We start from the raw sequence: 53,518 nt of genomic DNA, 5'->3' as shown, positions 1-53,518 counted from the left end.
CCGGCATGGCACTCGTCGTCATCGCCTCTGTCGTCTCGGGCTTGATACTCTATCCGCCATTCGTCCGCCGATTTGGATTTGGCACGGTTCGCACGAACAAGAGCCGAAAACTATTGTGGCTCGACCTGCACAATCTGACGGGCATCATTACGATGGCGTGGCTGCTCCTCGTTGCCACGACCGGAGCAATCAACACCCTGCATGGCCCCGTTTCCACTTCGGTAAGGACAGCCATGTCCGACGAGATTCGGCGGCGGGTCGTCATGACACAGGCAGGGCGAATGGAAGAGGTCGATCGGCCTGGGTCAATCGAAGCTGCGATTGCTGCTGCCCGCGGCAAGGTGCCAGCAGCGCGAGTGATGTCGTTGTTGTTCCCGAACGCCGAGATCAGTTCATCCAACCACTACGTGGTTCTGATGAAGGACGGACAAATGATGACACAGGAGCTCTTCTACGCGGTGCTCATCGACGCCCATACCGGTGGCGTGTCTGACGTATTCGAGCCGACGGGTGTCACGAAGGCGCTGCTGATCGCCGAGCCGTTGCATTTTCCGACGACGTTTCCCGGCCTGGCGCCCAAGCTCGTCTGGGCGTTTTTCGACATCGTGACGATCATGGTGCTGGTGAGCGGTTTGTATTTATGGGCCAGCAAACCGGGCGGTCGCATCCAGCGCAGACGCTCTGCGAAATAGGAAGCGCCGGTGCCGGCACGGCGAGCGTATTCTTGCTCGCCGGGCGAGACAAGACCACCCGTGGCCAAGGGAGCCGTCCAAGCATGCAGATGGGGCTCAACTAACTGGAATTGCTCATTTTCCAGAATTGTATGGTGCCCAGGAAAGGACTGGATCGCCCCCTCCCGGAAGTGGCTATTTTGCAGGGGTTTTAAGCCAACCGGCGGGCGTTTGTGTACCGGACTTGTGTCCCGCTCGCAAGCGGAGCCATGAAGCACACCTGCAGGACGGTCTCGGGCCAATATTCCGACCAGTGGGACCTGCCATGTTCGGTGCGACGCTCGGGGCCGTGCTCGCCGTCGCGGACCTTTGGGACTCGGAGACCGCGGCATCGACTTGCTTCCTCCATGGCCGCGCGCTGCGGCTACGACCGCTTGGCCCGCTTCCTTGCCGGCTTCGGCTCGGTAGGTTCAAACAGACCGGTCTTCGCCCAGTCGTTGCCGATGCGGTTGACGGTACAGCCGGCCTTCACGAGCCTGTTGGCGAAGTCGTTACGACTGTCGAAGTCCTGGCCCAAGGCCGCAATGTGTCGGCCGCCGACGTCCGAGAACGCCTTAACCCGACCGATGCGAACCAGTACCGTCTTGTGGGGATGCCGTCCCATCGCGAGTCCCGCTTCGAAGAGGACGTTCGGCCTGGCCTGGCCCTGCGGCTTGCGCTCGTTGGGGCCGTCGTTCGCGTTGCAGAGATGCTCTTTGAGGTGCACGAGGTCATCCGGAGAGAACATGACCACCACGGCCTGCGCCTGGTCCATGACCTCGTCGATCACGTTGCCGACGTAAGGGTTGTTGCCCTTAGCCTGGTCGAGCGCATGCTGCCATTCGTAAGGGGCCAGGCCCATCGCACGCAGGAAGTCGAACATCGACTTGCGGAGCGGCTCGTCGCGACCGTGCACGACGAACACCTTGTTGCCCTTCAGTTTTCGTACGGCCTTCTTCGTGGCCCTCGTGCGCCTGGTCGGCTCGGTCGGTCGCTGCTCACGCGGTTCGTCGTCCCGGTCTGGTCCTCCGCCGCCCCGCAACGCCCCACGTATCTCCGCGCGTTCTGCCGCCGTAGAGTATCTGTTGAGGTTGATGTGACGCCTGCTCGCCAACACCAGGGCCGCCAGATGCCGATCGAGCATCATCTCATTGGCAACTCGGGTGATGTGCGGATACACGGCTTTGGACGTGATGCCCATTCGGTTCGCGATCCGCTCGATCAGGTCCTGGTTGATCTTGGCCAACTACCGAGCCCTATTCTTGGTTTTCCGGTGTCGTGCGACGTTGACATAGTTCGTTCCGACATCCAGCAGACCCGCGATTTCCCGCGAGGTGAAGCCGATCGCGTCGAGCTTCAGCGCCGCCGAGTCCTTGTCTAGATCCCTGGTCGCCATGAGCGCCAACAGCCCAGCGATCTTGTCGAGGGCGGGTGTATCCTTCTCAGAGTTCTCGTTAGCGCGTGCGGCCGCGCGCCTTGCTTTTTTTGCCACTCTTCTTCGCCTTCGCCTTCTTGCGGTTGAATTTCGCTACGCGGACAGATTCAGCGGTTGAACCGGCTGCCTCGGCCGCGTCCTTGGCCGGCAAACCGAGCCCCTCCAGAAAGTCGACCTTCTCGAGGACCTCCTTGTATTTGGTCGGCTCGTTCTTCCGGGCCTCCTGTAGGCACAGCAACGCCAGCGATCTGCCGATCACCGGCAGCCATGTTGCGTAGTCGGGCGGGTTCTCGGCCATCGAAGCTCCATGCTGCAGCAACCGGCGGTCGCGGTTCGAATCAGAGAACAATGTTGACGCGAGGACCGGGAACTTGCAAGGCCACTAGTGGCCTATATGCGTCCTTTTTTGATAGTTGCTCAAAAAAATCTTACAAAAACCGGGGCTGATGTGCTATTTGATTGAGTCAGGTCGCACTTCCCCGCTCAGGTTTGACCAAAAACTTGTGTGGATCGCCTTTTGGAAAGCAAAATGTTCAATCACACGCATTATGTTCCCGTTCTTAAATGGAAGATGGGGGAATACCAGGCGCTGAGCCGCCTCACGGACGCCGTGAAGGACCGCATCACGCCGTTACTGGAGGTCCCGCCTGTTGGCTTCGACTTCGAGACGCGCGCCAACAAGGAGACCTTGGATTCGCACATCGGCGACTTTGGCCGCCGCCTTAAGTCGAAGTGGCAAGCGCGTCCCTGCTTCGTCGACTTGAAATATCTGCAGGCCAATCCGCTTTGCACGGGCGGCCAGCACTGCGTCGACGAGTTGTTTGATGCGGCTCGCCAGGAAGGCTGTGCTGCGATCCCGGTCGCGAGCTTCAACAACAATCCGGCCTACCTTGCAGCCATCGGTCGGGTTGCGCAGCAAGATCGGCGCGGCGTCTGCCTACGCCTTTATCTGCCCGACTTCGATCGACCGAACCTGGCCGCTGACATCGAGAACATGCTGCGCTCGATGGCAGAGGGCTGGCACGCCTGCGACTTGGTCATCGACCTCGAAGCGCAGAGCTATGTCCCCGTGACGGTGTTCGTCGGCATCATCCATACCTTGCTCAGCAAGGTACCGGTGCTGAACCGCTGGCGTACGGTTAGTGTCGTAGGCACGTCATTTCCTAATACGGTAGCCGGTCTCAACATGAACCCCGCCTTCATTCCGCGAATGGAATGGCAGTCATATCGGGCGTTTCTCGGCACGCTGAGCCCCGAGGCTCGCATCCCGACATTCGGAGACTACGGAGTTGCACATCCCGATCCCGTCGAGCTCGACATGCGGCTCATCAAGCCGTTCGCGAAGATGCGGTATACGATCGACAACGACTGGTATTTCGAGAAGGGTTCGCCTGTGCGCACCCACGGCTTTGGCCAATTCCAAGGCATGTGCGCGAAGTTGATCGCGCAGCCATACTTCTGCGGCCGGAACTTCTCGGCCGGCGACACCTACATCGCCGACTGCGCCGCCGGCACCGCGGCGACGGGCAATCTCTCTACCTGGGTGTGGGTGGCAACGAACCATCATCTGACGAAGGTGGCCTCTGACCTCGCCAGCGTTCACGGGCTTTCAGTTGCTGCCGAATAGTCGTGCGCAACTCGTCGACCGGCATGGTGGCTGCGAGATGCTGGTAGAGGAAGCCTCGCGGCTGCCGCAGCAGCTTAGTTGGCGCTTCGCGCTCCCGTAGGATGGCAGCGACCTCATCGCGCCACAGCAGTTCGGCCAGGGCGAGCGGCTCTATACCGGGGTTCATCCGCACGGGCCTAACCGTATCGAAATCAACAGCGCCCCGCGGGCCGCTGCATACGACCTTGATTCCCCACCAATCCGGCACGTAGGCCTTAGCCTTCTCGACATGCTTCTCGCCGACAACGAGCGTCGCGCGATCGAGCACCTTGCCATACACGTCGACTTGGCTCGGAAGCCGATCGAGCGTGTCCGCGTCACTCTTGATCTCGTAGCCATGAAGGAAGCCGTTGACGACGGCGATATCCACGCGGACCGTACCGTGTCGGAGACCCAGCTCGTCCAGCACGAGCGTGTTGGCCTGACCGTGATGCTCGCGCAGGACCTTGGCGTGCAGCGCCTGACGGACCTCGCGATCCCGCATCAAGCCTCTGGCGGCCCCGCCGGCACCGGGTGTCCGCCGTGATGTTTTGGTGGTCTCGGGCTGCATGGTCCACACCATTACCCGCGATCGACAGACGTGGCGACGGCTCGCGGGGCCTCGAACGCAGAAAACTCCGTGGCGAGTCAATTCAGTCACACCGCGTATTACGTTCTTAAGTCCGTATTTACTTTCGTCTTGTAGGTTAGATGCCATGAGCAAACAGGTGATCTCGTTCCGACTGTCCGATGTTGATCTAGCGGCGCTGGATCTCGCCTGCGAGCGCTTCAGTGAGAACCGGTCCCAAGTCGTCGCCCGTGCGATCCGAGCCCTGCTCGAAGAGTATGTAGAGGACGGCAAGACGGTCACGCGCCGCCCGTACTGGCTCGCGAGCCTCGACGATGGGAAATGAATCATGAACCGGCTCGATCCCAACGGCTTGGTCGTTCCTGCCGCGATCATCATTCTTGCCGTACTGGCGGTGATCTCCGGATATCGCCTTGAGATCGGGCACGATGGCCTAAGGTTCGAGAATGCTCCGATGGTTCGTGCGTGCGCCGACGGACACTGCTGAGAATCCCTTGCCGCGATCATAGTTCCCCCAGCATTCGTGCAACGGCAGTAGGGGCGAAGGGCCGACCTGTTTCGCCGACATAACCCGCCTTCTCCAACTCGACAGCGATCGCCCTGAGCGACCGCCTCCCGCCTTTGGGGGTCTTCCGCCTCAGCTTGCGAGCCAGGGCAATCATCTCCCCACCATGCTCGACTGCATCAATTTCCGCGAGACTCCTTCGGCCCTCGACCTTCGTGCCGCCGGCTCGCTTTCTGTCACGGGCGGCCTTCAGCTTGGCGACGAGTCGAGCCTTCTCGTATTGGTGGAATGCTCCGGCGATCTGCCGCATCATCACCCGAGATGGATCACTGCTGTCGGTGAGGTCATCGCCATTCGCAGTCAGGACGCGGACGCCGCGGTTGATCAGCGCCAATATGCCAAGCTCCTGGGTGATCAGCTCACGAGCAAATCGGCTTGCATCCTCAACCAGCACGGTCCTTACGCCGTTGCCCTCAATTTGATCCAGCAGAGATGTGAAGCCAGCACGGGTCTCGATCGGGTCCGCACCGGACACCGCGGCATCATTGAACTCGCTCACGACCAAGAAGCCCGCCCTCTTGGCGAACCCCTCGATCGCATCCCGCTGTCGCCTTTCAGAGTCCTTGTCGGCGCCCACATTCGCCGCTGACGAGGTCCGGATGTAGGCAACTGCCTCGATATTTTTCGCTTTAGTAGCCATGGCTTACAGACATTTTATGTTACGTATTCTTGAGAAAACGTAACACGACCGATACGCGCTTGCAATGAAAATCAGATCTTTCTCTCCTTCAGATTGAGCTTGGTCGAGGCTTATCGGGGAAGACGCTCACGGAACAGAACGAGCACGATGTTCTTACCCTGTTCTGCCGGCGAGGTTCGGCCGACCCGGTCGTGTCGACGTGGGGAAAAGCAGGATCAACAGTCCGTTCAGCCGCCGCGGCGTGGACTCCCCCCTGGAGAGGCACCACCATCGAAGGTCTGATTTTTTTCTAGCACAGGCCCCCCACTCGGATGACCCGCTCCAACTTCGAACTAGCAAAAGGCCCTTTTTCGGCGAACGACAACTTTCAAGAACTTCGAGCCAAGTTCCAGACTGATGCCGGCTCCAAAACTCTGCAAATTCCTCGGGATTCCTTGCAGGTTAGGGACCATACAGGCCATCGGTCCGAACAGCCGGCCTCTTATATGGTTTCAGGCGCGGACGAGTTGGAGCAGCAGCATGGGATGGTATCCCTGGCCAGCTCAGACAGATTCGCAGGCTGGACCAGGAAGACGAAAATCGGCCGACGCAAGGTGACGAGGGAGTTGAGGCTGCCCGCCGTCCGAGATCTGAACTCCGCCTGGCACCACGCCAGAATGATCGGTCACCCGGTGAACAGGTTCATCACCTTCCGACCCGATGACATCAATGAGCAGAACCCTGAGCAACGGATCGCGACATGGTCGGCATGGCGGAACAAGCTGGCGCAGTTCGCTCGCGATCACCGCTTCGATTTCACCTGCCTATGGACCAGAGAGTCGGAGCGCCACTCGGGGCGTAACGAACACCTTCACGTCTTGATGCACATACCGCCAGCCCTCCATCGACGGTTCGATGACCTGGTTAGGAGCTGGTGTGGTCACACCGACGAGATCGATGTCCGGAGATGTAGCTATCAGACCAGACGAAACAAAAAGGGCGGCGACGAGAGCGTTTTGACCTACGTCTCGAAGAACAGTCCTCAGGCAGGGCGATATCTCGGCCGCAGGATCCAGTTGGGCGGTCCGATCTTCGGCAAGCGTTATGGTCTGTCGAGGAACCTGGATGCACGCGCTCGTGCCCGACATGAAGTCACCGGCGGTCTCAGGCGGGACCTCGGCTTGGCGTCGATCACCGGGGGCGATGCCACACCTCCTCAAGCTGCGAATGATCACCAGCTGGAGCGGACCCGCCGTACCGCCGCTTAGGAGGACCGCTGATGCGTTCGGGTGGCCGGAGCTAGGGTTCACGCTTCGTTCGCTCCAGACGCATCAGCGGCTATCCTAATGATTTCTAGAGGCATTTGGCCTCGGCCTGCTCCATTGCGCATTGGATTAAAAGGGCAATTTGTTTTCCCTGGCCCAGGCAGTGCATTGGCCTAGCCGAAAATACATTGTGAAATCAACAAGTTACATGACGTCTCTGCGCCGTCGACGGCGACCGAAATTCGCTGCATTTCGCTCTCAGTTCTCCGTAACAGCCTGCACCTATTGACATTTCTTAGAAAATCTTTACAGTGTAAAGATGTCGGACCACCGACGACCCGCCCATCCCGCCGGCCCTGTCCGGCTCGAAAACCCACCTGGAGACCCCAATGCAGGACATCGATCTAGACCTGCTCCGAAACGAACCCACCACCACCATCGGCGTCGTGTTCCCCCGTTCGATGGCCGATGCCGTCGAAGAATGCGCCAAGTCCGAGTTGATCTCACGATCGTCCTGGCTGCGCCGCGTCGTGCTCGCCGCCTTGCAGGGGAAGGGCGCATGACCGAGGTCATTGCAGGCCGCATGAACACGGCAACCGCCCTGCGCCAGCTCCTCGACCTCCATGGGCTCGCGCTCACGCAGGAGGGCGAGGACGCTCTCGTCGAACACCTCAAGGACCGGTTGGTGTTGAACCGCCGTCTCGGCGGCGGCCATGAGATGAAATATCTGGATCAGGACGGCTCGGAAGCCGACCTGACGACCTACTTGGCCGGCCTCTATCAGGACGAGGAAACCAAGAGGTTCTTCGCCAGCTCCGGCAAGCCCATCGCGTTGCCGCAGGGCGCGTCGCTGCTGACCCAGAACCCCTTCAGCAAGCGGAGCTGGAACGTAACGCAGCAGATGCTGCTCTATCGTGATGATCCGCGGTATGCGGAACAGCTGGAGCGTCACGCGGCTGCCGAACCGTACGTTAGGGACGACGGCGACAGGGAGAATCCCTATAGCCGTGCGGGCTTCAACCTCACCCGGCAGATGCTCTTGGAGCGGAACGACCCGGAACGTGCGGACTCGCTGCGCCGTGCAGCTGGAGCGGCATGAAATGAACCGAACCGCATCCGCCTGCTCAGTTAAGGGGTGGTCGTACCGCCAGGAGCGAGCGAGCATCATCCGCGATAGCAAAAAGGCATCTGACGAGATCAGGGCGGCCCGTGCCGCTCTGCTCGCACGCAAGGACCTCGAACGGCAGCACGAGCAGGCCATCGCTCGCGTGGCCGGTGCCCGAGTCCGCCTGGAGACGTTCGATCCCGAGAGCCATAAGCTCGTCCTTGCCGAGGCAGTCCGAGAGGCCGAACGTGTTGCCGCAGCACTCCAGGACGGAACGCCAAGCTCTACTCCTCCAAAGAAGGGCAAGTGACCTTCAGCCGTCGCAGGTCGCAGGAGGCCCATCTCCTGCGACCTATTCGGCCGCCTGCACCGTAGAGCTGGCTGTAACCCCTGGAACCTGCACTTTGTTCACGAACGGGGCTTTCCGTTCGGCGGTGTAATGGCGGTACTTGTCCGCCTCTGTTTTCTTCCCGTGCCCCATGATCGAGTCCGCCATGCTGTCAGGCACGCCCAAAGCGCCAAGCTCCGTTTTGAACCAGTGCCTAAACCCATGGTTCGGCGCCTTGCGCGGGTCCTGGAATCCCTCTTGCGATCGAATCCAGGCCCCGAGGCGATTGCACACGCTCTTCGAAGCGTGCTTTCTGTTCCGATCGCCGGAGGTCCGGCTGTAGAAGAGCGGCCCGTCCCCGCGGTCCGAAACAAACCTCAGGAACCCCTCGTCGATGATCGCCTGATGGATCGGAGTGTCTCGTTCACTCCAGTGGTTCTTCAGCCGGCCACCATCACTTGCGGGCTTGATCTGCATCACCCACACGTTTCCGACCTTCTTGACGTTCGAGCCCCAGAGCTGCGCGACCTCTCCGACCCGAGAGCCGCTGAGTGCAACAAGCCAGGGTAACCACCGCAAGATCGGCTTCTGTTGCTGCCTCGCGAGCTTGAGCAGCTGTCCGACCTCCTCCGTGGTATAGGGAAGCTGCGAGTCACCTGCCTGACCACGGGTGCTCATGGATACCTTCTCGGCCACGTTTTCAGCGAGCCGATGATTCTGCACTTCGTAATTCAGCAGCCTCTTGATGCAAGCCAGATAGCTGTCGTTGATGGTCTTCGCCGTTAGGCCCTTCTCGACGAGGTCGTCCTTCCAACTGACGATATCTGCCCTCGTCAGCCGCTCAACCTCGTCGTGCCCGACGAAGGCCATCAGCGAAGCGACATGCCCCTTCCAGTTCGAGACGCTGCTGGGCGACGGCTGCGTCTCACCTCGCCATTGCTCGAACACCTGTGGCAGGGTGCGGCTGGATCGGTACCGCGGGTAGCTCTCTCGATAGATGTCAGGGCGGTAGTCACCGACCGCGTTCTGTTTGAGCTGACGCGGTCCCGTGTCTCCGGCCTTCGCGATCGCGACCAGGAGCCGCTTCCTAGTCGCATAATCTACGCGCAGGCATTGCTGGGCCAGGACCCAATTGCAAAGCAGCCCATACCTGCGCTCCAGACCCTCTTCGCCGTCCGTCAATCTGGGAAGCGCGTTGATGCCGGCCGTGAGATCGTCCCCAAATTCGTCAATTGCCAGCTGCTGCTCGTTCGGCATCTGGCCGGGGATGATCGGCGGGACATCCACCAAGCGCCCCTCCCGCACGGCTCTGTTCACCGCCTTGTGCGCAATCCAATCCGCTCGTTCGCCTGGGTCTTGCTGAAACGACTCCACGTAGAGGTCATGAACGAGGCCAGCGAGCGCCATGATCTGCATGAGGTTGAGCCGTTTCGGCTCCGACCTCTTGGCGGCCCAGACCTTCGCTAATTGCGCCAAGGCTTGGGTTTTTCGAATCTCAGCCACCGCCGCGTTGCGGGTGCGCAGCGAGAGCTTCACGACGGCCCCAATACGAGCCTGCGTCTCAAAACCAGGATCGTCCATGCAGCGGTCGAAGACAAACATCAGGCGGTCGTCATCGAGAACGCGAAGGACATCAGCAGGTGTCCGCACCCTGAAATTCCAGTGCGAGGAATCAGTGTCGAGGTAGATGTGAGTCATTCGATAGCTCATACGCGCTGTGTCCCGGTTTTGTGTACCGGTCAGCGGCTCAAATACCCTGCAAATGAGCGATTTCAACCACTTGGGTTGGGGGTGGTGCCCAGGAAAGGACTCGAACCTTCACGGCCGTTAAGCCACTGGCACCTGAAGCCAGCGCGTCTACCAATTCCACCACCTGGGCATGCCGTTTGGGGCACGGAGGCGGTTACTACGGTTCGGTGACGCGGTTGTCAAATGCTGCTTGGCACCTGCGCGGCGATGCGGATTGCGCATCGCAAACCGGCCCGATACAAGCCTGATAACACGCACTCTTTCCGCAGGAATGGACCCAAGGAATGGATCCCATGGCATCGAATCTGGAAACTCTCGTCACGGTTTTCGGCGGATCGGGGTTTTTGGGCCGGAATGTCGTCCGCGCGCTGTGCCGACGGGATTACCGGGTCCGGGTCGCGGTGCGGCGGCCGGAACTGGCCGGGTACCTCCAGCCCTCCGGCAAGGTCGGGCAAGTCCACACCGTGCAGGCGAATCTGCGCTATCCGGCGTCGGTCGAGGCGGCGCTGCGTGATTCGCATGTCGTGATCAATCTGGTCGGCATCCTCACCGAGGGCGGCGCGCAGAGCTTTGACGCCGTCCAGGCCAGAGGCGCCGAGACCGTCGCCAAGGCGGCGGCCGCCGCCGGCGCGCGCCTCGTGCATGTCTCCGCGATCGGCGCCGATGCGGAATCGCCCTCGCGCTATGCCAAGGCCAAGGCGGCCGGCGAGGCGGCGGTGCTGGCCGCGGTGCCCTCGGCGACCATCTTCCGTCCCTCCGTGATGTTCGGCCCCGAGGACCAGTTCACCAACCGCTTTGCCGCGCTGGCGCGGATGTCGCCGGTGCTGCCGCTGATCGGCGCCGAGACCAGGATGCAGCCGGTCTATGTCGGCGACGTCGCCACCGCGATCGCGGATGCGGTCGACGGCAAGGCCAAGGCAGGCGCGACCTACGAGCTCGGCGGGCCGGAAGTGCTGACCATGCGCGAGATCATCGAGGCCATTTTGGCCATCACCGACCGCAAGCGGGCGCTGGTCCCGCTGTCGTTCGGCCTTGCTCGCTTCCAGGCCAACTTCCTGCAATTCGCGCCGGGTGCGCTGAAGCTTACGCCGGACCAGGTCACGCTGCTCGAGCACGACAATGTCGTGTCGGAGGCGGCCAAGGCGGCGGGGCTGACGCTGGAAGGCCTCGGCATTGCCGGGGATTCGCTGGAGGCCATCGCCCCGCAATATCTCTGGCGTTTTCGCGCGGCCGGGCAGTTCCAGCGAATGAGCGTTTGAGGTTTTTCTTCACCTCGCCCCGCCTGCGGGGAGAGGTCGGATCGCTCTTGCGATCCGGGTGAGGGGGTACAGGTCCCTCGGCAGTTGTATGCGCGGAGAGAGGCCCCTCACCCCAACCCTCTCCCCGTAAGAACGGGGCGAGGGAGTGCACCGCCGACGTGGCCGCAGTGCGAACCGTCAAGCCTCAAAACTTCAGCTTCTTGAACACCGCTTCGGGCAGCGTCTTGATGATCAGCATCACGAGACGCCATTTGCCGCTGACATAGACGACGTCGGTCTTCTTCTCGACGGCGTTGAGGATCGCATCGCCGACGACCGGCGCCTCGACGGTGAGCGGGCCGATCAGCTTCATGCCTTCCGTCATTTTGGTGCGGACGAAGCCGGGCTTCACCGTAACGACGTGAACGCCGCCGCGGCTGGCGCGGGCGCGCAGGCCCGACAGGAAGGCGGAGAAGCCTGCCTTCGCCGAGCCGTAGACATAGTTGGAGGCACGGCCGCGATCGCCGGCGACCGAGGACACGCCGACAATCGTGCCACTGCCGCGCGCCAAAAATTTCTCCGCGAACAGGCCGAGAATCAGCGAGGGGCCCTCGTAGTTCGAGCGCATGATCGTGGTGGCATGCGCAAGGTCGCTTTCGGCATTTTGCTGCACGCCCAGCAGGCCGACGATCGAGATGACGACATCAGGCAACGCTGCAAGGCCGCTCACAAATCCCTCGAACGAAGCGGTATCGAGCACATCGAATGTGTGGAGGCCAACCTCGACATTGTAGCGCGCGCGCAGATCGGCGGCGTCAGGCTCCAGTGCGGCGACGTCACGGCCCGCGAGGGCGACATCGTATCCGGCCTTGGCAAAGGCGCGCGCGGCGGCGCGGCCGATATCGGAGGAGCCACCGAGCACAATTGCGGACTTGCGTGACGTCACGGCTTAAACCTCATCGAACAGGCGTTGTGAAAGTTTTGAGCGGATGGTCCCGGCGGGATCGAGCGATTTGCGGATTGCGTTGAAGCGCCGCAAGGCCGGATAGCCGGCTTCGAATGTGGCGCGCGACTGGCGTGCATCCTTGGCCAGATAAAGCCGGCCGCCGGCGGCGACGACCAGGCGGTCGATCTCGTCGAGGAAATTCAGGATGTCGCCCTTCACCGGGAAATCCAGCGCCAGCGTGTAGCCGGGCAGCGGGAACGACAGGATGCCGTCGCCCTGGCCAAGTTTCTTGAGCACCGCGAGGAAGGAGGCATCGCCGCGCCGGGCGACGCGATCGAGGATCTCGCCGAGCACGGCGCGGGCGCCCAGCTCCGGGATCACGCATTGATGCTGGAGGAAGCCGCGCCGGCCGTAGATGCGGTTCCAGTCACTGATGCTGTCGAGCGGGAAGAAATACGGGTAGAGCGAGACCACATGGCTGCCGCCGGCGCGCCGCGCGCCCATGCGGTAATAGAGCTCGTTGAAGGCGCGGATGCTGTAGCGGTTCAGCGTCATCGACGGCAGGTCGACGGGCACCGCGAGGCCGGGATTTTTGCCGACGGGAAATGCACCGGCGCCGTCGGCAAGTTCGTCTGTCCCTGCGTGCTCGCCGAGATAGATCAGCGAGCGGCCGAGTTCACTGCCGCGCGCGGCACAATCGATCCAGGCCACCGAATAGGTCGCGGAATCGCCCGCATCGAGCGCGCGCATCGCGGAGTCGAGATCGGATGCGGAGATCACCCGCTCGCGGATCCACCCCGTTTCGACCGGTCGTAGCCGCATCGTCGCCTCGAGGATCACCCCGGTGAGGCCCATGCCGCCGACGGTCGCGAAGAAGGCATCGGAATTCTGCTCGCGCGAGGCCTCGATGGTCTCGCCCTGCCCGGTGCGCAGCAAAATGCTGTCGACATAGCGGCCGAAACCGCCCTCGCAATGATGGTTCTTGCCATGGACGTCGGCAGCGATGGCACCGCCAACCGAGACGAAGCGCGTTCCGGGTACGACGAAAGGCAGGAAACCGCGCGGACCAAAGGTGTCGATCAGGTCCGACAGCAGCACGCCGGCTTCGAGGCGGATGCGCCCGGTCACGGGATCGAACGACCGGACCCGGTCGAACCCCGTCATCGCGATGGTTCTTGCGGCGCCGATCGCGGCATCGCCATAGGCGCGGCCATTGCCCCTGGCCACGGAGCCCGTCACCACGGCTTCGCCCACGGCCTCGAACGACCGCGGCCGCAGCAGCTCGCTATCGACGACCGGGAAACGCCCCCAGCCGCTGACGAGGGTCATGGCTCAGCTCCTGTGCCGGGCGCGCGCCGCCCTGCTCTGGAAACTGCCTACCGATCAAAAGCTTATATTGCGTTGAGGCGCGTCAGTGAGTTTTCGAGAGGTTAACGGCCGAGCGCCAGCGCGATCAGGCCGAGCGTGCCGACGATGACGCGCCACCAGGCGAACACCGCGAAGCCGTGGCGGGTGACGTAGCTCAAGAACGTCTTCACCACGATGATCGCGGTGATGAACGACACCACGAAGCCGATCGCGACGATGCCCATGTGGTCCATCGTCATCTCGGAGCGGTTCTTGTAGAAATCGTAGGCGAACGCGCCGATCATGGTGGGGATGGCGAGGAAGAACGAGAACTCCGCCGCCGCGCGCTTGTCGGCGCCCAGAAACATCGCGGCGACGATGCTGGCGCCGGAGCGCGACACGCCCGGGATCATCGCGATGCACTGCGCGATGCCGATATAGAGATACATCAGCAGCGGAAAGCGGGTGGCGTCATGCTCGCGCGCCTTGAGATCGAGCCGATCGACCCACAGCAGGATGGCGCCGCCGACGATCAGCGAGAAGCACACGACCCACGGATTGAACAGCAGGCTCTTGATGTATTTGCCGGCGACAAGACCGACGATGACCGCGGGCAGGAACGCCACCAGCACGCCGATCACGAAGCGGCGCGCATAGGCATCGCCGGTGAACATGCCGATCGCGACGTCCCACAATTTCTTGAAGTACAGCACGACGATCGCGAGGATCGCACCAAGCTGGATCAGAACGGTAAACGAATCCCAGAAGGCGCCTTCGCCGAGATGGAAGAAGCGCTCCGCGAGCAGAAGGTGGCCGGTCGAGGACACGGGAAGGAACTCGGTCACACCCTCGATGATGCCGAGGATCACTGCCCGTATTGCGTCTGACATATTTACGGTCCATTTCCGCTGGAAAAGCGGGGCTCTTCTCGCCTATTCGTCCTGCTCTCGCAATCGCAAAATGCGACGTCACGCCCTTGCCTCGCGGTTTTGAAGGACTAGTGTGGCGCCGCACAAACATTGATGGATTCTTAATCACCATCAAATAGTCAAAGGCTTCATGTTTACGCTGTTTCATCATCCGTTCTGCCCGCATTCGCGTTTCATCCGCCTGATCGCGGGAGAATACGGGCTCGAATTGCGGCTGGTCGAAGAACGCAGCTGGGAGCGGCGCGAGGCATTTCTGCTGCTCAATGCGGCCGGCACCACGCCCGTCCTGGTGGACAAGGAACAATCGCCCATACCGGGCGCCGCGATCATCGCCGAATATGTCGATGAGGCCTACGGCGCCGACATGGGACCGAAGCGCCTGATGCCGGAAACGGTCGCCGAGCGCATCGAGGTGCGCCGGCTGATGGCCTGGTTCAACGAAAAATTCTTCGAGGAGGTCTCGCATCCTCTGGTCACCGAGCGCATCTACAAGCGCTTCATGAGCGAGGAGAACGGCGGCGGCGCACCCTCGGCCGACGTGATGCGAGCCGCCAAGGCCAACGTGCGCTATCATCTGGCCTATATCGGCTGGCTGGCGCAGACGCGGAACTTCCTCGCCGGCGACCGGCTCACCTACGCGGACCTCGCCGCCGCGGCGCATCTCTCGGCGATCGACTATCTGGGCGACGTGCCATGGAGCGAGGACGACGCAGCAAAGGCGTGGTACGCGCGGGTGAAATCCCGCCCGTCGTTCCGTCCGCTGCTGAGCGAATGGCTGGCGGGCGTGCCGGCATCGCGGACCTACGTGGACCTCGACTTCTGAACTCGGATCCGACCGAATTGAAGGCGGCGCTTGCAAACGAGGCACGCGCGCTCGGCTTCGACTGCATCGGCATCACCGCATCCGGCACGATCGAAAACGCCGGAAAGCATTTTCTCGAATTCATCGCCTCGGGCGGCCATGGCGACATGGACTGGCTTGCAGCACACCCCGAGCGCCGCGTCGATCCGCGCGGGCTGTGGCAGGACGTACGCAGCGTCATCATGCTCGGCGTCAATTACGGGCCCGACCAGGATCCGCTCGCGATCCTGCAGCAGCGCACGCGCGCGGCGATCTCGGTCTATGCGCAGGGCGACGACTACCACGATCTCATCAAGAAGCGCCTGAAGGCGCTGGCGCGCTGGCTGGTCGCGACCGCGCCATCGGACGTCAAGGTGTTTGTCGACACCGCGGCGGTGATGGAGAAGCCGTTGGCGCAGGCCGCACATCTTGGCTGGCAGGGCAAGCACACCAATCTCGTCTCGCGCGAGTTCGGCTCCTGGCTATTCCTCGGTGCGATCTACACGACGCTCGAGCTGCCGCGCGACGACGCCGAGATCGATCATTGCGGCTCATGCCAGGCGTGCCTCGACATCTGCCCGACGTCGGCGTTTCCGGCGCCCTACAAGCTCGATGCGCGGCGCTGCATCTCGTATCTCACCATCGAGAACAAGGGACCGATCCCGCGCGAATTTCGCAAGGCCATCGGCAACCGCATCTATGGCTGCGACGATTGCCTTGCGGCCTGTCCCTGGAACAAGTTCGCGCAGGAGGGACGCGAGGCAAAGCTCTCCGCGCGCGACGAATTGCGCGCGCCGTCGCTCGCCGAACTCGCACGGCTCGACGACGCCGCGTTTCGCGCGCTGTTCACGAAGTCGCCGGTCAAGCGCATCGGCCGCGACCGGTTTTTGCGGAATGTGCTGATCGCGATTGGTAACTCCGGTGAGGCGATGCTGGCGGAGGAGGCGCGGCGATTGCTCGGCGATGAGAGCGCTTTGGTGCGTGGCGCTGCGGTGTGGGCGCTGGAGCAGCTGGTGTCGCGGGAAGAGTTCGATGCAATGAAGTCCGCGGCGGCGAGCATAGAGCGTGACGAAAGCGTGCGTGAGGAGTGGCAGGCCGCTTCCCAACTCTCCACTGTCATGCCCCGCGAAAGCGGGGCATCCAGTACGCCGCGGCCTCTCGATTGAAGCACAATCGTCTCGGAGTACTGGATCGCCCGGTCAAGCCGGGCGATGACACCGTTGTTATGGTGAGAGCGCTTCGCGCCTCCTCACCCTGAGGATTGGGGGACCTTGATTTCCTCACGCGTTTCCTCAAAGTCGCGCGTCATGACAAACATGCCTTTCTTCACCCGCGACGGCGATACATTCCATCCGACGGAAGTGGCCAACGGACCCTGGGATCCGAAATCGCTGCACGGACGCGTCATCGTCGGGCTGCTCGGCTTCGCCATCGAGGAGCGCCATTCCGGCCCTGAATTCGTCCCGGCGCGGCTCACGGTCGACATGTTTCGGCTGCCGACCATCGACAAGCCGATCGAGGTAACGACGCGGCTGGTGCGCGACGGACTACGCATTCGCGTGGTCGAGGCCGAATTTGTCTCCGGCGGCGTCAGCATGGCGCGTGCCTCGTGCCAGCTGCTGCGCAAAACGCAGAATCCGGACGGCAGCGTCTGGTCGCCGCCGAACTGGGACGTGCCGAAGCCGGATGACATTCCCAAGCCGACCGATCCCAGGCTCGGCATGAACGGCAAATGGACGACGCGGCCGATCGTCGGCCATATGGGCTCGCTCGGTCCGCGCCGGCTCTGGATGAGCGAGGTGCGCGAGCTCGTGGCTGGCGTGCCGATGACGCCGTTCGTGCATGTCGCTGTCGGCGCCGATTTCGCAAGCCCCTTTGCCAACGCCGGCGACAAGGGGCTCGGCTACATCAACAGCGACGTCACGATCTATCTGCATCGGCTGCCAGTGACGAACTGGATCGGCTTCGACGTGGTCAATCACCAGGCGACCGATGGTGTCGCGATCGGCGAATGCTGGCTCTACGACGAGCAAGGCCCGATCGGCACCGCCACGGTCGCCGCGCTGGCACAGCGCAAGCCGATGGCGAATCCGTCGAAGCGGTAGTCGTTACTGTCATTCCGGGGCGCGCGTAGCGCGAGCCCGGAATCCATAACCACGATCGGGAGTATGGATTCTCAGGTGCGCAATTAGCTCGCGCCAAGTGGCGCGCCCCGGAATGACGAAAGGAGAGAGAGCCCCGCGCCTACGCCAGATGCCGCTTCATCTCCGGCCGCGCTTTCAGCTCGACGCCCTGCTTGCCGACGATCTTCGCAATCCGTTCCGGCGCAAACTTCAGATCGACGAACGCCGGCGCGGTGTTGGCGACCTCGTGATAGCTCACGATCTTGCCGTCGCGCAGCGTCATGATCGCGACGCCCTCGAACATCGCCCGCGCGCCGTTCGCTTCCGGCAGGGTCGAGCGATAACTGAAGGTGTATCGCGCATAGAGCGTGGTGCCGTCGGTTACGGGATCATGCATGTCCCAGCGGAAATCGGTCGCCGTGCGATAGAACCAGTCGTCGACCATCGCTGCGATCTTTTCGCGGCCTTCGAAGGCACCGTAGAAGACGTCGTGATAGACGCCGTCCTCGGTGAACAGGTCGGCAAACGCACGACCGTTGCGCTGCTCGAGGGCGTCGCAGAAGGCGCGCAGCATCGAGGTGGTGGTCATTGTATTTGCCTCCCAGTGTTTCTTGTTGTGCCCTCTCCCCTTGTGGGAGAGGGCAGCTCCGCTCGTTGACACGCATTCACTTGGGTGAGGGGTCTGTCTCCGCGAGTCCAACTCTCATTCGGACGTGCAGAGACAACCCCTCATCCGGCGCTTCGCGCCACCTTCCCCCACAAGGGGGGAAGGAAGAAAACTCTCACCCGATCTCGGCCACCGCGGCAAGAATGCGGGCGATGTCCTGCGGGCGGGAGAGGCGGTGATCGCCGTCCTGGATCATGGTGAGCACGACGTCGTCGGCCGGCAGGCGATGCGTCAGCGCGAAGGCGTGCTGCCAGGGCACATCCGGATCCTGCGCGCCCTGGAGGATGCGGACGGGGCAGCCGAGATCGATGGCGCTGCCGAGCAGCAAATGATTGCGGCCCTCCTCGATCAGATTCCGCGTGATCGGATAGGGCGAGCCATCGCCATAGTCCGACGGCCGCAGCCAGAAGCCCTTGGTCTCGATTTCTTTCTTCACCGCGGGCGAAAAATTCTTCCACATCAGCTCCTCGGTGAAGTCGGGCGCCGGCGCGATCAGCACCAGGCCCGCAAGCGACGCTTGACTGGCCCGCTTCCTGATCTCGCGCGCGAGCAGCAGCGCCATCCAGCCGCCCATGGAGGAACCGATCAGAACCTGCGGGCCATCGCAGAACCGCTCGAACACCGCCACGCTGTCCTCGAGCCAGCTTCCGATGGTTCCATCGGCGAAATCGCCGCCGGATTCGCCATGGCCGGAGTAATCGAACCGGACCGCGGCGCGGCCATGGTCCGCGGCCCAGGCATCCAGCGCCACGGCCTTGCTGCCCTGCATGTCCGACTTGAACCCGCCGAGCCAGACCAGTCCGGGTCCTCGACCGGCGCGGCTGCGCACCGCGATCCTGCGTGCGGACGGGCCCTCGCCCACATCGATGAAGCCGAGCACGGCTTCAGGAATTGCATTGCTCATGGAACGTTTACTCTGGTTGTTCGGTTTGAACTGTCTGGATGCGTTCCGAGGCCCAGCCCAGCATCGCTATTGCCCTTTGGGACGCTTGCGGAACAGAAGCAAGGTGTCTATGTCCTGCAGCGTGCCCATGGGCGTGACCAAAATGCCTCGCATTTGAGGCTTTTTCGCCTCCCGCACGCGACTTGCTTGCCCGCAAACGCATCTTCCTTCAGACTAGCCGCCTCTTTCACAATTTTGGAGAACCACCCATTCGCCGTCCCAATAAAGCCCCGCCCGTTGCCAGCAAAGACGGGCCGCGCATCAATGATGATATTCGCAATGCGCAAATCCAGCTGATCGATCAGACCGGTGACAACAAGGGCACGGTCGAAACCGTCATGGCCATCCGCATGGCCCAGGAAGCTGGCATGGATCTGGTCGAGATTTCGCCGAATGTCAGCCCTCCCGTCTGCAAGATCATGGACTACGGGAAGTACAAGTATTCCGCCCAGAAAAAGGCCGCCGAAGCCCGCAAGCGGCAGAAGATCGTCGAGATCAAGGAGATCAAGCTCCGCCCGATGATCGACGACCACGATTACGACGTGAAGATGCGCGCGATGCAGCGGTTCTTCGAAGAGGGTGACAAGGTCAAGATCACGCTGCGCTATCGCGGCCGCGAAATGGCGCACCAGGAGATCGGCACCAAGCTTCTGGACAAGATCAAGAACGACGTCGCCGAGCTCGCCAAGGTCGAGCAGGACGCCAGGTTCGAGGGCCGTCAGGTCGTCATGGTGCTGGCGCCGCGCTGACGTCCGTTTTTCAGGACTGAGAGTTCAACGGCCCGTCCGGATTTCCGGCGGGCCGTTTGTGTATCAGGACCGAGTCGCATGCCAGATGCCGCTGCAGCGGTCGCCGGAAATGATGCCGTTCCAGGAGCCTGCACCGGCCACCCCGCCGAGCCGGCCGCCTCCACTGGCGTGGGACGCGCCGACCGAGACCTGGACCGCGACGGCGCCGCCGCGACGAACCGTGCCGGAGACCCGGCCGCCGCCGGCGGATGACACCCGGCCGCCGGTGACGGTGAAGGGGACGCTGTAACCGGAACTGCAATTGCCCCGCGTGGTGGCGAAAGTGACATTCCAGATGCCGTCATAGCTGCCGATACGGGCGTCGGCGGTCGAGGGCAGCATGGCCGTGGCCAGCACGGCAAGCAGCGCCAGGCGGCGCGGGCGGGCGAGGTCCGTCAAGGACGAAAGCGATCGGGGAAAATGGGCCATTTTGGTCTTGCTCCAGGCAACATGGCTTGGACATATGGGTGGTAACTCCGAATAGTCGCCAGGCAGGTTTCGGCGGTTCAGCGTTGCCATTTGGCTTGTCCTCTGTCATAAGCCCAGCCTTCATCGCCCGGCTGATTAAGGGCTGCCGTGGCGGTGTCCGTGCGGGTTTCGCGCTTGTTCGTAAAACCTGAGCACAATCAACGCTCTAACGAGCATTTTTGACGGCCAGCCGCCTTCGCGGGCGGATTTATGTGGCCATTAGGAGAGCCAAATGCCCAAGCTGAAGACCAAATCGGGCGCTAAAAAGCGCTTCAAGGTGACTGCTACCGGCAAAGTGATGCACGCCCAGCGCGGCAAGCGTCACGGCATGATCAAACGGACGAAGAAGCAGATCCGTCAGCTGCGCGGCACTCGCGTGCTGTTCAAGACCGACGGCGACAACGTCAAGAAGTACTTCTTGCCGAACGCCTGATCGCGTCCAAGATCGTCGAAGATCATTGCCACCTCCGCCGCGCTCGCGCGGCGATCCGAAAACCAAGTCATCTCTGAAGGATTTTGTCATGTCTCGCGTCAAACGCGGTGTGACCGCCCACGCCAAGCACAAGAAAGTCTACAAGGCCGCCAAGGGCTTCTATGGCCGCCGCAAGAACACCATCCGCGCCGCCAAGCCGGCCGTGGAAAAGGCCCAGCAGTACGCGTTCCGTGATCGCAAGCGCAAGAAGCGGACTTTCCGCGCGCTCTGGATCCAGCGTCTCAACGCCGCTGTGCGTCCGTTCGGCCTGACCTACAGCCGATTTATCGACGGTCTCGCCAAGTCGGGCATCACCGTGGACCGCAAGGTGCTGTCGGATCTCGCGATCCACGAGCCTGCGTCGTTCCAGGCGATCGCCGAGAAGGCCAAGGCTGCGCTGGCCGCCTAAGCGGCTGCTTCAGAGCAAGCCCAGCACTAATGGCCGGCTCCGCCGGCCTTCAGCGCACGTCGCGAGTAACGCTGGGCGACCTCCGCCCGGCAGAAGGCCGTGGCCGAGATATACATGGTGCCGGACTTGTTCCGGTACTTCCGGTCGCAGACCCGCAACTCGCGCTGATAGCTGAGCTTCTGCGGCGTTCTCAGCCGGCCGACAAAATCGGCCTCGCACTTCTTCTCGACCGCTTCGCCGAATTGCACGTCGCCGCTGGCGCCGTATGCGCAAGCATCGAACAGCGTCATGGCACGGTCGCAGCTCGGCGCCGCGTTCAGGACCGCGATGATGTCATCCATCGACGTCGATTTGGCCGGGCATTCCTCCGCGGCGTGAGCCGCGCTCCCCAAAAGAACCAAGCTCAAGCCGACCACCCAGGATCGTAAACGCATCGTCTTCTCCCTCGACTTCAGGTTGGTGCCAGCCATGCCTATAGGGTTCAAATGCCCTGCATTTACGACGGCTATACGGCTTGACGTTCCGGCCCGGCTGCGGCCACAACCGGCAGCGTTTTGAAAGGATCCGACAGTGTCCGACCTCGCCAGTCTCGTCCAATCCATCCTCGCGCAGATCAGTGCTGCCGGGGACGAAGCCGCCCTCGAAGCCGTCCGCGTCGCGTCCCTCGGCAAGAAGGGCTCGATCTCCGCCTTGCTTGCGACACTCGGCAAGATGTCGCCGGACGAGCGCAAGACGCAAGGCGCCGCGATCAACCAGGCCAAGGACGAGGTCACCCAGGCCCTCGCCGCGCGGCGCGACGTGCTGAAGTCGGCGGCGCTCGATGCGCGGCTCGCATCCGAGACCATCGACGTCACCCTGCCGCTGCGCGATGCGCCGACTGAAGCCGGCCGCATCCATCCGCTGAGCCAGGTCTGGGACGAGTTGACGACGATCTTCGCCGACATGGGATTCTCGGTCGCGGAAGGCCCCGACATCGAGACCGACGACTACAACTTCACCAAGCTGAATTTCCCGGAAGGCCATCCCGCCCGCGAGATGCACGACACCTTCTTCTTCCATCCGAAGGAGGACGGCTCGCGCATGCTGCTGCGAACCCACACCTCGCCGGTGCAGGTGCGCACCATGCTGAGCCAGAAACCGCCGATCCGCGTGATCTGCCCGGGCCGCACCTACCGCATCGATTCGGACGCGACCCACACGCCGCAATTCCACCAGGTCGAGGGCCTCGTCATCGACAAGCACTCGCATCTCGGCCACCTCAAGTGGATCCTGCACGAGTTCTGCAAGGCGTTCTTCGAGGTCGACCACATCAACATGCGCTTCCGGCCGTCGTTCTTCCCGTTCACCGAGCCGTCGCTGGAAGTCGACATCCAGTGCCGCCGCGACAAGGGCGAGATCCGGTTCGGCGAGGGCGAGGACTGGCTCGAGATTCTCGGCTGCGGCATGGTGCATCCGAACGTGCTGCGCGCCTGCGGCATCGATCCCGACGAGTACCAGGGCTTTGCCTGGGGCATGGGCATCGACCGCATCGCCATGCTGAAATACGGCATCGCCGATTTGCGCCAGCTGTTCGACAGCGACGTCCGCTGGCTGTCCCATTACGGCTTCAAGCCGCTCGAAGTGCCGACGCTTGCGGGAGGACTGAGCTCGTGAAATTCACCCTCTCCTGGCTGAAGGATCATCTCGACACCGACGAGCCCCTGGAAAAGCTCGCCGACAAGCTGACCATGATCGGGCTCGAGGTCGAGAACATCGAGGACAAGGCGAAGGCGCTGAAGCCGTTCACCATCGCGAAGGTGATCTCGGCCGAGCAGCATCCGAATGCGGATCGCCTGCGCGTCTGCATGGTCGACACCGGCGATGGTGGCGCACCGGTGCAGGTCGTGTGCGGCGCGCCGAATGCGCGCACGGGCCTGGTTAGCGTGTTCTCGCCGCCGGGGACCTACATTCCCGGCAAGGACATCACGCTCGGTGTCGGCACCATCCGTGGCGTCGAGAGCCGCGGCATGCTGTGCTCGGCGGCCGAACTCCAGATCTCCAACGACCATGACGGCATCATGGAATTGCCGGCGGATGCGCCGATCGGCGCTGCTTACGCCGCATGGGCGGGCCTCGGCGATCCCGTGGTCGAGATCAATCTGACGCCGAACCGGCAGGACTGCACCGGCGTACACGGCATCGCGCGCGATCTCGCCGCCGCCGACATGGGCAAGTTCAAGGACCCCACGATCAAGCCGATCAAGGGTGAATTCCCGTGCCCCGTGAAGGTCACGGTCGAGGACGCCACGCTGTGTCCGGGTTTCGCGCTGCGCCTGGTGCGCGGGGTGAAGAACGGGCCGTCGCCGGAATGGCTGCAGAAGCGGCTGACCGCGATCGGGCTGCGTCCGATCAATGCGCTGGTCGACATCACCAACTTCATGACCTACGACCGCGCCCGCCCGCTGCACGTGTTCGACGCCAAGAAGGTGAAGGGCAATCTCGTCGTGCGCCGCGCCCGCGATGGCGAGACGCTGCTGGCGCTCGACGGCCGCACCTACAATCTCGATCCCGCCATCTGCGTAATCGCGGATGAGCACGGCGTCGAATCGCTCGCCGGCATCATGGGCGGCGAAGCCTCGGGCTGCGACGAGAACACCACCGACGTGCTGATCGAATCGGCGCTGTGGAACGAGATCAACATCGCCCAGACCGGCCGCAAGCTCGGCATCAATTCGGACGCGCGCTACCGCTTCGAGCGCGGCGTCGATCCAGCCTTCATGGTGCCGGGGCTGGAGCTCGCGACCAAGCTCGTGATGGAGATGTGCGGCGGCGCGCCGTCCGAGAACGTCGTGGTCGGCAAGGCTTTCGGCGACGACCGCGTGATCGATTTTCCGGTCACTGAGGTCAAGCGGCTGTCCGGCATCGAGGTGCCGCAGCCGGAGATGAAGCGCATCCTGACCCATCTCGGCTTCATGATGGCCGGCCCGGGTCCGGTGGTGAAGGTCGCGGTGCCCTCGTGGCGCACCGATGTGCATGGCAAGGCCGACATCGTCGAGGAGATCGTGCGCATCTACGGCGTCGACAAGGTGCCGATGACGCCGTTCGAGCGCGGCGAGGACGCGCGCAAGCCGGTGCTTACGCCGCTGCAGCTCCGCACCCGTCGCGCCAGGCGCGCACTGGCGAGCCGCGGCATCATCGAAGCGGTGACCTGGTCCTTCATCACGAAGTCTGCAGCAACCCTGTTCGGCGGCGGCCAGCGCGAGCTCGAAGTGGCCAACCCGATCGCCTCGGATCTCTCCGACATGCGGCCGACGCTGTTGGCGGGCCTGATCGCGGCGGCGCAGGCCAATGCCGATCGCGGCTTCGGCGATGTCGCGCTGTTCGAGGTCGGCCAGGTGTTCAAGGGCGACCGCCCGCAGGATCAGTTCATGGCGGCCAGCGGCGTGCGCCGCGGCTTTGCTTCGTCCGAAGGTCTGGGACGACATTGGTCGGGTTCGGCGCAGGCCGAACTGTTCGACGCCAAGGCCGACGCGCTCGCGGTGCTTGCCGTTGCCGGTGCACCGATGCAGGCGCTGCAGATCGTCGCGGGCGGACCAGCCTGGCTGCATCCGGGTCGCTCGGGCACGATCCAGATCGGCCCGCAGAACGTGCTCGGCTATTTCGGCGAGATGCATCCGCGCGCGCTCGAGGCGCTCGGTGCCGATGGCCCGCTGATGGTGTTTGAGGTGATCCTGGATCGCATCCCCGAGGCGAAGAAGAAGCCGACCCGCGCCAAGCCCGTGATCGAGCTGTCGGCCTTCCAGCCTGTGTCGCGCGACTTCGCCTTCATTGTCGACCGCACGGTCAAGGCCGGCGACATCGTTCGCGCCGCCCAAGGCGTCGACAAGAAGCTGATCACCGGCGTGAATGTCTTCGACGTCTACGAGGGCAAGGGCATCGATGACGGCAAGAAGTCGATCGCGATCGCCGTGACGATCCAGCCGCGCGAGAAGACGCTGACCGATCAGGAGATCGAGGCCGTCGCCGGGAAGATCGTGGCGGAAGTCACGAAGAAGACCGGCGGCGTCTTGCGCGGATGACCCTTGCGGATGTTCTTCCGAAGGACGTCAGCCTCACCATTGCGATGGCGCTCTGCGCCGTCGCTTTCGTTTCAGGTACCGCGCGCGGGTTCTCCGGCTTCGGCTCGGCGCTGATCTTCATGCCGCTGGCGAGCAGCATCGCGGCGCCGCGTCTCGTTGCCGCGCTGCTCCTCGTGATCGATTTCGTCGCGGCCCTGCCGCTACTGCCCGACGCGTGGCGGAAGGCGGACCGCAAGGCCACCGCGGTGATCGTGCTGGGCGCGCTGGTCGGCGTACCGGTCGGCACCTATTTCCTCAGCGTGCTGGAGCCCGTCACCACGCGCTGGATCATCTCCTGCTTCGTCGCTGCGCTGCTGCTGCTGCTGCTGTCGGGCTGGCGCTATCGCGGCAAGGACCACGCCTGGCTCTCGGTCGGCATCGGCGGCCTCTCGGGCTTCTGTAGCGGTCTGGCGCAGACCGGCGGCCCGCCGATCGTCGGCTACTGGCTCGGCCGCCCCATCGCGCCGATCGTCGCGCGCGCCAATATCGTGCTGTTCTTCGGCGCGTCGGATTTCTTCTCGATGGTCAGCTACGCGACGACCGGCCTGATCTCACGCGAATCGCTGGTGCTGTCGCTGATCGTCGGCCCGGTCTATGCGATAGGCGTCGCGTTCGGTGCGTCGCTGTTCGGCCGCGCCAGCGAAAAAGTGTTTCGCGCGATTTGCTACGGTCTGATCGCGATGGCGGTGATCGCGGGGCTGCCGGTGCTGGACGGGATTTTGCGGTAAGCTCCGCTGTCGTCCCTGCGAAAGCAGGGACCCATACCGCGTGATTTGTCGATAAGCGCAGGTGGCAGTACCTACCAAGGACCCCTAACTGCTAGCTTTCGCCAAACCACTCCCTGTGGTTATGGGTCCCTGCGTTCGCAGGGACGACAGCGGAGTGTTTGGCGACTTAATTGCCCTGCTGCCGCGGCGCGCGGCGCTTCTTCATCGACTGCGTCGGCACGTCGGCCGACTCGTCCTTGAGCGCGCCGATCTTGCGCAAGGCCGCATCGGCTGCGCGCTCGCCGCTTTCCCAGGCGCCGTCGACGGTGCCCCACAGCGTCTCGTGCGTGGCTTCGCCGGCGAGGAACATGTTGCCGATCGGCTCGGTCAGGATTTTTCGCGAGAGCTGCCCGCCGGGCGAGGCCGCCGACATCGCGCCCATCACGAAGGGCGAGGCGTTCCAGCGCGTCGCGGTGGTCTTCTGCACGGCGGCCGCAGCCTCGCTGCCAAACAGCTTCGTGATCCATTCCCTGGCGAAGGCGACCATCGCCTTCTCGCCCTGCTCGGAGAGATCGCGGCCGAACGAGCCGCCGACATCGATCGAACATAGTGAAGAGCCGCCGATATTGGCGAGCATCAGCGCTGTGCGCGTCGAATTGCTCTGCTCGATGAGGATGTCGTCGCGCGAGAGCCCCAGCGGATTACCCGGCAGTTGCAGCACAATGCGATCGTAGCTGCCGAGCGTGAGCTTTGACGCCGCATCGAGCGTGCGCTTGGGAATATCAGGCCCGAACTTGATCGCGCCCGACGTCAGCACATTGGTCGAGACCGTGACGATGGCGGCGCGTGCGGCGATCCTGCCGGATGGCGTCTCCACGCTGACATCGCGATTGCTCCAGACAATTCTGCTCACCGGCGTCGACAGCGCCACCGGCGCCTGTTCGCCCAGCCTGGTGATCAGGGTCCCCAGGCCCTGGCGGCAGGCAATCGCGGTGTTGCGGTCCTGCGCACGCGCCTTGTCGATCGCCGAGAGCTCCTTGAGGTCTTTGCCCGCAAAGCTCGCACCGAGCACGAATTCGGCCGCACCGGCCCAGTCGCCGAGATCCTTCGGCAGCACCGAGGCGCAGGCCGTATCCAGCTTGCCGCGCCCGGCCTCGTCGATGGCGCGGTTGGCGCGCACCAGCGCCGCCAGGAACTGTTCGGTCTCGCCCGCGCGCGCATTGCGGCGGCCGATACGCATCTTCTGGCCGGTCGGCGCCGGCAGCACGTCGAGCCCGGCACTGCGCGCCAGCCGGATCATCGGATTGGTCTCGGGATTGTGCATCCAGCGCGCGCCGCGATCGAACGGCACGTCGAAGGTCGTGCTGTCCGTGATACAGCGGCCGCCGATCCGGGATGCCGCTTCCACGACCACGACCTTGCGGTTGGCGGCCATGATGCGCCGCGCCGCGGCAATTCCGGCCGCCCCCGCGCCGATCACGACGATGTCGGCCTCGCGCGGCAGGGGTGCGGCAGTCGCGCGCAGGACCGGCATCGCGGCAAGAGCCGCCGACGCCGATAGGAAGCTGCGGCGCGTGATTGTCATGTCATGGTTTCCGGGAACTTGCGGCGAACGGGAACAGCCCGCGAACCTTGCTGCATCTGGTGTTGCACGGCAACCATCATGGTGAATCAATCGTGCTTGATCTCACAGAGTGATGAACCGAATTGCAACACGTTTCGACCATGATAGAGAAGGGAAAAAGACGGCCGGAAAAGGCCGTGGGGGGAGTTTGAAATGGGGACGGTTCTGGACTCAGTCGGCAAGCTGATTGCCGCGTACCTCTCGAAGGAGGTGCCGGGCTACGAGCCGTTCACGCCGAGCGACCCGGAGCACCTGCGCGGCGTCATCGAGCCCGGCGACGTGCTGCTGGTCGAGGGCAACAACCGCATCTCCGGCATCATCAAATATCTGACGCAGTCGACCTGGTCCCATGCCGCGCTCTATGTCGGTCCGGTCGAGGGCGCCGTGGAGCCCAACGGCGAGCCGCATGTGCTGATCGAGGCCAATATCGGCGAGGGCGTCACCTCGGCGCCGCTGTCGAAATATTTCCCGTATCACACCCGTGTCTGCCGCCCGGTCGGGCTGTCCTATGAGGACCGCACCACGGTCTGCCGCTATGCGATCAACCGCATCGGCTTCGGCTATGACACCAAGAACATCGTCGACCTGATGCGCTTCCTGTTCCCGTTGCCGATCCCGCAACGCTGGCGGCGGCGCATGATCTCGATCGGTTCGGGCGATCCGACAAAAATCATCTGCTCGGCGCTGATCGCGCAGGCCTTCGATGCCGTGCGCTATCCGATCCTGCCGAAGATCACCAAGGCCGGCAGCCGCGCAGCCCGCCGCGAGATCCTGCACATCCGCGATTCCTCGCTCTACATGCCCCGCGACTTCGACATCTCGCCCTATTTCGAAGTCGTCAAACCCACCATCGTGCACGGCTTCGACTACACCGCGCTGCACTGGGCCGACAAGCAGAAGCCGCTCGAGGAGGTAGCGGGCACATTCAGTGTGTTTCCAGAAACGCTCAGTGCGCCGCCGCTCGTTCCTGAGACGGTTGACGAAGAAGCGCCGACTGAAGTTCCGGCTGAAGAAGTGAGCGCGCAGCCCGCGGAGATGGGCGCCATCTGCTCCGAGCATTTTGTGCTGTTGAACGAACTGGCGATGTACCGCGCGCGGGGACGCGCGCAGGAGATGGCGGCGTAGCTAATGCGCCTGCTGTCGTCCCGGCGGACGCCGGGAGAGACGTTGCACCGCTCTTTCCAACGTCATTGCGAGCGTAGCGAAGCAATCCAGAGTCCCTCGGCGGAGGCAGTCTGGATTGCTTCGTCGCTGCGCTCCTCGCAATGACGATGGTGAGAGCCTACCGTTCCGCCCGCCCGATCACCGCCATCAGCTCCGCGATCTTCTCGCGCTGATCGGCCTTGTCGCCGCTCGCGATCGCGTGCTCGACGCAATGGGCGACGTGATCTTTCAGAACCTCTTCCTCGACCCGGCGCAGCGCGGCACGCACGGCCGAGATCTGCGTCACGATGTCGATGCAGTAGCGGTCCTCCTCGACCATTTTCGAGAGGCCGCGAACCTGACCCTCGATCCGGCCAAGACGTTTTCCGACGGATGCCTTGATGTCCTTGCGCATGCGTTCTATATACCCCCCTAGGGTATATGTTGCAAGGCCGGAGCATGGCAATGAACGACGCCGAAAACGGGCACCATCACACGTCGGAAACACCGTCCGGATGCGGCTGTTCCGCCAAGGCCACCCCCAAGGCTGCTCCCGAGGCCGCCCCGCCAGCCGACAAGCCCGCGGCGTCCTCCTGCTGCGGCGGGCGCGGCGATCATGCCCAGCACCACGCGCATGACCATGGCGCCGCCGCGACCACAGTCCTCGATCCCGTCTGCGGCATGACGGTCGATCCCGCGACCTCGAAGCATCACCACACACATCACGGCGAGACCTTCCATTTCTGCTCGGCCGGCTGCCGCACCAAATTCGCCGCCGATCCCGCAAAGTATCTCGCCAGAGAGAAGGCGCCCGAACCCGAGATGCCCGCGGGCACGATCTACACCTGCCCGATGCATCCGGAGATCCGCCAGGTCGGACCCGGCAGCTGCCCGATCTGCGGCATGGCGCTGGAGCCGGAGGTCGCGAGCCTGGACACCGGCCCCAATCCCGAGCTTGCCGACATGACGCGGCGGTTCTGGATCGGTGGCGCGCTGGCGCTACCGGCGGTGGTGCTGGAGATGGGCGGCCATCTCGCCGGCCCTCACGACTGGATCGATCCGGCGCTGTCGAACTGGATCCAGCTCGTCGTCACCACGCCCGCCGTGCTGTGGGCCGGCTGGCCGTTCTTCGTCCGAGGTTGGCAGTCGCTGGTCACCCGCAACCTCAACATGTTCACGCTGATCGCGATGGGCACAGGCGTCGCCTATGTCTACAGCGTCGTCGCGACTGTCGCGCCGCAGATTTTCCCGGCGACCTTCCGCAGTCATGATGGTGCCGTTGCCGTCTATTTCGAGCCCGCCGCTGTGATCACCGTGCTGGTGCTGCTCGGCCAGGTGCTGGAGCTGCGCGCCCGCGACGCGACGTCGGGTGCGATCAAGGCGCTATTGCAGCTTGCGCCGAAGACCGCGCGCCGCGTCGATGCCGATGGCGGCGAGCACGAGGTCGAGATCGATGCGCTCCACGCCGGCGACCATTTGCGCGTCCGCCCCGGCGAGAAGGTGCCAGTCGACGGAATTATCCTCGAGGGACGCTCCGCGCTCGACGAATCCCTCGTCACCGGCGAATCCATGCCGGTGACCAAGGAGACCGGCGCAAAGGTCATTGCCGGCACGCTCAACCAGTCGGGCGGCTTCATCATGCGCGCCGACAAGGTCGGGCGCGAGACGCTGCTGTCGCAGATCGTGCAGATGGTCGCGGACGCGCAGCGCTCGCGTGCGCCGATCCAAAGGCTGGCCGACCAGGTCGCGGGCTGGTTCGTGCCGACCGTGATCGCCGTTGCCATCGCCGCCTTTGCCGCCTGGGCCTGGTTCGGACCGGAGCCGCGGCTGGCGTTCGGCCTCGTTGCCGCCGTCAGCGTGCTGATCATCGCCTGCCCCTGCGCGCTCGGCCTGGCGACCCCGATGTCGATCATGGTCGGCGTCGGCCGCGGCGCGCAGGCAGGCGTCCTGATCAAGAACGCCGAGGCGCTGGAGCGGATGGAGAAGATCGACACGCTGGTGGTCGACAAGACCGGCACGCTGACCGAGGGCAAGCCGAAGGTGGTCGCGATCGTTCCGGCTGCCGGCTTTGCGGAGAACGACATCCTCCGTATTGCCGCCAGCGTCGAGCGCGCCAGCGAGCATCCTTTGGCCGACGCCATCGTGCGCGCCGCGAAGGAGAAGCAACTCACCCTCGCTCAGGTCGAACAGTTCGACTCGCCGACGGGCAAGGGCGCGACCGGAATAATCGACGGCAGAAGCATCGTGCTCGGCAACGCAAGATACCTGGGGTCGATCGGTATCGACACCGGGGCGCTCGATGCCGAGGCCGAACGCATGCGCCAGGACGGCGCCACCGTGATCAACATGGCCGTCGACGGCAAGCTGGCCGGCCTGTTCGCGATAGCCGATCCGGTCAAGGCCTCGACCCCGGAAGCGCTGAAGGCGCTGGCCGATGAAGGCATCAAGGTCATCATGCTGACCGGCGACAATCGCACGACGGCGGAAGCGGTGGCGCGCCGGCTCGGTATCGCCGAGGTCGAGGCCGAGGTTCTGCCGGACCAGAAGAGCGCGGTGGTGACGAAGCTGCAAAAGGCCGGGCGCAGCGTCGCGATGGCGGGCGACGGCGTCAACGACGCGCCGGCGCTGGCGGCCGCCGAAGTCGGCATCGCCATGGGCACCGGTACGGACGTGGCGATGGAGAGCGCCGGCGTGACCCTGCTGGGCGGTGACCTCACCGGCATCGTGCGTGCGCGAAGACTGTCGCAGGCGACCATGAGCAACATCCGGCAAAACCTGTTCTTCGCCTTCATCTACAACGCCGCCGGCATTCCGATCGCGGCCGGCATCCTCTACCCGGCGTTCGGCATCCTGCTGTCCCCGATCATCGCCGCGGCGGCGATGGCGCTGTCCTCGGTGAGCGTGGTCGGGAATGCGCTGCGGCTGCGCGCGACGAAATTATGAAGGAACTGCGTAGCCCGGATGGAGCGAAGCGAAATCCGGGATCCTGCCCACATATTGGCACCGTCCCGGATTGCGCTTCGCTCCATCCGGGCTACGGTTCACGGGACACAGGCGAGACGCGGGGAGCATCTGATGCAGCGGATTACGATCACCATCGAGGACGATTTGTTGGCGGAGATCGACGCGGCGGCGGAAGCGCGCGGCTACCAGAACCGCTCCGAGATCATCCGCGACCTCGCGCGCGCCGGCCTGCAACAGAGCACCGAGGACACCGCGCAGACCGGCCCCTGCGTCGCCGGCCTCGTCTACGTCTACGACCACGCCGCGCGTGATCTCTCGAAGCGCCTGGTGCAGGAATTCCACGGCCACCACGAGCTCGCGCTGGCCACCCTGCACGTCCATCTCGACGACAACAATTGCATGGAGATGACGGCGCTGCGCGGCGACGCCGGCGAGGTCAGGCATTTCGCCGACCACATCATCGCCGAACGCGGCGTCCGCTACGGCCGCGTGGTGATGATCCCGACCGGTGAAGGGAAGCAGGCGAAGGTGCGCAAGCACGGGCACCGGCACGAGTAGGAGCGAGTCGCACACGCGCTTGACCCTCTCCCCTTGTGGGAGAGGGTGGCTCACCGCGCAGCGGTGAGACGGGTGAGGGGTATTTCTCCGCGAATTCTGAACTCGCGGAAGCACACCCCTCATCCGGCGCTTCGCGCCACCTTCTCCCACAAGGGGCCTGTTGCGTTATCGGCTTTTGAGGCTGAAGACGTCAGGAGAGAATGCCCTGGTCCCGGCAATTGCCTGCCAAGATCTGTAGTTGTCGCCCTGAGCGGGCAGCTCACGCGGCGATCGTGGCCCACCGCCTCATGTTGAAGGCGATCGAGGCGAGCAGGACTTGCCCGGTCGCCTTGATCAGACCGACGTAGCGGATGCAGGTCAGCCGCATGCGGCGTTTGAGAGTAGCGAAGGTGGTCTCGACCTGGGCTCGTCGRCGCGCGATGAGGAGGTTGTAGCGTTTGAGCCTGGGCGGCAGYTCCGGRTGATGTCTGTTGGGCCGACGAGCGATGCGGGGCTTCTTGCCTTCCGCCTTCAGCCGGGCCCGTCGGGCATGGGTGTCGTAAGCCGCATCGGCCCAGACCACGGCTTCATCGCCGCGRATCAARGCGTCCGCCGGTGTCGTGTCGTTGATGTTGGCCGGTGTGGTCAGTACCGCGCGGATCAAGCCGGATCCTTCGTCSACACCSACATGRGCCTTGTARCCGAAGGTCGAGCCGCTTTTGCCCTGCCGTTTGGCAAACCGGGCATCAGGGTCGTTTGAGGGGCGATCCGCCTTGGGCGGAGCCGAGACTGCCTGGATCAAGGTCGCATCCAGCATCGTGCCGCGCTTGAGGATCACGCCAGCATTCTCAAGCTGACGATCCAATTCGCCAAACAGCTTCTCCAGCAGGCCTTGTTCAACGAGCTGGTTCCGGAAGCGGTTCAGGACCGTATGGTCGGGCGTCGCATCCTCAAGGCTCAAACCGACGAAGCGCTTGAACGACAACCGGTCGCCCAGCGCTTCCTCGAGTTCGCGCTCCGAAGACCATACAGCGACTGCAACAGCACAGCACGAAACAGCACCAGCACCGGATAGCCTGGACGACCGGGGCTCCCTTCATCCCGCAAATGGCCGATCAGCTTCTCGAACCGGTACCACTTGACCAGGCCGGCCAGCCGATCCAGCGCCGCATTGGCGCCGGCTCCCTTCGGCATCAGTGCTTCCACAAAGCTCGGCTGTCCCGTCCGCTTGACCGCCATCGCTACCCTCCAAGGCTTTGCCCTAGGGAATCACAATTGACGAATTACGCAACAGGCCCACAAGGGGAGAGGGTGCAGCGAGCTCGCTGCACTATCTCCGCAAACCTCAGAACGGATCCGTCCCCAGCCCCGGCACATCCGCCGGCCGCGGTCCCGGCGCCGGCCAGTGAAACCGGCGGTCCTTCTCGGCAATCGCGATATCGTTGATCGACGCCTCGCGGCGCCGCATCAGCCCGTGCTCGTCGAACTCCCACTGCTCGTTGCCGTAGGAGCGATACCACTGGCCGCTGGCGTCATGCCATTCGTACTGGAAGCGCACCGCGATGTGATTGCCGTCGAAGGCCCATAGGTCCTTGATCAGGCGATACTCCCGCTCCTTCTCCCATTTGCGGGTGAGGAACGCGACGATGGCCTCCCGGCCCTGGAACACCTCCGAGCGATTGCGCCAGCGGCTGTCCTCGGTATAGGCGAGCGAGACTTTCACCGGATCGCGCGAATTCCACGCGTCCTCGGCCATGCGCGCCTTTTGCGCGGCGGTCTCACGGGTGAAGGGTGGAAGCGGCGGGCGCGACATGGTGGCCTCATCGGTTGGTCCGGGCCGCAATTTATCGCCGCAATTGGCGGAGTCGATAGGCCATCACCTATCGGCCGATCACTTATCGGGCGATCAGGAAATCAGATCGGCCTTCATCAGGGCGCGGATCGATTTCGGGATCGGCTGAGCGCGGCCGCCGCTGATGAAGGCGACGCGCACCTCGGCTTTCACCAGCACGTCCTCAGCCCGCCGCACCTCCTGCGCCAGCATGATGGAGGCGCCCTTCACCGCAACCGGCCACGTCACGACGTCGAGCACGTCGTCCATCCGCGCGGGCTTCAGAAAGTCCAGATGCATCGAGCGCACCACGAAGGCAAAGCCCGCGCCCTCCGTTTCGACCTGGTCGAACAGCGCCTGCTGCTCGGCGCCCATCAGCCGCAGATGATTGGTGCGCCCGCGCTCCATGTAGCGGAGATAATTGGCGTGATAGACGATGCCGGAAAACCCTCGCTTGCCGACTTAGGTACAGCGGGATGGCCGTTCTCTGCGGCGATCTGGGCAACCGACCGCTTCGCGGGCAACCGGCCCAACCCTTCCAGCGCCGCCACGTTCACATATGGCGTGAACTCATAGGGCATGCGCTTTCCCGTGGGGTGCACCACGATGCTGTCGATCAGATTGCGCACCTCATGCATGGTCTCTGGCGCGTCCGGGGCGGTCACCATCCAATGATGAACCTGCATCACTCTCTGCCGAAAGATTTCCCTAAACTTCGGGCTATCAGCCGCCACGAACGGAACCACCTTGCCGCCCTTCTCCGATGATGACGGGCCGCCCAACTGATGCAGCCGCTCATCGAGCGAGGCGCGCTCCACTTCTTTCGCGCTGATTTTTTTGAAGAACGCCTCCGGCGGATTATCCATCTTCATCGTCGCATCAACGAGCCGGTCGATGTCAAGGTTCAGGGCATTGAGCTTGCGCTCGACCAACTTGCGCTCGCTGTCAGTTTTCGCACCTGATTTCCTTTTGCCGCGCCAAGCCGCCATTCCCCTCTTGATCGCTTCATCGCTCGCTAGATTTTCTTCCCAGCTATCAGTTATGCCCGCCATCAGCTTGGCGATGTCATACGTCTTGGTGTGTTCGCAGGTCCGATGCTGATGCGCAGCGGCGCAGGCAACGCGCCCGGTCCCGTCACGCGATTTCTGGGCAATGCGCATGTGACCATTGCACGACCCGCATCGCAGCATGCCAGACAAGAGCCAGTCGCCACGCTGCACGACCGGGCGACGAACGACCCGGCCACCTTTCCCAAACATTTTGACCGCGCGACCAGTTCGCACCGCCTGCGCTGCGTCCCAGAGGTCTTGATCGATGATGCGCATCTCCGGCTTCACGACCACGGTGTGCTCCCCCTTCGGTGCCGGACGTTTCACCTTCCTGCGGGTGTCGGGGTTCTCCTCCGTCGTGTGAGTATTCCATTCGATTTCGCCGATGTACTTCCGATTGCCGAGGATGCCCTTGGCGTACATCCCGCCGACGAATGCTTGGTGGTTCCAGATCGTGCAGCCCTCATAGCGGCTGTCGCGATGGCTGGCTGGCGTGGGAATTCCCTCACGCGTCAGGTCAGCAGCTATGTCACGCGGCGACCGCTCCAGAACGCCGTACTCATAGAAGATGCGCTGCACGATCTTTGAAGTCACCGGATCGGGCTCGTGCACACCCGGCTTGCCGGGCACGGAACGATAGCCATAGGCCACTGCACCGGGAACGAGCCCTTTGGTGAGCAGCAGCTCTTGCCCGCGCTTGACGTTGATCGCACGGCTCTCGTTGTCGAGCGTCGAGACCAGCCCATGGATGGCGATGTCCTTGTCGCTCTGCCATCCCTTCTGCGTCAAAATCCCGACGCGATAATAATTGCATGCCCTTTTGAGAATGCCGGGATCGACGCCATCGCGCGACAGGCGGTTCAAGTCCTCAGTGATGACGACATCGAATTCCTTACGCTTGATCGCGGCGACCATCGCAGCATAGCCATCTCGACCGGCAACCGATTTCCCCGAGCGTGCACTATCGGAAAACACCGCAACGATGCTCAACCCGTTTTGCTTGGCGAGCTTGTCGCCTGTCAGCTTCTGCCCTTCGATCGAAGTCTCTTTCTGCATTACGCTCGAATATCGAGCGTAGATTGCTGCCGTCTTATACTCCGCCGCCTTCGTCGCCATCTTTCACGTCTCCAATAATTGGCCCGATCCGGCCGTCACATTCATCGCGAGCAATTTGCCGCCCGATCGCTTCTGCGATGGCCATCCATTTTTCCTTGTGGATCGGATGGTCCCATGACCGGAGATCGGATGGATCAAGCGGTCTAATTTTCGCGCTGGGCTTCTTTCCTTTAGCTCGCAAATCGCTCTCCGCTCAATTTACGCGGGAATTTCGACCCGGACGACGACTAAAATCCCCAACCTTTTCATGCCTTTACAACCTCGTCCGTTGCGGTTGTCCCGCTCGGCGCTGCAAATCGGTCCTTGTGGGGGGATGAGAAGGGCCACGGCAGCGGGCTCGTCCAGATTTCGCCGCCGTGGCCCCCTTTGCCCGTGCCCCGGTTTGCCGCCGGTCACTGGGCTGCAGGCCGTTGTTTCTGTCCCGCCACCACCTGCCTGCTGGGCAGCGTCTGGCCCTTCTTCGGCACCCGGCCAGCTCGAGTCGAAGCCTTACGCCGAAGCCCTTGCGCGCTCGCCACCTTCGGTGACGTGCACGATCTCGCTCTGCTGCTGCCGCATCTTGGCGACGAGCCCATGCAGGCGCTCGGTCTCGTTGTGAACGTAACGGCAGACCGAGGCATGCCCGTCGATCTCGTGCTGCATCTTCGCGGCGCTGATCAGCATGAGCTGCTCCATCTCATCCAGCTCGGCGCGGAGCGCGGCGAGCGCCTTGCCGTTCTGCTCGCTCATGCCGACGACGATCGCCTTGACCGCATCGCGCGAGCTGTCGCCATAGCCGGGCGGCTCGATGTGCTCGGGGGGATCGTGCCGGACAGCATCGGGCTTCTCGGGCATCGACCACAGCTCGCGCGGTGCGCCGCGCATTGGCGCGGGCTCGCCATTGAGCCTCATCTCGGGAAGTGTCTCAGCAGTTCCTTGCATCGTTCGTCTCCTGTTTGTCGATCGCTGAAAAATGGCCGAGCCGGCCGAGGCGTCGCGTCGCCAGCATGCCCAGGTAGGTCCGCGCCCTCCTGAGCTTGATGTGCATCACGTCGGCGACGCGCTGCTCCGACATGCCAAGCGCATGCAGGCGTCGCGCGACGATGGCGCGGGCCTCGACCACCTCCTCCGAGCGGCTGTCGCTCTCGATCAGAGCGGGGTCGATCTCGTAGTCGGCCGCGACCTCCTCGGCGATCGCACGGCGCAGCGCGCGCGGCGTCAGCGGCGAAATCGGCACGATGCCGGACGTATCGATGATCTCAACCATGTGGCGATCCCCCTTCACTGGATGGTCTCGGCGAAAAAGCCCTTGTTGACCCCGGTCATGAGCACGTAGTTGCAGCCGCGCACCTGGATGTCGGTGACGGCGTTGCACTCCTCGCACCTCCCGGCCAGGAAGAACTTGTTGGGCACGCCCATAGTCTGACGCGAGCCGCAGCGGCGGCAGGTGAATTTCTGGTGCACGGTGTGCCCGGCCTCGATGTACTTCGATGCCTGCTGCACCACTTCGGTGAACGGGAAGTCTTTGGTCGTCATGGCTATCCTCCTCACTGTTGTGGTTTGCCTTCGCGCAGCCAGCGCTCGGCAAGCTGCAGTATCTTGATCCACTGGCGCAGGGTCTCTGGCTGCCGGACGATGTCGTTGGCGACGGCGCGCACACTGCGCTGGCCGCCGCTTGTGGTGCGCTCCAGCTCCACCCTCATCACTCCCCCTCGATCGGTTCTTCGGCGGCGTAGCTCGGGTCGCTCAGAACGTCGGGACGGTAGCGGCGCATCTTCTCGCGGTGGCATTTCGGGCATGTGCGGCAAAGCTCGATGCCGCGCGCGTCGTACTGCCACGCGCTGTCGAGCCCGCTGCCGCAGGGGCAAGGCATTGTCCGCATCATCAGCGGTCTCCCGCTTCCGCAGATGCCAGGGCGACCGCGCCGCCGTCGGGGGCTGGGGGGCAGTTCGACGGCAGCGCGGTCTCGGCGGGGGATGCAGCCTCCGCCGGTCCAGTGGCATCACCCTTGCTGGACCTCTTGGGATCGGCAGGCGTCGCGGCTGCAATCGCCTCCTCGATCGAACTCTTGTCGAAGCCTTCGCCAGTCGGGCCGCGCAACCGCTCGCGCAGCTTCGGCGAGGTGTCGCGGCTCACGTCCTTCATCGGCTCGGCAACGCCCTCGGTCTCCTCGACCTCGCCGCGCGCATAGACGCCGCCGAGAATGTCGGGGCAGAAGATGCGGCACCAGTCGCGACAGGTGTCGTAGAACATCTGCACATCGGGCTTGCGCACCCACAGCGGCGAGCCCTTGATCTGGCCGCGCTCATTCGTCCCCGGCCGCAGGTCGCCCAGCCGCTCGCTGGTGATCTCGCGCACGATGGTCTCGCCCCTGAAGACGCCCCACACGCGGCACGTGCGATCGTCGCCAGTGCCAATGATCTCGTACTGCAGCCGCTCCTTCAGCGGCGCCTTCGCCTCGATCACGGCATGGTAGAACTGGCTCTCATAGGCGACGCGGCCGTCCTTGCCGAGATAGGTCCAGTTAGCCAGGGTGAGCGGCGAGATGTTCAGCTCGATCGCGCGGACGATGATGCCCCAGCATCCGCCAACGTTGCCACGCAGCCATTCCGGCAGCATCGGACCTGCGGTCGCCATGATCTTCGCCGCCTCCGCGATCTGCATCGCGTTGGTGAAGTCGAAGCCGAAGTCCGCGATTGGCACGTGAGAGGTGCGGTCGGAAAGCACCTTCTCGACCTTGCCCTCGGCCAGATCGCGCCGCGTCACCCGGTCGCCATCCATCGGGCGGTCGCCCGGGAACGATTGATCGCTCATGTCACCTGTCCCTGTAGCCGTTGATTGCTTCCGACACGCGCCCGTGGTCGGTGCCGAACATCACCGCGATCTCCATCAGGCCGAGATGCCGGTTCGCAGGATCGGCGGCGAACGCGCGCATCCTGGCCCTGACCGCCGGGCTCATCCTGGGCTTGTGCGCCCTCACGCGCGGGCGCTTCGACGGCTTGCGCTTGGTCTCTTCGGCCAGGACATGGAGCTCGGCCGCGATCTCGGGATCGGCGACGAGGTCGGCCAGCTCATGCAGGCGCGCGCGAATGGCGGGGATCGTTTTCATGCGGCCTCCCGCAGCTCGAATTTCAGCCGCTCATCGATCTGCGTCCGCTTCCAGTCGGGCAGATCGACATACTCGGCATCGTCGCGATCATCACCGGGACCGGGCCAGACGCCGGAAGACAGGCAGTCGGCGAAGGTGCGCATCGCGGCGCGGTTCTGCTTCATGCCGCGCGCGATGTCCTCGTCCTTGAGCTGCTGGGCGCGCACGCAGAACGGCGCCGATTTCTCGACCCAGATCAGCGTGAAGGAATTGGCCTCCAGGCCCAGCGCCATCGCGCCCTCAAGGACAAGCGCGGCCTGCTGATGGTAGCCGAACGTGGCGACCGAGGACTGCAGGTCGCGGTACAGCACCGAAGGGGTGGTCTTCAGGTCGGTGAAGTCGCCGCTATCGTTCGGCGTCACGTCCGGCCGGGCCTTCAGCCAGAGCCCGGTCTCCTTGTCCTTCCAGATCAGGCTGCGCTCGATCAGCCCGTTCAGCGCGCCCGCCTGCACCAGGGGGAAGGAGCCAAGCGAGATGGCCATGCCCTTGATCGCCTCGACCTGCGCGGCAGTCACGACGGTCAGGCCCTCGCGCTTCCTCGCGGCCAGCCAGTTCCTGCATTCCTTCAGGTGGCCGTTCCACGCCCTCCCGTCGAGCCTCTCGGGCCGCACCACGAACTGGTCAGCGAAGCCGATCTCGGCGGTCAGCAGGTGATGGGCGGCCCGGCCCAGGACGAACGCCTCGCTGTCGCCCTCCGCCACCCGCGCGGGGTTGAGCGCGCAGTGCGCCCAGGCATGTGCCGGACTGCCGTCCCACAACTTGCGCAACACGGTCGAGGACACGCTCGGGCCGTCGCAGATGTCGCCGCGATGGTAGGCGGGAAGCGGCAGTTTCGTGTAGAGGCCCGGCTGCGTGATCGCGTTGCCGTCCCAGCGAATGCTCTGGATCATTGGGTGTCCTCAACGATGCTGGTCGGCTTGCCCATCACGGTGATGTTGAGCGCGCCGCCGCGAAGCTGCCGCAGCAGATCGTCGGCCAGCTCGGTGGCGCGCATCTCGGTGCCGCAGGTGAACACCAGGGCGACGCGATTGCCCTGCTGCTCGATATCGATCCGGTGTCCCAGATCGGGATGCGAGAAGCCGCGATCGGTCATGGATCAAAACCCCAGCTCTCGAACCCATGCCGGGAAAGCCACTCGTGCGACGCCAGCCGCACGGGCAGCGGCAGCGACGGGATCGCGGTGCGCAGCTTGTGCAGCGTGATCAAGGCCACGTCGCGGTTCGACGGGCGGTGCCCGTACTTGGCGGAAAAAGCGATCAGGGCATCGACCCCCGCGGTGACCGCTGCATCGCGCTCGGCGATGTAGGCGACCATCCCATCGTGCTGGCCCCGCATCGTCAGACCCTCAACGTGTCGAGAATTTCGGTGCGGTACTCGTCCATCAGCTCGACGGCGAGCACGCCGATCTCGTCCATCTCGCCGGTCTTTTTCAGCTTGGCGACTTCGGCCAGCATGGGCGCCGAATGCGCTTCAGCCAGCAGCGCAGCGGCGAGAGCCCTGCCAATTGCAGCGATCGATTTGTCAGACATGACGCGATGTCCCCTTCCAATTCGAGGATGATAGCGCGCCTAAAAATTTGCGGGCGTCGCCTCGGCGACGCTCTCATGCAAATAAATCCCGTGTAACGCGATCTAACGGAGCGCCGGAGGCGCGTAACGATCAGTGTTTGTCGTGGAGATACACGGGAGGTCGCGCCATAGGCGCTCCCGTATCCACAAAACAGATAGTAGTTATTAAAACTACTGCGCGCGCACACGCGATTGCATAGACCGTGCCAGTCGCGTCGGCGTCGTTCCGAAAACCAGAAAAATAAATGATGTAACGGAAGTCGCCTAACGGAATGTGGCGACGGCTGGGCAGCGATCACGCACACCGTTAAGCGCGTGCGACGCAGCGAGTAACATCGGCGACGCTAAAACTCGCCCTAACTTTTTTTCGCGCTTGATTTTCGATTTGCGCGTGGCGCAACATCAGCGACGGCTGTCCATCATCACTACGAGAGATGACGATCGCGCGCATCACCAGCGCGTGACGCCGCTCGCGCGCAAAAATATCGGGAGATACCGAATGGCAAAGGATGCCGCAGAAAACACCCCATCAGCCGACAACATCAAGGACGCGGTCGCTGCGATCGAGAAGATCGACGCGGAGCTCCTCCAGGAGAAGATGGCCTACATGAAGCGCTGCAAGGTCATCCGCGACCGCCGCGCCGACCAGTTCGATCACGCCGCCGATCGCGGCATCCGCAAGAAGCTCCTGAAGGCCAAGATCAAGGAGCGCGGCCTGCGCCGCAAAGCCGACGCCGTCACCGACGACTTCGAGGACGACGACCGCGACGAGTACCTGATGCTCAGCGAGAAGCTCGGCGACTTCGGCGATCTGCCCCTGGGTCAGGCGGCACTCTCGCGCGCTGAAGGCAGGACCGCAGCACAGGCGTGACACCATGCCCGTGCTCGCCCTCGACTTAGCATCTCGCACTGGCTGGGCCGTCGGCGAGCCGGGCCAAAAACCAACGCACGGCTCGATCCTGTTCGCCAAGCCGGGCGCCTCTCACGAAGCAATCTTCTCCAATGCATGGGGCTGGATGTACAGCATGCTCGCTGACTTCGGCCCGAGCACCGTGGTTTGGGAAGCGCCGATGCCGACATCGTTCAGCCGCGGAAGAAGCAACGTCAACACGACCACGCTGCTCTACGGGCTCCCCGCCGTGATCGGCGCCTGCGCCTATCGCTGCGGCCTCTATGACATCCGGAAGACCGACACCCGCGACGTGCGGCTCCACTTCATCGGCTGCAATCCGAAGCGCGACAGGGCGAAGTCGATGGTCATGCGCCAGTGTCGCGCCATGGACTGGGAAGTCGAGGACGACAACGAGGCGGACGCACTCGCAACCTGGCACTACATGTGCTCGCTCATCCGGCCGCAGCTCGCGCTCGTCACCACCCCTCTCTTTGCGAAGGCGTATCGGGCGTGAACATGCACGAGCCGGTGACATCGTTTGCGGTCCACATGGAAGCCATCGCGGAAGAGCTGCTGGGCGCACCAAATGTGCGGCTCTCATCCGAAGGCGATCGACGCTACGGCAAGCACGGCTCACTCTCGATCGACGTGGAGACCGGACGCTACTACGACCACGAGAGCAAGACCGGCGGCGGTGTGCTCGATCTCATTTCACGTGAAACGGGACGCGATCATAAAGCGGCGATGCAGTGGATGCGCGAGCACGGCTATCTGGAGCAGCGTGAAAAGCAGAACGGCGCGCATGGCGCGCAGCAGCTCGGCAAAGAGGTCGCGCACTACAGCTACACCGACGAGAACGACGAGCTGCTGTTTCAGGTCGTGCGGTTTGAGCCGAAGACGTTCCGGCAGCGCCGCCGCCCGAAGCCCGACGATCCACCGGACAAGATCAAGCACGGCTGGGTCTATGCCGTGCGCGGCATCAGACATGTGCCGTATCGGTTGCCGGAGCTGATGGAGGCCATCGCCAACGGCCACACCGTGTTCGTGGTTGAGGGCGAGAAGGACGCCGACAATCTTGCAAAGCAGGGCGCCATCGCCACGACGAACCCCGGCGGTGTCGGCAAGTGGGGCGACCACCTCACGGCATTCTTCCACGACGCCGACGTGGTCATCATTCAGGACAACGACCCCCAGGCAAAGAACCCCGACCCGCCGAATGGCGACGGCGCGCTGCGCTGGCACCCGGATGGCAGACCGGTGCTGCCCGGTCAGGATCACGCCCAGGAGGTCGCGAAGGCGCTTTCGGGCACCGCCGCCAGGGTGCGCGTACTCGATCTCGCCCGGCATTGGCCGCACATGCCTTCCAAGGGCGACGTGTCCGATTGGATCAAGGCTGGCGGCACGCCCAACACGCTCCACGCGTTCGCCGACGCGACGCCGGACTGGTCACCGACGCCGTTCCGCTCGCGCTTCGGCGGCATGCGCTGGGAAGAGATCGCGGTCCTGGGCCATTCGTCGGGCTACGGTTGGCTGATCGAGGACATCGTCCCTCTGGACGAGATTACCCTCATCTTCGGGGACAGCGGCAGCGGCAAATCGTTCGGCACCTTCGACATGTCCATGGCGGTGGCGCGCGGGCTCACCTTCATCGGCAGGAACACCGAGCCCGGATTGGTGGTCTATGTCGCGGCAGAGGCGGGCAAGGGCTTCAGCAAGAGAAAGCTCGCCTACGTCATCCAGCACGAACTGACCTACAGCAAGGAGCCGATCCCCTTCTATCTCTGCACCAAGCGCCCGGACTTCTTCAGCTCCGACGACGATCTCACCGCACTGATCGCCGAGATCGAGGCGGTCGCCAAGACCTACTCGCAGCGGCTGGTGCTGATCGTGGTCGACACCCTCAGCGCCTTGGCACCCGGCATGAACGAGAATGCCAGCCAAGACGTGTCGATCGTGCGCAAGCGGCTGGTGACGCTGCGGCAGCACTTCGGCAGCGCCGTGATCCTGGTCCACCACAAGCCGAAGGGCGGGGCCACCCCGCGCGGACATTCGTCGCTCACCGCCGATTTTGAGACCACGATCGAATTCGAGATCGTGGCCGACAGGCGGACCTCCATGGGCGGCAACATCCACCAAGCCACCGTCCGCAAGCAGCGCGAGGGAAAGTCGGGCATCCGCTGGGAGTTCACCTTGCCCGTGATCAGCGTCGGCCGGAACAAGTGGGGCAACGAGGAGACCTCGTGCGCAGCGGTCGCCTTCGATGCCAGCAACAAAGAGGAGCGCGGCGGCTATCAGGCCACCAGCAACCAGCGCCTGCTTATGCATGCCCTGTACGACGCACTGGCCGAGCACGGCGTGCCACCGCCCTTCCCGCTCCCGGCCAGCATCGGCAAGGTGGTCAATTTCGCCTACGTCCGCGACTTCATGCGCAGCAAGTTTGTCGATGGCGACCCTGACGTGAAGGCCGCCGACAATCGCTTCCGGGGTGCCTTCAAGCGCGCCGGGGACCGGCTGCGCGATGCGGGCGTCATCGGCGTCAACGGAGAGTTCTGGTGGGCCACGGGCAAGCCGGTCGCCGGGATGGGAGGCTGATCATGCGGAAGGCTCCTAACAAGGCGCACGCAGTGAAAAAACACAGAGAGCAATGACTTACAGGCGCGCGTAACGCGATGTAACGGTGCCGCCTAACGGAATGAGGCAAAACCATGAGGCTGATCTTCGACCCTGCCGGACCGCTGTAGGACGGCTTCCCCCCACGAATTCGCGTCCTTCAAAGGACCCAGGCTGGGGTCCACCATTCGACGATCCTGGGGGGCGTTCGCGCCCAACAAACGGCACAGTGGTCTGTTTTTGATCTTGCGAACCAAATAACCGGCCGGGCATTTTACCCGGTATGGCTACTCGACAGAAAGAGCGCACATACCGCCTTCAAGTGCATCTGTCAGATGACGAGCAGCGCGCTATTGAAGACTTTCGTTTCCGAAACCGCCTTCCGAGTAAGGCGGCTGCTGTTAGGGAATTGCTACGGCGCGGCCTCCTGAGCGACGACAGGGAAAACACTTCAAAAGTGTCCTGAGGAGTTTAGAAGGGCCGCCCTAACTCCCGTTGGCCGACTGACCGGAACACTTCTGCGGGATACGCATGTTTCTGGAACAGGTAGCGCGGTCGGCTGCCGCCGCAAACGAAGCAGGGTGCGGAACTATGTGTGAAAAGTGCGACGATATCGACACGAAAATTATCCGCTACAGGCGGATTGCATTCCAGATCAACGACAAGATGGTTCACGACGGGCTTGCCGACCTAACAGAGAAAATGTTGGCTGAGAAGGCCTCGTTTCATCCCGATCAGGACAAGAAGTAACGCCGCCTCAGAACGCCGTTAAATGGGCGCAGATGTTTGTCCAAGCCGAACTTGAGCACAACATGCTGTCTGCGCACTCGGACAAGCGGGCAGTTGCCGATGGCGCCGGCGGGGCGCTTCTCGCCTTTAGGGCCTCGCGGCATATCTAGTCCTCAAGGACGGATTTCGTGGCGTCGAATATCTGCTCGGCGGTACCCTTGATCGTGCCCTTCTCCCAAGCCTGAAACACGGCCACGTAAGCGGACTTATAAGCAACATCGTCGGCAGAAAAGTAAACGTCGCCGGTGGCAGGGTCTAAGACAAGCGCCCCTTTATCAATACATATTTCCTCGATTAGAACTAGGCGCACTTCGTGTTCGGCTAGATGACGCTTTACAATGCTCATTGGAACTCCATGCTTTGCGCTAAAAATAGCAGGCAGGCACTGAAACGCCAAATAATGACGCGGTCAGGCCGCAGGTCAGCGGCGACGCCGCTCTGAGGCAGTCGCGTCGGCACCATCGGCACCGTGACGGAGCGGGACAACGGTCGCGGGCTCGCGCGTCTTATCGGCTGATCGTTTGGTGTCCTGCAGCGCTTTCAACCCCATGCGGGCATGGCGGGCAGCGTTCTGATCGCCCGATTTTTCGATTTCCTCGAGCGCCCAAGTCAAATACTGCACGGCGGCAGAATGAGCCTCAGTATCGCGGCGATCTGTTATTGCGATCCGTTCTAAGACTTCCGCGCTACCTCACCTTACAGCGGACAGATGGCTGGGTCGGTTCAAACCTGAACACAAGCGCGACAGGCAACACGCGTCGCCGCGCCAGCGGTCACGGCGATTGGCAAGGCGCTGGGCACTGCGACGACTGACGTGTTCATCATCGATCCATATGCCGACGCCAAGGTGCTGACCGACTATGCCGTGCTCGCGCCCGACAACGTGTCGGTTCGGCTCTTGGCCGAAGCAGCTATGGCAAGTCGCTGAAGCCAGCGTCGGAACACTGGGCGCAGCAGATGAAGTAGCCGCTTGCGGCGCGGACCAGTGCACCGCGCAGCCCGCATGATCGGCTGATCCTGATCGACCTCGCCGACAAGATCGAGCGGCAACTGGGCAGGTGCTGAAATGACCGCTCTCATTCCCAAAAGCTGGCGCCAATTCGTGGTGGAGCGCGCAGCGATGAGCTATGGTCCTTCCATCGACGCGTCGCCATGTGTGCTTGCTCCAGGCTTTGTGGCGCTGATCGGAAGGGGTGGTGCCGCACGGCGCCGCCCCTTTGCCGTTTCAGGGGCGGCTGCAAGCTGGGCTGATTAATGGAGGGGATGGCCATGCATGACATAAACGACGCCACCGGGATCGAGTACGGCCCCGAGACCGCCGATGCACTGAGCGAGTTCGAATTCGAAGAGGTCGCCACCAACGTCGAGGAGCGGTTTCGCCGTGCCTATGACGCCAACAAGGTCGGCAGCGCCAGGGTCGAGAGCCAGATGGATTATGAGCTGGTCTCACTGGGCTGGTGGCTGGTGATCAAGCGCCTCGGGCTCGCGCTGTGGATCGGCAAGGACAAGCCCGCGATCGAGAGCGGTGATCTGCTGCGCATCAAGATCAGCAAGAGGGTCTTGCCGCATGTTCAAAATTGAAATGGACTTCAAGGAGCTGGAACAGGCGGCACTTCGGATCGGCGCGGCGGCAGATCAGGTGCCCTATGCCCTTGCCCTGGCGATGAACCGCTCCGCCGACGTCACCCGGAACCTGCTGATCAAGAGCACGTGGCCAGCTCACGTCAAGCAGCGCAATGCGTCCTTCATCGCGGCATCGCTGACCACACGGGATGCACGGGCGCGCAAGCAGTCGCTGTCGGTCGAGATATACGACAAGCTGGATCGCGGTAACCTGCAGATACAGGCCAAAGGCGGCACCCGGTCGCCGCATGGCGGCTCGAACCTCGCCGTGCCAGCCAGCAACGTGCCGAAGACCTCGCGTGGCGTGCCCGCACGATTGCGTCCGAAGAACATGCCGACCGCCGTCCGCAAGGGCGACGTGCTGTATGCGAAGGACAAGAAGGGCCGCCTGCGCCTTCTCTATGTTCTGAAGCATCAGACCACGATACCGAAGCGCGTCCCGTTCTATGAGGACTTCGCCGCGTCGATGTCGCGCGAATTGGAGAGGACCATCCCGCTCGCTATAGCGAAGGCGATGGCCACGCGGAGGCGTTGAAACGTGGCGCACCTCATCAGGGCATGTGCACGGTGCGGCGCTGGCGTCAACGGCACAAGGCGCTATTGCGCACCGTGCGCCGATGAAAGGCGGATAGAGGCCAAGCAGAAGCAGAACCAGAAGCGCAAGCACCGCGTGCCGGATGCCGATGCTGTTCGCTACGTCGGCACCAAGCGAGGCATGTTGAAGGTGCGCAGGGCAATGGCAACGCGGCGGGCCGGTCGGGGAGCGGGCAAACGTGATGAGATGCAGTGAGATGCCCAGAACCCAAACCCGCACCACGGGCCGCCCTATTCGATTTTCGGGTCCCTCGGGGGCCAGGGCTAAACGCGGGGACCGCGCGACCGCACAAACCCTGCATATTTGCGTTTTTCGTTTTTCGATGTTTGTTTGCCGCATCTGCTTTTCAAAAGGCACGCCAGATGCGGCGCATTGATCTGTTTGAGGCCACAATGCAGGGCTGGTCGAGGCTCAATCCGGCGCAGCGCGAGCGGTTTTTCCAAGCGGGCCTGAAGGCGGCGCTGCGGCTCGACAGGCTGGAGTTTCGAGCTTGGCTCCTGCGACGGGTCAGGACCTCGCCGCTCTCCCCTCCGATCGATCTGGCCCGCTTCACGATTTCGGACGCCGATATTGCCCACCTTCTGAGGACGGCGCGCAATGCACCGGGCAGCGAAGCTGCCGCCGAGCCGGACAGGGACGAGGCCAATGGCGGCTAGAAGCCGCAGGCAAACTTAAGAGGGAAGAGTTGTGATCTAGTTCACATCCTGGACCCAAAGATAAATGATACCTTGAAACTAATGGTGCAGATCAACTCGAACAACGAGGGTTGGATCATGTCCGCCATATTCGACTTCCTCTACCGCGAATACTGCCGTGCCCGCCTCGTCGAAATGCGGAAGCAACTTCTGATCTCGCCTGAAAGGCATGAGGTCCCGGAAGCGATTTGCGATGCTAAGGACGCTGTCGGCGAGCAGGGCAATGACAGGCGCGGCATCACGGCATCGCGCCATCAGCACGTCGAGCGCCAGCGTTCTCGAAACCCTTTGCGGTCCTCTCGACCGACGCTGGTCTGATGATCGCCAGCACCTCGTCGGTGACGGGGCGCTGGTCGCGATCGATCCGGCTCGCTTAACGATTTCGGATGCCGATATTGCCTTGCTGCTGAAACAATTGCCTTTGAGGGCGGCGATGCCGATGGCGACAAGATCGCGCGACCCGGCAAACGAGGTGTGGTGCTCATTTGTGGACTTCAAACTACCACCCCGGCAAAGGACCCCCTTCGCCGGGGGCCGTAACCATCACTACTCTGCCTTCGGTGCTTCAACCGCAGCCGGTGCATCCGCCGGAGCCTCCACAGCCGGAGCCTCCGTAGGAGCTGTCTCCACAGCCGGAGCTGCCTCTGGTGCCTTCACAACTTCCTCTACCGTTGGTTCATCTGGTGTCATTGCGATCACTCCTCGGGAGGTTGGGGAAAACCGGCGTGGGCACCTCCCATAAACCTCCCAAAATCGGGCGGGTCTCCGTCACCGATGGATGCCGAGAATAGAGCGGTGATGGAGATACTGTTCCGCAAAACAACGCGAGCTAATGGTCAAAATTGCTCATTCATGAAAATTAAAACGAAACGGGATTTTGCCATCAGATTAGGACGGCATCACGTCATCGCGCCATCACCACGTCGAGCGCCAGCGTTCTCGAAACCCTTTGCGGCCTTCTCGACGGACGCTGGTCTGATGGTCGCCAGCACCTTGTCGGTGACGGGGGGCTGGTCGCGATCGATCCGGCTCGCTTAACGATTTCGGATGCCGATATTGCCTTGCTGCTGAAACAATTGCCTTTGAGGGCGGACTATGCCGATCGCGGGACCGGGCTGTAGGAACGCTTCCGCCCGCGTTCGTCTGGTCCGCGAGCCACCTTGGGTCTACGGAACGTCTTTTCCGATCCGGATCACACGCGTTTCGGACCCAAACAGGGTCGGAAGGCTGCGGTACAATGTAGCGACCCAAGCAATGCCCACCAGGAGAACGATACCTAAGACGCTGACGAGCATCTGGGCGACGATGCCGCCTGCAACCTGCACTAGGATCCAGTGAGCAGCAAACGACAGCAAAACGCCCGAGCAGAACACGGGCAACGAACGTTGACCACACAGGATCAACGGGCGCAGCCATTTTGAGGTGAGCCCCGGCACATCCGGCGGGAGAACATGCAGCAGTACGACCATCAGTGCGAAGAAATGCGTGAGACGCAGCGGATCGAGATTGGTTTTGTCGATGGGATAAATCGCGTGAATTAGCGCCTGCGGCACAAATCGCTCCAACGTTGGCACGTGCCACGTCATCACGATCAGGAACGCAAAGACGAGCCATGCCACTGCGACGACCGTGACGGCCGGGCGGGACAATGCTGCTGTCCTTACGGTGGGACCGCCACCAAAGCCACACCAAATGCCGACGACGAACAAGAACTGCCAGGCGAAAGGATTGAAGTACCACTTGCCGCCCGGAAACGAAGGCAAATTCCAATCGAAATGTCGAGCTGCGAAGTAGAGAACCGCAGAGCAGAGCAGCGTCCAGTTCGGCCGACGCAGCAGGCCCCACAGTACCGCTGGCGCCGCAAGCACCAGCACGATGTAGAGGGGCAGGACATCGAGGTTGACTGGCTTATACTTGAGCAAAAGGGCCTGCCCGATCATTATATCGGTACGGTCGAGAAACTGCGCGACATTGAACTCGTCCTTGTACATCGGGTTGTCAAACCGAGCTGCGGTGCGAGCAATCTGAGCTATGAGAAGCAAACATAAGAAAATATGGGCAACGTAGAGTTGCGATGCACGCGTCCAAAGGCGCTTGGCCGCAGCGAGAAGCTGGTCGGCTTTGACCGCTGGTCCGTAGGAAAATCCGATCGAATAGCCGGAAATGAACACAAATATTTCGGCTGCGTCACTGAAGCCGTAGTTGCGAAGGGTGAACCAGTTCAGGAAGTTGTACGGAATATGGTCTAGGAAGACCATCCACTGACCGATGCCTCGCAATAGATCAAGCCGCAGGTCACGTTTAGCGGGACCTGCTAGAACAACGGTGCGAGCCTCGCCAAGGTTCTCGTGCATGCTCCAAACCGTTCGCTGCGTAGGCAAAACAAGGCCAAGAAAACCGACACCTACTTCCTAACTCCGATTGTGCAGGCTCATTCTTCGATCCTACATTGATGCAGATCAAAGATGCCGCCGCGCCCGCAAATTTCGATTTTGATTTTTGGGGTTTCGTTCCGCTGAAACAGGGCAAGAATTGATGGATGAGCGCGTCAAAACTGCTCCCGGCCCCGCCTGGACGATCGAAACACGCCGGGTCAACGAGCCGATCCCATCGCCTCGCAATGCGCGGCTGCACTCTGACGCACAGATCGAGCAGATCGCCGCGTCGATCTCGCAATTCGGCTTCACAGTCCCGCTGCTCGTCACCGAGGACGACACCATCATCGCAGGGCACGGCAGGCTCGACGCAGCGAAACATCTGGGCTTGCTTGAGGTGCCGGTCATCGTTGCACGCGGCTGGACCGACGCCATGATCCGCGCATACGCGCTGGTCGATAACCGCTTGCCCGAGCTGGCGACGTGGAACCTCGACCTTGTGAAGCTGGAGGTCGAGGCGTTGCGGCTCACCGACATGCCGATCGACCGCCTGGGCTTCTCCGACAAGGATTTGGGCAGCATGCTCGCCGCCCGGCAGTTTCACGACGAGCAATTGGTCGACCCGCTGCAGGGCACGATCGACAATCGGGGCGACCTTCTCGCCCGGCTTGAGATCACCATCGCCGATCCCCGCCACGCCATCGAGCGCGGTGACCATTACCGCCTGGGCCGTCGTCATCACCTCTTGTGCTGCGGCGTCATGGTCGAATGGGAGCGCTGGAAACCATTGCTGACCGGCACCACCATCTTTTGCCCGTATCCTGGGCCGTTCGTCGCCTTCGGCGAGAAGGCCGACAAGTACGATCTGTTGCTGGTGCAGCCGGACCAGTACACCGCTGGCCACATCCTCGACCGGTACGAGGACATCCACGGCACAGGCTCCGTCGTCAGGATCACCAATGATTAGAACCGGCGGCAATTGGGACCCGGAAGCGTGGCCCATCTATTTCATCGCCAGCGAGCCCAAGACGCTCGCCCATGCATACACCGTCAACAGGCACCTGCTGGTCGCCGTCAATGAGATCCACACCGACGAGCATTTCGGCATGCTCGATACCTTCATCGCCGCCGGGACCGATATCTTCATCGACAGCGGCGTCTACAATCTCGCCACCAAGCACGCGCACGCGCACCGCATGTCGATGGACCGCGCATTGTCGCTCGCGCCGGACGACATCGACGACTTCACCGACCTGTTCGACCGGTACGTCGCGATTGCTCGCCGCATCGGCGATCGGGTCTGGGGCTATATCGAGATCGACCAGGGCGGGCGCGACAATAAAATCAAAACGCGGACCAAGCTCGAAGAGATGGGCCTGCGCCCGGTCCCGGTCTATCACCCCTTCAATGACGGATGGGATTACTTCGACTATCTGGCCGAGCGGTACGATCGCATCTGCTTCGGCAACGTCGTGCAGGCAGACATGGAGACCCGGCGGCGCTTGATCGCCACCGCCTGGGAGCGGCGGCGCAAATATCCCAGGCTCTGGATACACGCCCTTCTGTAATGGGCCCGATGATGTCAAGCCTCCCGAGTGAACGCCACGCCGCCGAGCTCATGCTTCTGTTCGTGGTCGACGCCTGGCCGCCACATCATGCTGTCAGAGGGAGCGGTGAGCCTATCTAGATACGCGTGGTTCGTCGGACGACGGCCACTGGGCGTGTAACGGCTTCACCGCATCCACCGTCCCGGCGACGGGACTTCGGGCACCGGGCTTCAGTTCATCCCGGTTGCGTTCTTGATCTCCTCCACGTCTTCTATGCTGCGATTGAGCCCGCTTCGGCCCATCGGTAAGTCGTGCCATCGACCCAGATCCGATGCAGGATCACTGCGAGCTTGCGTGCCAAGGCGACCTTTGCGCGCTTCGAGCCTCTCCGCTTGGCGACGTCCATCCCCCAGCGTTTGAGTTTTGAGAACCGCGTGATGCGCGATAGCAGAACGTTGGCGGCTTCATACAAGGCCGTCCGCACCGTCTCATCGCCGGCCAGCGTGATTCCGCCCGTGACGTCCTTTTCTCCCGATTGATATTTCTTTGGCGTGAGCCCGAACAGCGCGCCTGCTGCCTTTGACTTTACAATGCGATGAGGATCATCAATCGCCGATTTGTAGGTGATGGCCACCAGGGGACCAACGCCTGGTACTGTCATAAGCTGGCGGCAGACTGCATCATCACGCACAATTGCCAGCACAGCCTTGTGTAGTCTTCCGTATTCTGCCTTCAGGGCCGATCGTGCCGAAAGCATCGCACCAGCAATGCGCTCCAATGTCGCCTGGCCTGCAACCAACTCTCGAATCCGCGCTTCGAAATTCCTTCGCGTCACCGGGCCGACCTTCAGACCGAAGCCGCGCAAAATCCCTCGGATACTTAATTCTACATCGATCAGCCGCCCGAGAAGCTGTTTGCGTGCGATCAGGAGTGCCCGGATCTCTTGCGCATCAACCGACTTTGCGTGTACCTGCCGAAACCATCCCATCCGGATCAACTGGGCGATCCCGCGGGCATCCTTGCGATCCGTCTTGACCGTCATTGCAGATAATGCGGCCTTCACGTGCCGCGTTTCCAGCAGAACTGTTTCAAATCCTGCACCTTTCAGGCCTGCATGCAGCCATTGCGACAGCGGCCCAGCCTCCAGCCCGATCCGCTTCACTGCAAAGCCGAGCGTCTCAAAAAACTCAACTAAGGCGTCGGGTTCGCTTGCGACCTTCGCTTCCTTCAGGATCTTACCCTGGGCGTCCACAACACACACGCTCGACAGTTCCAATGACACGTCGATTCCGGCATAATTCTCCACGGCTGTCCTCCGTCTCCAGATGCTTGGGGCCGACTCAAGTCGTGACCCCGTTTCATCATCTATCGGGGGACAGCCACCATCATGACCCCTTGCTCCGGAGCCGGGCCCATTACCGCATCTACCGGGCCCATTACCGCATCTA

At 62.9% G+C, this 53,518-nt stretch carries 64 protein-coding genes, 1 tRNA gene and 1 pseudogene (1 of these 66 cut by a window edge); 32 read left to right on the top strand and 34 right to left on the bottom strand.

Features of this window, described 5'->3' with window-relative positions:
• Positions 1–692, top strand: partial view of a PepSY-associated TM helix domain-containing protein gene (locus tag AC1DW2_RS13670; protein WP_477006315.1) — the 3' portion only. The gene continues 493 nt to the left of window position 1, outside the view; 692 of the gene's 1,185 nt are visible here — the last part of the coding sequence; its start codon lies beyond the left edge, outside the window; the stop codon is at positions 690–692.
• Positions 693–1,095: 403 nt separating this feature from the next.
• On the opposite strand, the gene AC1DW2_RS13665 is transcribed toward AC1DW2_RS13670, so the two are convergent.
• The 3 genes from AC1DW2_RS13665 to AC1DW2_RS13655 are packed head-to-tail and all read right to left on the bottom strand — an operon-like array spanning position 1,096 to position 2,443.
• Positions 1,096–1,956 (bottom strand): TIR domain-containing protein, encoded by an 861-nt coding sequence (locus AC1DW2_RS13665; RefSeq protein WP_477006314.1) that lies wholly within the window; start codon positions 1,954–1,956, stop codon positions 1,096–1,098.
• On the bottom strand, positions 1,957–2,202 hold the full coding sequence (locus AC1DW2_RS13660) for a hypothetical protein (RefSeq protein WP_477006313.1): 246 nt from the start codon (positions 2,200–2,202) through the stop codon (positions 1,957–1,959). It lies immediately after the preceding gene.
• Positions 2,165–2,443: a hypothetical protein gene (locus AC1DW2_RS13655; RefSeq protein WP_477006312.1), complete on the bottom strand. Its 279-nt coding sequence runs from the start codon at positions 2,441–2,443 to the stop codon at positions 2,165–2,167. The genes AC1DW2_RS13660 and AC1DW2_RS13655 overlap by 38 nt, the downstream gene beginning before the upstream one ends.
• A gap of 231 nt (positions 2,444–2,674) precedes the next feature.
• On the opposite strand from AC1DW2_RS13655, the gene AC1DW2_RS13650 reads away from it, so the two are divergent.
• Positions 2,675–3,772: a beta family protein gene (locus AC1DW2_RS13650; protein ID WP_477006311.1), complete on the top strand. Its 1,098-nt coding sequence runs from the start codon at positions 2,675–2,677 to the stop codon at positions 3,770–3,772.
• On the opposite strand, the gene AC1DW2_RS13645 is transcribed toward AC1DW2_RS13650, so the two are convergent.
• Complete coding sequence (locus AC1DW2_RS13645; protein ID WP_477006310.1) at positions 3,681–4,361, bottom strand: sce7726 family protein; 681 nt, start codon at positions 4,359–4,361, stop codon at positions 3,681–3,683. The genes AC1DW2_RS13650 and AC1DW2_RS13645 overlap by 92 nt on opposite strands.
• Before the next feature lie 145 nt (positions 4,362–4,506).
• On the opposite strand from AC1DW2_RS13645, the gene AC1DW2_RS13640 reads away from it, so the two are divergent.
• Entirely contained in the window at positions 4,507–4,704 is a 198-nt protein-coding gene (locus AC1DW2_RS13640) for a hypothetical protein (RefSeq protein WP_477006309.1), read from the top strand.
• Between the two features lie 3 nt (positions 4,705–4,707).
• A complete protein-coding gene (locus AC1DW2_RS13635) occupies positions 4,708–4,866 on the top strand; it encodes a hypothetical protein (RefSeq protein ID WP_477006308.1) in 159 nt (52 codons plus the stop codon).
• A 16-nt stretch (positions 4,867–4,882) separates the two neighbouring features.
• On the opposite strand, the gene AC1DW2_RS13630 is transcribed toward AC1DW2_RS13635, so the two are convergent.
• The gene (locus AC1DW2_RS13630; protein WP_477006307.1) at positions 4,883–5,584 is read right to left on the bottom strand and encodes a recombinase family protein; all 702 of its coding nucleotides are present in this window, start codon (positions 5,582–5,584) and stop codon (positions 4,883–4,885) included.
• Positions 5,585–5,895: 311 nt separating this feature from the next.
• On the opposite strand from AC1DW2_RS13630, the gene AC1DW2_RS13625 reads away from it, so the two are divergent.
• From AC1DW2_RS13625 to AC1DW2_RS13610, 4 genes are all read left to right on the top strand, one after another.
• On the top strand, positions 5,896–6,831 hold the full coding sequence (locus tag AC1DW2_RS13625) for a hypothetical protein (protein WP_477006306.1): 936 nt from the start codon (positions 5,896–5,898) through the stop codon (positions 6,829–6,831).
• A 386-nt stretch (positions 6,832–7,217) separates the two neighbouring features.
• Positions 7,218–7,391, top strand: a complete 174-nt coding sequence (locus AC1DW2_RS13620; protein WP_477006305.1) for a hypothetical protein — start codon at positions 7,218–7,220, stop codon at positions 7,389–7,391.
• The gene (locus AC1DW2_RS13615) at positions 7,388–7,927 is read left to right on the top strand and encodes a hypothetical protein (RefSeq protein ID WP_477006304.1); all 540 of its coding nucleotides are present in this window, start codon (positions 7,388–7,390) and stop codon (positions 7,925–7,927) included. The genes AC1DW2_RS13620 and AC1DW2_RS13615 overlap by 4 nt, the downstream gene beginning before the upstream one ends.
• 1 nt (position 7,928) lies before the next feature.
• Positions 7,929–8,243 (top strand): hypothetical protein, encoded by a 315-nt coding sequence (locus AC1DW2_RS13610; RefSeq protein WP_477006303.1) that lies wholly within the window; start codon positions 7,929–7,931, stop codon positions 8,241–8,243.
• A 42-nt stretch (positions 8,244–8,285) separates the two neighbouring features.
• On the opposite strand, the gene AC1DW2_RS13605 is transcribed toward AC1DW2_RS13610, so the two are convergent.
• Positions 8,286–9,959 carry a tyrosine-type recombinase/integrase gene (locus tag AC1DW2_RS13605; RefSeq protein ID WP_477006302.1) on the bottom strand — a complete coding sequence of 558 codons (1,674 nt, stop codon included), beginning with the start codon at positions 9,957–9,959 and terminating at the stop codon, positions 8,286–8,288.
• 94 nt (positions 9,960–10,053) lie between these two features.
• Positions 10,054–10,140: transfer RNA gene (locus tag AC1DW2_RS13600), tRNA-Leu, on the bottom strand.
• A gap of 163 nt (positions 10,141–10,303) precedes the next feature.
• On the opposite strand from AC1DW2_RS13600, the gene AC1DW2_RS13595 reads away from it, so the two are divergent.
• Positions 10,304–11,269, top strand: a complete 966-nt coding sequence (locus AC1DW2_RS13595; protein WP_477006301.1) for a complex I NDUFA9 subunit family protein — start codon at positions 10,304–10,306, stop codon at positions 11,267–11,269.
• A 184-nt stretch (positions 11,270–11,453) separates the two neighbouring features.
• On the opposite strand, the gene AC1DW2_RS13590 is transcribed toward AC1DW2_RS13595, so the two are convergent.
• The 3 genes from AC1DW2_RS13590 to AC1DW2_RS13580 form a co-directional block, all read right to left on the bottom strand.
• Positions 11,454–12,194: an SDR family oxidoreductase gene (locus tag AC1DW2_RS13590; protein WP_477006300.1), complete on the bottom strand. Its 741-nt coding sequence runs from the start codon at positions 12,192–12,194 to the stop codon at positions 11,454–11,456.
• A gap of 3 nt (positions 12,195–12,197) precedes the next feature.
• Positions 12,198–13,523, bottom strand: a complete 1,326-nt coding sequence (locus AC1DW2_RS13585; protein ID WP_477006299.1) for an FAD-binding oxidoreductase — start codon at positions 13,521–13,523, stop codon at positions 12,198–12,200.
• A gap of 101 nt (positions 13,524–13,624) precedes the next feature.
• Positions 13,625–14,431 (bottom strand): undecaprenyl-diphosphate phosphatase, encoded by an 807-nt coding sequence (locus AC1DW2_RS13580; protein WP_063980219.1) that lies wholly within the window; start codon positions 14,429–14,431, stop codon positions 13,625–13,627.
• 169 nt (positions 14,432–14,600) lie between these two features.
• Between AC1DW2_RS13580 and AC1DW2_RS13575 the strand changes: the two genes are divergently transcribed.
• From AC1DW2_RS13575 to AC1DW2_RS13565, 3 genes are all read left to right on the top strand, one after another.
• Complete coding sequence (locus AC1DW2_RS13575) at positions 14,601–15,293, top strand: glutathione S-transferase family protein (RefSeq protein ID WP_014490874.1); 693 nt, start codon at positions 14,601–14,603, stop codon at positions 15,291–15,293.
• A complete protein-coding gene (gene queG / locus AC1DW2_RS13570) occupies positions 15,242–16,477 on the top strand; it encodes a tRNA epoxyqueuosine(34) reductase QueG (RefSeq protein ID WP_477006298.1) in 1,236 nt (411 codons plus the stop codon). Before AC1DW2_RS13575 ends, queG begins: the two co-directional genes overlap by 52 nt.
• Positions 16,478–16,618: 141 nt before the next feature.
• Entirely contained in the window at positions 16,619–17,416 is a 798-nt protein-coding gene (locus AC1DW2_RS13565; RefSeq protein WP_477006297.1) for an acyl-CoA thioesterase domain-containing protein, read from the top strand.
• Between the two features lie 139 nt (positions 17,417–17,555).
• Here the strand turns inward: AC1DW2_RS13565 and AC1DW2_RS13560 are convergent, their stop codons facing one another.
• Positions 17,556–18,023, bottom strand: a complete 468-nt coding sequence (locus tag AC1DW2_RS13560; protein ID WP_477006296.1) for a nuclear transport factor 2 family protein — start codon at positions 18,021–18,023, stop codon at positions 17,556–17,558.
• Between the two features lie 193 nt (positions 18,024–18,216).
• On the bottom strand, positions 18,217–19,005 hold the full coding sequence (locus tag AC1DW2_RS13555) for an alpha/beta hydrolase (protein ID WP_477006295.1): 789 nt from the start codon (positions 19,003–19,005) through the stop codon (positions 18,217–18,219).
• A gap of 248 nt (positions 19,006–19,253) precedes the next feature.
• Here AC1DW2_RS13555 and infC point away from each other — a divergent pair, with 248 nt between their 5' ends.
• On the top strand, positions 19,254–19,793 hold the full coding sequence (gene infC, locus AC1DW2_RS13550; RefSeq protein WP_071917037.1) for a translation initiation factor IF-3: 540 nt from the start codon (positions 19,254–19,256) through the stop codon (positions 19,791–19,793).
• Between the two features lie 63 nt (positions 19,794–19,856).
• Here the strand turns inward: infC and AC1DW2_RS13545 are convergent, their stop codons facing one another.
• On the bottom strand, positions 19,857–20,261 hold the full coding sequence (locus AC1DW2_RS13545) for a hypothetical protein (RefSeq protein WP_085404991.1): 405 nt from the start codon (positions 20,259–20,261) through the stop codon (positions 19,857–19,859).
• A 271-nt stretch (positions 20,262–20,532) separates the two neighbouring features.
• Between AC1DW2_RS13545 and rpmI the strand changes: the two genes are divergently transcribed.
• On the top strand, positions 20,533–20,733 hold the full coding sequence (gene rpmI, locus AC1DW2_RS13540) for a 50S ribosomal protein L35 (RefSeq protein WP_008539890.1): 201 nt from the start codon (positions 20,533–20,535) through the stop codon (positions 20,731–20,733).
• Between the two features lie 88 nt (positions 20,734–20,821).
• Positions 20,822–21,181, top strand: coding sequence for a 50S ribosomal protein L20 (gene rplT, locus AC1DW2_RS13535; RefSeq protein ID WP_014490867.1), 360 nt, complete (start codon positions 20,822–20,824; stop codon positions 21,179–21,181).
• Between the two features lie 26 nt (positions 21,182–21,207).
• On the opposite strand, the gene AC1DW2_RS13530 is transcribed toward rplT, so the two are convergent.
• The gene (locus tag AC1DW2_RS13530; protein ID WP_063985967.1) at positions 21,208–21,615 is read right to left on the bottom strand and encodes a hypothetical protein; all 408 of its coding nucleotides are present in this window, start codon (positions 21,613–21,615) and stop codon (positions 21,208–21,210) included.
• A 136-nt stretch (positions 21,616–21,751) separates the two neighbouring features.
• Here AC1DW2_RS13530 and pheS point away from each other — a divergent pair, with 136 nt between their 5' ends.
• From pheS to AC1DW2_RS13515, 3 genes are read left to right on the top strand one after another with little or no spacing between them, the layout of a single operon-like run.
• Positions 21,752–22,834, top strand: a complete 1,083-nt coding sequence (gene pheS / locus AC1DW2_RS13525) for a phenylalanine--tRNA ligase subunit alpha (RefSeq protein WP_038932708.1) — start codon at positions 21,752–21,754, stop codon at positions 22,832–22,834.
• Entirely contained in the window at positions 22,831–25,239 is a 2,409-nt protein-coding gene (pheT, locus tag AC1DW2_RS13520) for a phenylalanine--tRNA ligase subunit beta (protein ID WP_477006294.1), read from the top strand. The genes pheS and pheT overlap by 4 nt, the downstream gene beginning before the upstream one ends.
• On the top strand, positions 25,236–26,006 hold the full coding sequence (locus AC1DW2_RS13515) for a sulfite exporter TauE/SafE family protein (RefSeq protein ID WP_477006293.1): 771 nt from the start codon (positions 25,236–25,238) through the stop codon (positions 26,004–26,006). Before pheT ends, AC1DW2_RS13515 begins: the two co-directional genes overlap by 4 nt.
• Before the next feature lie 166 nt (positions 26,007–26,172).
• On the opposite strand, the gene AC1DW2_RS13510 is transcribed toward AC1DW2_RS13515, so the two are convergent.
• Complete coding sequence (locus tag AC1DW2_RS13510) at positions 26,173–27,570, bottom strand: flavin monoamine oxidase family protein (protein ID WP_477006292.1); 1,398 nt, start codon at positions 27,568–27,570, stop codon at positions 26,173–26,175.
• 192 nt (positions 27,571–27,762) lie between these two features.
• Here AC1DW2_RS13510 and AC1DW2_RS13505 point away from each other — a divergent pair, with 192 nt between their 5' ends.
• Positions 27,763–28,734, top strand: coding sequence for a YiiX/YebB-like N1pC/P60 family cysteine hydrolase (locus AC1DW2_RS13505; RefSeq protein WP_354177348.1), 972 nt, complete (start codon positions 27,763–27,765; stop codon positions 28,732–28,734).
• 157 nt (positions 28,735–28,891) lie between these two features.
• Here AC1DW2_RS13505 and AC1DW2_RS13500 read toward each other — a convergent pair whose 3' ends face one another.
• Entirely contained in the window at positions 28,892–29,167 is a 276-nt protein-coding gene (locus tag AC1DW2_RS13500) for a metal-sensitive transcriptional regulator (protein WP_007598521.1), read from the bottom strand.
• Positions 29,168–29,217: 50 nt separating this feature from the next.
• On the opposite strand from AC1DW2_RS13500, the gene AC1DW2_RS13495 reads away from it, so the two are divergent.
• Together AC1DW2_RS13495 and nikR are read left to right on the top strand one after the other, a co-directional pair.
• Positions 29,218–31,695, top strand: a complete 2,478-nt coding sequence (locus AC1DW2_RS13495) for a heavy metal translocating P-type ATPase (RefSeq protein WP_477006291.1) — start codon at positions 29,218–29,220, stop codon at positions 31,693–31,695.
• A gap of 132 nt (positions 31,696–31,827) precedes the next feature.
• Positions 31,828–32,274 carry a nickel-responsive transcriptional regulator NikR gene (gene nikR / locus AC1DW2_RS13490; protein ID WP_247306320.1) on the top strand — a complete coding sequence of 149 codons (447 nt, stop codon included), beginning with the start codon at positions 31,828–31,830 and terminating at the stop codon, positions 32,272–32,274.
• A gap of 259 nt (positions 32,275–32,533) precedes the next feature.
• On the opposite strand, the pseudogene AC1DW2_RS13485 reads toward nikR, so the two are convergent.
• The 15 genes and pseudogenes from AC1DW2_RS13485 to AC1DW2_RS13415 form a co-directional block, all read right to left on the bottom strand.
• A pseudogene (locus AC1DW2_RS13485) lies at positions 32,534–33,492 on the bottom strand (IS5 family transposase).
• Positions 33,493–33,598: 106 nt separating this feature from the next.
• Positions 33,599–34,066 (bottom strand): nuclear transport factor 2 family protein, encoded by a 468-nt coding sequence (locus AC1DW2_RS13480; RefSeq protein ID WP_063981040.1) that lies wholly within the window; start codon positions 34,064–34,066, stop codon positions 33,599–33,601.
• Positions 34,067–34,159: 93 nt separating this feature from the next.
• The gene (locus tag AC1DW2_RS13475; protein WP_477006372.1) at positions 34,160–34,522 is read right to left on the bottom strand and encodes a YbgC/FadM family acyl-CoA thioesterase; all 363 of its coding nucleotides are present in this window, start codon (positions 34,520–34,522) and stop codon (positions 34,160–34,162) included.
• Positions 34,459–36,249 (bottom strand): recombinase family protein, encoded by a 1,791-nt coding sequence (locus AC1DW2_RS13470; protein WP_477006290.1) that lies wholly within the window; start codon positions 36,247–36,249, stop codon positions 34,459–34,461. The genes AC1DW2_RS13475 and AC1DW2_RS13470 overlap by 64 nt, the downstream gene beginning before the upstream one ends.
• Positions 36,250–36,738: 489 nt before the next feature.
• Entirely contained in the window at positions 36,739–37,170 is a 432-nt protein-coding gene (locus tag AC1DW2_RS13465; protein WP_477006289.1) for a hypothetical protein, read from the bottom strand.
• Positions 37,154–37,495: a hypothetical protein gene (locus tag AC1DW2_RS13460; protein WP_477006288.1), complete on the bottom strand. Its 342-nt coding sequence runs from the start codon at positions 37,493–37,495 to the stop codon at positions 37,154–37,156. Before AC1DW2_RS13460 ends, AC1DW2_RS13465 begins: the two co-directional genes overlap by 17 nt.
• A 14-nt stretch (positions 37,496–37,509) precedes the next feature.
• The gene (locus AC1DW2_RS13455; RefSeq protein WP_477006287.1) at positions 37,510–37,764 is read right to left on the bottom strand and encodes a hypothetical protein; all 255 of its coding nucleotides are present in this window, start codon (positions 37,762–37,764) and stop codon (positions 37,510–37,512) included.
• An 11-nt stretch (positions 37,765–37,775) separates the two neighbouring features.
• Positions 37,776–37,931 carry a hypothetical protein gene (locus AC1DW2_RS13450; protein ID WP_477006286.1) on the bottom strand — a complete coding sequence of 52 codons (156 nt, stop codon included), beginning with the start codon at positions 37,929–37,931 and terminating at the stop codon, positions 37,776–37,778.
• Complete coding sequence (locus AC1DW2_RS13445; RefSeq protein ID WP_477006285.1) at positions 37,931–38,113, bottom strand: hypothetical protein; 183 nt, start codon at positions 38,111–38,113, stop codon at positions 37,931–37,933. Before AC1DW2_RS13445 ends, AC1DW2_RS13450 begins: the two co-directional genes overlap by 1 nt.
• On the bottom strand, positions 38,113–39,042 hold the full coding sequence (locus AC1DW2_RS13440) for a hypothetical protein (RefSeq protein WP_477006284.1): 930 nt from the start codon (positions 39,040–39,042) through the stop codon (positions 38,113–38,115). Before AC1DW2_RS13440 ends, AC1DW2_RS13445 begins: the two co-directional genes overlap by 1 nt.
• 1 nt (position 39,043) lies before the next feature.
• Positions 39,044–39,337: a hypothetical protein gene (locus AC1DW2_RS13435; protein WP_477006283.1), complete on the bottom strand. Its 294-nt coding sequence runs from the start codon at positions 39,335–39,337 to the stop codon at positions 39,044–39,046.
• On the bottom strand, positions 39,334–40,266 hold the full coding sequence (locus tag AC1DW2_RS13430) for a PD-(D/E)XK nuclease-like domain-containing protein (RefSeq protein ID WP_477006282.1): 933 nt from the start codon (positions 40,264–40,266) through the stop codon (positions 39,334–39,336). Before AC1DW2_RS13430 ends, AC1DW2_RS13435 begins: the two co-directional genes overlap by 4 nt.
• Complete coding sequence (locus AC1DW2_RS13425; protein WP_477006281.1) at positions 40,263–40,469, bottom strand: hypothetical protein; 207 nt, start codon at positions 40,467–40,469, stop codon at positions 40,263–40,265. Before AC1DW2_RS13425 ends, AC1DW2_RS13430 begins: the two co-directional genes overlap by 4 nt.
• Entirely contained in the window at positions 40,466–40,690 is a 225-nt protein-coding gene (locus AC1DW2_RS13420) for a hypothetical protein (RefSeq protein ID WP_477006280.1), read from the bottom strand. Before AC1DW2_RS13420 ends, AC1DW2_RS13425 begins: the two co-directional genes overlap by 4 nt.
• A gap of 23 nt (positions 40,691–40,713) precedes the next feature.
• Positions 40,714–40,905: a hypothetical protein gene (locus AC1DW2_RS13415; protein WP_477006279.1), complete on the bottom strand. Its 192-nt coding sequence runs from the start codon at positions 40,903–40,905 to the stop codon at positions 40,714–40,716.
• Between the two features lie 538 nt (positions 40,906–41,443).
• Between AC1DW2_RS13415 and AC1DW2_RS13410 the strand changes: the two genes are divergently transcribed.
• The 4 genes from AC1DW2_RS13410 (at position 41,444) to AC1DW2_RS13395 (ending at position 45,196) form a co-directional block, all read left to right on the top strand.
• Positions 41,444–41,815, top strand: coding sequence for a hypothetical protein (locus tag AC1DW2_RS13410; protein ID WP_477006278.1), 372 nt, complete (start codon positions 41,444–41,446; stop codon positions 41,813–41,815).
• A 4-nt stretch (positions 41,816–41,819) separates the two neighbouring features.
• Positions 41,820–42,350, top strand: coding sequence for a hypothetical protein (locus tag AC1DW2_RS13405; RefSeq protein WP_477006277.1), 531 nt, complete (start codon positions 41,820–41,822; stop codon positions 42,348–42,350).
• 2 nt (positions 42,351–42,352) lie between these two features.
• Positions 42,353–44,428, top strand: coding sequence for an AAA family ATPase (locus AC1DW2_RS13400; protein ID WP_477006371.1), 2,076 nt, complete (start codon positions 42,353–42,355; stop codon positions 44,426–44,428).
• A 549-nt stretch (positions 44,429–44,977) separates the two neighbouring features.
• Positions 44,978–45,196, top strand: a complete 219-nt coding sequence (locus AC1DW2_RS13395) for a hypothetical protein (protein ID WP_441267956.1) — start codon at positions 44,978–44,980, stop codon at positions 45,194–45,196.
• A 145-nt stretch (positions 45,197–45,341) separates the two neighbouring features.
• Here the strand turns inward: AC1DW2_RS13395 and AC1DW2_RS13390 are convergent, their stop codons facing one another.
• Complete coding sequence (locus AC1DW2_RS13390) at positions 45,342–45,581, bottom strand: hypothetical protein (protein WP_441267955.1); 240 nt, start codon at positions 45,579–45,581, stop codon at positions 45,342–45,344.
• 923 nt (positions 45,582–46,504) lie between these two features.
• On the opposite strand from AC1DW2_RS13390, the gene AC1DW2_RS13385 reads away from it, so the two are divergent.
• The 5 genes from AC1DW2_RS13385 to AC1DW2_RS13365 all read left to right on the top strand — a co-directional run bounded on the left by AC1DW2_RS13385 (position 46,505) and on the right by AC1DW2_RS13365 (position 48,466).
• Positions 46,505–46,816, top strand: coding sequence for a hypothetical protein (locus tag AC1DW2_RS13385; protein ID WP_477006276.1), 312 nt, complete (start codon positions 46,505–46,507; stop codon positions 46,814–46,816).
• On the top strand, positions 46,803–47,393 hold the full coding sequence (locus tag AC1DW2_RS13380) for a hypothetical protein (RefSeq protein ID WP_477006275.1): 591 nt from the start codon (positions 46,803–46,805) through the stop codon (positions 47,391–47,393). Before AC1DW2_RS13385 ends, AC1DW2_RS13380 begins: the two co-directional genes overlap by 14 nt.
• 3 nt (positions 47,394–47,396) lie before the next feature.
• Positions 47,397–47,648: a hypothetical protein gene (locus tag AC1DW2_RS13375; protein WP_477006274.1), complete on the top strand. Its 252-nt coding sequence runs from the start codon at positions 47,397–47,399 to the stop codon at positions 47,646–47,648.
• Positions 47,649–47,815: 167 nt separating this feature from the next.
• Complete coding sequence (locus AC1DW2_RS13370; protein WP_063982600.1) at positions 47,816–48,109, top strand: hypothetical protein; 294 nt, start codon at positions 47,816–47,818, stop codon at positions 48,107–48,109.
• Positions 48,110–48,190: 81 nt separating this feature from the next.
• The gene (locus tag AC1DW2_RS13365) at positions 48,191–48,466 is read left to right on the top strand and encodes a hypothetical protein (protein WP_063982599.1); all 276 of its coding nucleotides are present in this window, start codon (positions 48,191–48,193) and stop codon (positions 48,464–48,466) included.
• 848 nt (positions 48,467–49,314) lie between these two features.
• Here AC1DW2_RS13365 and AC1DW2_RS13360 read toward each other — a convergent pair.
• Positions 49,315–50,502: an OpgC domain-containing protein gene (locus tag AC1DW2_RS13360; protein WP_477006273.1), complete on the bottom strand. Its 1,188-nt coding sequence runs from the start codon at positions 50,500–50,502 to the stop codon at positions 49,315–49,317.
• A 181-nt stretch (positions 50,503–50,683) separates the two neighbouring features.
• Here AC1DW2_RS13360 and AC1DW2_RS13355 point away from each other — a divergent pair, with 181 nt between their 5' ends.
• Positions 50,684–51,490 (top strand): ParB/Srx family N-terminal domain-containing protein, encoded by an 807-nt coding sequence (locus AC1DW2_RS13355; protein ID WP_477006272.1) that lies wholly within the window; start codon positions 50,684–50,686, stop codon positions 51,488–51,490.
• Positions 51,483–52,091, top strand: a complete 609-nt coding sequence (locus tag AC1DW2_RS13350) for a hypothetical protein (protein ID WP_477006271.1) — start codon at positions 51,483–51,485, stop codon at positions 52,089–52,091. The genes AC1DW2_RS13355 and AC1DW2_RS13350 overlap by 8 nt, the downstream gene beginning before the upstream one ends.
• A 250-nt stretch (positions 52,092–52,341) precedes the next feature.
• Here AC1DW2_RS13350 and AC1DW2_RS13345 read toward each other — a convergent pair whose 3' ends face one another.
• Positions 52,342–53,376: an IS110 family RNA-guided transposase gene (locus AC1DW2_RS13345; RefSeq protein WP_035716814.1), complete on the bottom strand. Its 1,035-nt coding sequence runs from the start codon at positions 53,374–53,376 to the stop codon at positions 52,342–52,344.
• Positions 53,377–53,518 lie beyond the last annotated feature (142 nt).

Source organism: Bradyrhizobium sp. P3_C3 (assembly GCF_056402655.1).
The sequence above is the reverse complement of the archived record's forward strand: the minus strand, read 5'-3'. Positions and strand labels throughout refer to the sequence as shown.

Excerpts from the sequence above, each read along its gene's own strand:
- nikR (WP_247306320.1), top strand. The coding sequence starts at position 31,828 with ATGCAGCGGATTACGATCACCATCGAGGACGATTTGTTGGCGGAGATC.
- AC1DW2_RS13620 (WP_477006305.1), top strand. The coding sequence starts at position 7,218 with ATGCAGGACATCGATCTAGACCTGCTCCGAAACGAACCCACCACCACC.
- AC1DW2_RS13555 (WP_477006295.1), bottom strand. The coding sequence starts at position 19,005 with ATGAGCAATGCAATTCCTGAAGCCGTGCTCGGCTTCATCGATGTGGGC.
- AC1DW2_RS13430 (WP_477006282.1), bottom strand. The coding sequence starts at position 40,266 with ATGATCCAGAGCATTCGCTGGGACGGCAACGCGATCACGCAGCCGGGC.
- AC1DW2_RS13580 (WP_063980219.1), bottom strand. The coding sequence starts at position 14,431 with ATGTCAGACGCAATACGGGCAGTGATCCTCGGCATCATCGAGGGTGTG.
- AC1DW2_RS13645 (WP_477006310.1), bottom strand. The coding sequence starts at position 4,361 with ATGCAGCCCGAGACCACCAAAACATCACGGCGGACACCCGGTGCCGGC.
- AC1DW2_RS13425 (WP_477006281.1), bottom strand. The coding sequence starts at position 40,469 with ATGACCGATCGCGGCTTCTCGCATCCCGATCTGGGACACCGGATCGAT.
- AC1DW2_RS13605 (WP_477006302.1), bottom strand. The coding sequence starts at position 9,959 with ATGACTCACATCTACCTCGACACTGATTCCTCGCACTGGAATTTCAGG.
- AC1DW2_RS13530 (WP_063985967.1), bottom strand. The coding sequence starts at position 21,615 with ATGCGTTTACGATCCTGGGTGGTCGGCTTGAGCTTGGTTCTTTTGGGG.
- AC1DW2_RS13400 (WP_477006371.1), top strand. The coding sequence starts at position 42,353 with ATGCACGAGCCGGTGACATCGTTTGCGGTCCACATGGAAGCCATCGCG.
- AC1DW2_RS13470 (WP_477006290.1), bottom strand. The coding sequence starts at position 36,249 with ATGGCGACGAAGGCGGCGGAGTATAAGACGGCAGCAATCTACGCTCGA.
- AC1DW2_RS13630 (WP_477006307.1), bottom strand. The coding sequence starts at position 5,584 with ATGGCTACTAAAGCGAAAAATATCGAGGCAGTTGCCTACATCCGGACC.
- AC1DW2_RS13545 (WP_085404991.1), bottom strand. The coding sequence starts at position 20,261 with ATGGCCCATTTTCCCCGATCGCTTTCGTCCTTGACGGACCTCGCCCGC.
- AC1DW2_RS13565 (WP_477006297.1), top strand. The coding sequence starts at position 16,619 with ATGACAAACATGCCTTTCTTCACCCGCGACGGCGATACATTCCATCCG.
- rplT (WP_014490867.1), top strand. The coding sequence starts at position 20,822 with ATGTCTCGCGTCAAACGCGGTGTGACCGCCCACGCCAAGCACAAGAAA.
- AC1DW2_RS13415 (WP_477006279.1), bottom strand. The coding sequence starts at position 40,905 with ATGTCTGACAAATCGATCGCTGCAATTGGCAGGGCTCTCGCCGCTGCG.
- AC1DW2_RS13355 (WP_477006272.1), top strand. The coding sequence starts at position 50,684 with ATGGATGAGCGCGTCAAAACTGCTCCCGGCCCCGCCTGGACGATCGAA.
- AC1DW2_RS13505 (WP_354177348.1), top strand. The coding sequence starts at position 27,763 with ATGGGGACGGTTCTGGACTCAGTCGGCAAGCTGATTGCCGCGTACCTC.
- AC1DW2_RS13360 (WP_477006273.1), bottom strand. The coding sequence starts at position 50,502 with ATGCACGAGAACCTTGGCGAGGCTCGCACCGTTGTTCTAGCAGGTCCC.
- AC1DW2_RS13640 (WP_477006309.1), top strand. The coding sequence starts at position 4,507 with ATGAGCAAACAGGTGATCTCGTTCCGACTGTCCGATGTTGATCTAGCG.
- AC1DW2_RS13635 (WP_477006308.1), top strand. The coding sequence starts at position 4,708 with ATGAACCGGCTCGATCCCAACGGCTTGGTCGTTCCTGCCGCGATCATC.
- AC1DW2_RS13515 (WP_477006293.1), top strand. The coding sequence starts at position 25,236 with ATGACCCTTGCGGATGTTCTTCCGAAGGACGTCAGCCTCACCATTGCG.
- AC1DW2_RS13655 (WP_477006312.1), bottom strand. The coding sequence starts at position 2,443 with ATGGCCGAGAACCCGCCCGACTACGCAACATGGCTGCCGGTGATCGGC.
- AC1DW2_RS13610 (WP_477006303.1), top strand. The coding sequence starts at position 7,929 with ATGAACCGAACCGCATCCGCCTGCTCAGTTAAGGGGTGGTCGTACCGC.
- AC1DW2_RS13390 (WP_441267955.1), bottom strand. The coding sequence starts at position 45,581 with ATGAGCATTGTAAAGCGTCATCTAGCCGAACACGAAGTGCGCCTAGTT.
- AC1DW2_RS13615 (WP_477006304.1), top strand. The coding sequence starts at position 7,388 with ATGACCGAGGTCATTGCAGGCCGCATGAACACGGCAACCGCCCTGCGC.
- AC1DW2_RS13435 (WP_477006283.1), bottom strand. The coding sequence starts at position 39,337 with ATGAAAACGATCCCCGCCATTCGCGCGCGCCTGCATGAGCTGGCCGAC.
- AC1DW2_RS13450 (WP_477006286.1), bottom strand. The coding sequence starts at position 37,931 with ATGAGGGTGGAGCTGGAGCGCACCACAAGCGGCGGCCAGCGCAGTGTG.
- queG (WP_477006298.1), top strand. The coding sequence starts at position 15,242 with ATGGCTGGCGGGCGTGCCGGCATCGCGGACCTACGTGGACCTCGACTT.
- AC1DW2_RS13560 (WP_477006296.1), bottom strand. The coding sequence starts at position 18,023 with ATGACCACCACCTCGATGCTGCGCGCCTTCTGCGACGCCCTCGAGCAG.
- AC1DW2_RS13365 (WP_063982599.1), top strand. The coding sequence starts at position 48,191 with ATGGTGCAGATCAACTCGAACAACGAGGGTTGGATCATGTCCGCCATA.
- AC1DW2_RS13420 (WP_477006280.1), bottom strand. The coding sequence starts at position 40,690 with ATGGTCGCCTACATCGCCGAGCGCGATGCAGCGGTCACCGCGGGGGTC.
- AC1DW2_RS13405 (WP_477006277.1), top strand. The coding sequence starts at position 41,820 with ATGCCCGTGCTCGCCCTCGACTTAGCATCTCGCACTGGCTGGGCCGTC.
- AC1DW2_RS13465 (WP_477006289.1), bottom strand. The coding sequence starts at position 37,170 with ATGCAAGGAACTGCTGAGACACTTCCCGAGATGAGGCTCAATGGCGAG.
- AC1DW2_RS13455 (WP_477006287.1), bottom strand. The coding sequence starts at position 37,764 with ATGACGACCAAAGACTTCCCGTTCACCGAAGTGGTGCAGCAGGCATCG.
- AC1DW2_RS13500 (WP_007598521.1), bottom strand. The coding sequence starts at position 29,167 with ATGCGCAAGGACATCAAGGCATCCGTCGGAAAACGTCTTGGCCGGATC.
- AC1DW2_RS13410 (WP_477006278.1), top strand. The coding sequence starts at position 41,444 with ATGGCAAAGGATGCCGCAGAAAACACCCCATCAGCCGACAACATCAAG.
- rpmI (WP_008539890.1), top strand. The coding sequence starts at position 20,533 with ATGCCCAAGCTGAAGACCAAATCGGGCGCTAAAAAGCGCTTCAAGGTG.
- AC1DW2_RS13395 (WP_441267956.1), top strand. The coding sequence starts at position 44,978 with ATGTTTCTGGAACAGGTAGCGCGGTCGGCTGCCGCCGCAAACGAAGCA.
- AC1DW2_RS13445 (WP_477006285.1), bottom strand. The coding sequence starts at position 38,113 with ATGATGCGGACAATGCCTTGCCCCTGCGGCAGCGGGCTCGACAGCGCG.
- AC1DW2_RS13460 (WP_477006288.1), bottom strand. The coding sequence starts at position 37,495 with ATGGTTGAGATCATCGATACGTCCGGCATCGTGCCGATTTCGCCGCTG.
- AC1DW2_RS13595 (WP_477006301.1), top strand. The coding sequence starts at position 10,304 with ATGGCATCGAATCTGGAAACTCTCGTCACGGTTTTCGGCGGATCGGGG.
- AC1DW2_RS13575 (WP_014490874.1), top strand. The coding sequence starts at position 14,601 with ATGTTTACGCTGTTTCATCATCCGTTCTGCCCGCATTCGCGTTTCATC.
- AC1DW2_RS13350 (WP_477006271.1), top strand. The coding sequence starts at position 51,483 with ATGATTAGAACCGGCGGCAATTGGGACCCGGAAGCGTGGCCCATCTAT.
- AC1DW2_RS13440 (WP_477006284.1), bottom strand. The coding sequence starts at position 39,042 with ATGAGCGATCAATCGTTCCCGGGCGACCGCCCGATGGATGGCGACCGG.
- AC1DW2_RS13370 (WP_063982600.1), top strand. The coding sequence starts at position 47,816 with ATGCGGCGCATTGATCTGTTTGAGGCCACAATGCAGGGCTGGTCGAGG.
- AC1DW2_RS13650 (WP_477006311.1), top strand. The coding sequence starts at position 2,675 with ATGTTCAATCACACGCATTATGTTCCCGTTCTTAAATGGAAGATGGGG.
- AC1DW2_RS13585 (WP_477006299.1), bottom strand. The coding sequence starts at position 13,523 with ATGACCCTCGTCAGCGGCTGGGGGCGTTTCCCGGTCGTCGATAGCGAG.
- AC1DW2_RS13495 (WP_477006291.1), top strand. The coding sequence starts at position 29,218 with ATGAACGACGCCGAAAACGGGCACCATCACACGTCGGAAACACCGTCC.
- AC1DW2_RS13385 (WP_477006276.1), top strand. The coding sequence starts at position 46,505 with ATGCATGACATAAACGACGCCACCGGGATCGAGTACGGCCCCGAGACC.
- AC1DW2_RS13380 (WP_477006275.1), top strand. The coding sequence starts at position 46,803 with ATGTTCAAAATTGAAATGGACTTCAAGGAGCTGGAACAGGCGGCACTT.
- AC1DW2_RS13480 (WP_063981040.1), bottom strand. The coding sequence starts at position 34,066 with ATGTCGCGCCCGCCGCTTCCACCCTTCACCCGTGAGACCGCCGCGCAA.
- AC1DW2_RS13625 (WP_477006306.1), top strand. The coding sequence starts at position 5,896 with ATGACCCGCTCCAACTTCGAACTAGCAAAAGGCCCTTTTTCGGCGAAC.
- AC1DW2_RS13510 (WP_477006292.1), bottom strand. The coding sequence starts at position 27,570 with ATGACAATCACGCGCCGCAGCTTCCTATCGGCGTCGGCGGCTCTTGCC.